This is a genomic window from Streptomyces sp. NPDC092369, from assembly GCF_044755245.1.
Taxonomy (GTDB): domain Bacteria; phylum Actinomycetota; class Actinomycetes; order Streptomycetales; family Streptomycetaceae; genus Streptomyces.
The window spans coordinates 110927-153586 of record NZ_JBIVQP010000012.1 but is presented as its reverse complement, the minus strand read 5'-3'; the positions used below and the strand labels follow the sequence as shown (position 1 = coordinate 153586).

The following is a 42660-nucleotide window of genomic DNA, read 5'->3' as shown; positions in this document are numbered from 1 at the left end:
GCGCCCCCGCCCGCCCGAACTCGGCGAACTCCGCCAACGCGGCCTCAAGCAACTGCTGCTTCTTGGCTTCAGGGTCCCGGGTACGCATCCGCCCAGTGTACTTAATGAACGTTCATTTGACAAAGGCCGACCGGGCTCGCAGTATTGGTAATGAAAGTTCATTTAGTTGAGAGGCGTGGTCACGATGAGTCACTGGACACCGGATGCGATCCCCGAACAGGGCGGGCGTACGGCCTTGATCACGGGCGGCAACAGCGGCATCGGGCTGGTGACCGCTCGCGTGCTTGCGGCGCGGGGCGCGCGGATCATCCTCGCCGGCCGCAGCCAGGCGAACCTGGACGGAGCGGTGCAGAAGGTCCTGGATGTCACACCAACCGCCGACGTCGCCACATTGGTCGTCGATCTGTCCGACCTGGCCTCGGTCGGTGAAGCAGCCACGCGTATCGCTGAGACCGAGACGGTCGACCTGCTGTTCAACAACGCCGGGATCATGAACCTGCCCACCCGGCAGACCACGCGGGACGGCTTCGAGATGACCTTCGGCACCAATCACCTTGGCCACTTCGCCTTCGACGCGCAGGTGTGGCCCGCAGTGCTGCGCTCCACGGCTCCTCGTGTGGTCACCGTCAGCGCGATCGCCGCGCGCTGGCCCATGGGCCGTCTTGAGGACCTTATGAGCGAGAAGAGCTACCGGGGCATGGGTGCCTATGCCAAATCCAAGCGCGCCAATGTTGTCTACACCCTCGAACTCGCCCGCCGTACCGCCGGTACGCCTCTCAAGGCCTTGGTGGTCCACCCCGGAGCGGCGATGACCAACCTCCAGCAGCACGGCGACGGAGCTTTGTCCCGAGCGTTCACCCCGATCGCCGCGCGCCTGCTCATGGGGTCGTCCGAGGGCGCGGCGTGGCCCTCGCTGTACGCCGCCACCGCCTCTGACGTGCAGAGCGGGCAGTTCATCGGCCCCGCGGGACGCGACCAGACCTCAGGCACCCCGAAACCGGCCAAGCTCCCCAAGGGCGCGGACGACCCGCAGCAGGGCGCGCGGTTGTGGGCGGAGAGTGAACAGCTGACCGGCGTTGCTTTCAAGCCCTGACGCTCGACCGAACCGTGCTTTTGCGGCCTGTATCCCGGCCCGATCGACCCCATTGACGTTCCCGCCATTGAACGGAGACATTTCGATGACCAGTTCTGATGGATTCGTCCCGAACCCCGACTTGGCCGAACTTGCCGCGGTCAACAAGCAGCTTGCTGAGACCATGCAGTATCCCGATGTCACCACCAGTGAAGGCCTGGCGTTGATTCGCGGTATGGACTACGCACTCAGCCGTGACCTGAACCAGTCGGTGAGCGAGCGGACCATTCCCGGTCCGGGTGGCGATCTGAAGCTGCGGATCATCCGGCCCGAAGGGCCGATCAAGGCTGTCATGATCGACATCCACGGTGGCGGCTGGTGCCTGGGCACGCCGCAGGAAGACGACTGGATCAACGACTACTACGCCGAGCATTCCCAGATCGCGACGGTCAGCATCGACTACCGGCTCGCCCCCGAAAACCCCTTTCCCGCCCCGGTCGAGGACTGCCTGACGGGGGCCTTGTGGGTTGCCCAAAACGCCGTCGCCGAGTTCGGTACCGACCGGCTCCTGCTGCACGGTGCTTCGGCAGGCGGACATATTGCGGCTGTGACTCTGCTCAGGCTGCGGGACGAGTATCCCGAGGTGGCCGAGCGCATCGCGGCGGTCAGTCTGGTCTACGGCTCCTACGATGTCAGCGGTGTGCCCAGTCGCCGGCAGGCGGACCACAACACTCTCGTGCTGCCCGTCCACTGGATCAACGGCTTCGTCGACAACGCCTTCCCCGGCCTCGATGGCGAACAGCGGCGTGACCCGTCCATCTCCCCGCTCTTCGCGAAGCTGGACAACCTGCCGCCCGCCCTGTTCACCGTGGGCTCGCTCGACCCTCTCCTGGACGACAGCCTGTTCATGTCCGCCCGCTGGCAGGCCGCCGGAAACCACGCGGATCTCGACGTCTGGCCCAACGGCGTCCACGGATTCAACAACATGGCTCCCAAGACCGGCCGTGCCGTCGTCGAGCGCATCTCGTCCTGGTTCAACGCCCGCCTGGCTGCCTGACCCGGAACCTCACCACAAGCGCGCAGAAGTCCGCCGGGCGGCGACACCGTCCACCGTGATGAACAAGGAGAAGACGCTGCCGTGAGAATCACCGTTTTCGGGGCCAGCGGCAGCGTCGGCTCGGTGCTGGTTCCTGAAGCCCTGCACCGAGGCCACGAGATCATCGCCGTCACCCGCGACCCCTCCCGTATCGCGCTCCGTCATACACGGCTTACGGTCGTGATCGCGGAACTGGGCGACGGACCAGGCCTGGAGAAGGCTCTCTTCGGGGCTCAAGCGGTGATCATCAGCCTCGGTGACGCCGTCTGTGACACAGGAACCGGCAGCATTCTCGCGGCCATGCGGAACGCCGGCGTACGGCGGGTGCAGGTGCTCACCGCATTCGGAACCAGCGAGATCAGCCGACGGCAGCTCGGCCGCGGGATGCGAGGAGTGCTGAGCGCGGTCCGTCTTGTCGCTCGCGCAGCGTTTTCGGCCAAGGAGCGGCAGGACGCACTGGTTCGCGCTTCCGGCGTCCAGTACACGATCGTCCAGCCTCCCACTCTCACCTTCGGACCGCCCACCGGGGCCTACCGTCACGGCGATTACCGAGGTAAATCCATTCTCGGAAAGATCTCCCGAGCCGACCTCGCCCATTTCATGCTCGACAATCTGGAACAGGACCGCTACCTGGACGAGTCGGTCTACGTCCAGAACTGAACAGACCTTCCGTCGGGTTCTCGGCGGGCGGGAGACCGAGGTGCTGTCACCGGCGTGAAGCTCGGTAGGTCTGCCGCGAGGCGAAACGCTCCGCTTCCGGCGTCCTGTGCCGAGGGAGCAGAGTGAAGCACTGGTCGGGCAGACAGCGATCGCAAGAAGGAACTGATGCTGGGGGCCATCCGGAGGCGAGGTGCCTGCGTGAGATCCGGGTGAGATCGATGGCGTCGGGGTTCTCGAATGTCCTGGGGTTCCGGTTGGGCCGCGTCGTGCGCTGACCGCCCGGTCCCCTGTAAAGACCTCTGGTCTTTTGACATGAGACCGGTGGTGTCTTACGTTGGAAGCATCGCAACGGACCGCCGGTCTGAAAAGTGTGAAGGCGCGCGCACCCCCACAGAGACCGCGACGTCTCCTTCCGTCCGCCACAGAAAGCGAGCATTCTCATGTCCAAGGTCTGGTTCGTCACCGGAAGCTCCCGAGGTCTGGGCCGCGCTATCGTCACCGCCGCCCTTGAGGCGGGTGACCGAGTGGTCGCCACCGCCCGTAAGCCCGCCCAGCTCGACGACCTTGCCGCCCGCTACGGCGACCGCATCCACCCGCTCGCCCTCGATGTCACCGACCTCGACCAGGTTCAGAGCGCCGTCGAGGAGGGCCTCAAGGCCTTCGGCCACTACGACGTGGTGGTCAATAACGCGGGCTACGGCGATCTGGCCTCCGTCGAGGACGTCACCATCGAGGATTTCCGAGCCCAGATCGACACCAACTTCTACGGCGTCGTCCACGTCAGCAAAGCGGTGGTCGCAGTCCTGCGCGAGCAGGGCCACGGGCACATTTTCCAGGTGTCCTCTCTCGGCGGCCGGATCGGCTCGTTCGGCCTGGCCGCCTACCAGAGTGCCAAGTGGGCCGTCGGCGGTTTCTCGACCGTCCTCGCCCAGGAGGTCGCCCCCTTCGGCGTCAAGGTCACGGTGCTCGAACCGGGCGGCATGCGCACCGACTGGGCCGGCTCCTCCATGACCGTCCCGCCAATCAGCGAGCCCTACCAGCAGACGGTCGGCGCCTTCTCCGAGGCCATCAGGAACCAGGACCCCAAGGCCGCGGCCGCCCACTCCGCCGACCCTGCGAAGGTTGCCCAGACCATCCTGGACCTGGCCGGACGCGAGGACGCCCCGGTACGCCTCCTGCTCGGCGTCGACGCGGTTCAGTACGCCACGGCTGCCGCACAGGCCCTCGCCGAGAGCGACGAGAAGTGGCGCCCGGTCTCCGAGTCCGTCTGGGACTGACCTCCCGCACCAGCTGCCCTCACCGCACCAGACCGGAAAGCAAACATTCATGAACCTCATCGGTACGACCGCGATCGTGACGGGCGCATCGAAGGGCATCGGATACGCCGTTGCCGCCTACCTCATGCAGCACGGTGCCGACGTGGTCGTCACGGCCCGCAGCGAGGACGCGCTCACCTCCGCAGCGGAAGAACTGTCGGCGACCCACGGGCGACGAGCCGTCCCCGTCGTCTGTGACGTCAGCGACGCGACGAGCGTCGCCCACCTATTCGACCGGGCCACGGCCGAACTTGGTGACATAGCGATCCTGGTCAACAACGCCGGCAACAGCACCCTGGACACCATCGACAACCTTGCCGAAGCCGACTGGGACAGCGTCATCGACACCCACCTGAAGGGCACGTTCCTGTGCACCCAGGCCGCGATCACGCACATGAGGACCCGCGGCATCAAGGGCGTCATCGTCAACACCAGCTCGGTCGAGGCCGTGGCCACCACCCGGGGCAACGCCCACTACTCGGCGGCCAAGGCGGGCATCGACAAGTTCACCGAAGTGGCGGCCCTGGAAGGGGGACGCCACGGCATACGCGTCAACGGTGTCGCACCCGGCATCATCGTCACCCCGATGACCCAGGCGGCAGCTACCGAAGAGTTCCACCGCGCGTGGCAGCAGACCTTCAGCGTCGACCGCTTCGGAGAACCTGACGACATCGCCAAGGCGGTCACCTTCCTCGCCTCCGACTATGCGCCCTGGATCACCGGCATCACCCTCCTCGTCGACGGCGGGACACACTTGCGCGGTCTGCCCGACTACGCAGAACATCTGCTGCCGGGTACGAACTGACCGCCATCCGGGCCCGAGGGATCGGGCGAGCGCGACGGACCGGGCGTCGTAGGCGCTCAAGTCGGCGTTGACGCTCAAGCCGGCGGGGCGTGCAGGGCGCACCCGATCCCGCATGGCGGAGGGCGTGGTGTGTGTCCCAGGCCGGCGCCGTGCAGTCGGCCATGGCCTGGCCTCGGCGACGTGGGATTCGATCCCGGCGTCCTGTGCCTCAAAAGCCTTCAGTGCCCACCGCTGGCTGAGGCGCCGGAGGTTGGGATCGGTGATCAGGGCGTCGACACCGCGGACACGCTTGACGAGTTCCCGGCGTTCCAGCGCGGCCAGGACATGCACTGCGCTGACATTCCATGTCACTCGATCGGTGGCCACTCTCAAGAGATTCAATGCGAACGTCCGGCTCGACGGCGTCCTGACCGGCCACAGCCCGGTATTCCGCAGGTTCGACGCGCATAAAAGGCCGACACGGGTGGCGAGCGGTTCCGGTTCCGTCACGTCTCTTCAACGGTCGAGGTGCCGCGAGTAACAGTCGGGCCGAACTGCCTCACCTGCGGAATGGTCGTCACCATGTGCGCGACCACCCTTTCGCTGAGGCAGAAGTGCTTGTGCGGCACATCGCCGGGGAACCGGACGAAGTCGCCGGCTGCCAGGTCGACAGGTTCAGCCATGGGGCCGGTGCGCAGCTTGCCGGTGATCATGTAGAGATGGTGCAGGGTGCCTGGGGCGTGGGCCGGGATTTCTTCTGGGTCCCGCTCGCCGCGTTCCAGTCGCAGCACCATGGTGCGGACGTATCCGGAACCATAGGTTTCGTCGAGAACGCGTTCGTGCCAATTCGCCGCCCCCTGCCACTCGCCGTCTGTCTGTCGCTGCACGTAGACGGGAGTGCCCCACTCGGTCAGGAGCCGCCGGGCAGGGACGTCAAGAGCCGTCCCGAGCAGGGACAGAGTTTCGACGGTCGGGTTGCCCGACCCCTGCTCGATCTTTGAAAGCGTCTGCTTGGACAGTCCGGACCGTCGGGCGAGTTCGCCGAGCGACATGGCTCGTTCCAGGCGGAACCGGTGTAGGTTCCGGGCGACCAGCTCGTTTTCGCGGGGCGGGGTGTCACGTTTAATATGCATGCCGTCATTATTGACGAACCGCTACCACTCAGGACACGACGGCCGGGCTACTGCCGATGAGGCCGTCAGCCTGATAGTCGCTCCGGGTGACGGGCCCAGCTCGGCGACGGGCGTCTGTGAGCCGGCGCGTCGAGCCTCCCTCAGCAAGACCACTCCCCACCAGATCCTCGAAGAGGACGCCGAAGTCGGGCTGGTCCACGCCGAGCTGCGCTTGGACCGCCGGGGAGGTCAGACCGATCTTTCGGCCGGTGACGTGGGCGCCACCGTTCAGGTGCTTGTCCGCGAGCAGCTGCTGCACACGGTGAGCGGCATCCAGGTCCTCCGTACCCAGAAGATTCCGAACCGGGGTGCATGGTGTGCTTCCCTCGCGGCGGCCGTCAGCCTGCTCGTGGCCTCCACGATGGCTACGTCGCGCGCGTTGGAACTCACTGACCTGTTTCCAACTGTGCGGTCACCACGGCGAATCCGGCGATCCATTCCGGGATGGGCCGGTAGAAGCGTGAGGTGAAGCGGTAGTTGCCGGCAGCCGCCAGTGAGGCGAACGTGGCGATCCAGGTGCGGACCTCGTGGGCGGATCCGCCGCCTTCTGCGCCCATCCAGTCGGTGCGCCAGGCGTCGACCTCAGCCAGCTGGGCGGCCGCCAGGGTGTCCAGGACGAGGTTGTCCCACTCAGGGTTGATGGGGATCATCGAGCTGGTTCCGGCGGCGTAGTCACGGCCGGCCTGGATGACGCGCTGTTCGCCCCTGGCCCGCTGCTCGGGGGTGGGCGGATGGCCCTCGATGAGGGCGTCTGCGACCCGGGGCGGCGCGCCGTCCAGGATCGGTACCGGCGGGTCGTGCGAGAGACCGCCGGACGCGAGGAAGAGCACCCGCCGATCCAGGTCCGCCGCGGCCTCACCGATCGCGGTGCCCAGTGTCCGGACTCTGCTGACCGGACCGAGCGGAGTGGCGACTCCGTTGACGAAGACCGGTACCACCGGGACGGTGTCGATCCCGCCGAAGAGCACCTCCAGCGGCTGTACGAAGCCGTGGTCCACGGTCATCCGGGCAGAGATCGTCAAGTCGATGTCCCGGTCGAGGACCCCTCTGGCCAGCGCGCGGGCGGCCTCGGTGTCCACAGAGAGCGGGCCGGCGGCGGATCCGAAGTCGCCGACAGCGTGTGCCTCGGTGGCGAGACAGAACGGGGGCATCTCCTTGTAGAAGAAGCCGTTGTAGTGGTCGGGGGCGTAGAGGACGACCAGTTCCGGGTCGAAGTCGTGGACGAAGGAGCGTGCCTCCTTGACGGCTTCCGCCACTGCGGCGAGGACGTCGGGGGCGGGGTCGTTCGTGCCGATCAACGGTGAGTGGGACAGGCCGACGGCGGCTGCGTTCACCTGGGGTCTCCCTGGGGGTGGATGACGAGCTTGCCGGTTAGCCGTCCGTCGATCATGAGCTGGAAGCCCTTGTGGATCTCGGTGAGTGGCAGGGTGTGGTCGATCACCGGGCGCAGTCCGGTGGCGTCCATCAGCTTGAGCAGGGACACCAGTTCGCTGCGGGTGCATCCGGTGGACCCGAGTACACGCTGCTGTAGGTAGAAGATCCGGCCTAGGTCAGCGGAGGGGTTCATCCCGGAGGTGGCGCCAGCGATCACGATCGTTCCGCCAGGGCGCAGTGCCTTGAGAGAGTGCGACCAGGTGGCTTCGCCGACCGTCTCGATCACCACGTCGACGCGCTCGGGCAGCCGCTCACCGGTCGGTACGGCCTTGCGTACCCCCCAAGACTCCGCCTCGGTCCGCTTGTCTGCGCTGCGGCTGGTGGCGTAGACGACGGCGCCGGCGGCGAGGGCGAGCTTGATGGCGGCAGAGGCGACCCCACCGCCGACCCCCTGGACCAGGACCCGGTCACCGGCGCGGATACCGGCCTGGGTGAAGAGCATGCGGTAGGCGGTACCCCAGGCGACCGGCAGACAGGCAGCCTCGTCGAAAGTGAGCCAGGAAGGCTTGGGGATCAGATTGCGGGTGGGGACGGATAGGTACTCGGCGAAAGCACCGTCGTGCTGCTCGGAGAGCAGGGCCCGACCGGGATCGAGGGTCTCGTCACCCAGTCCCGCGTCCGGGTCGGCGATCACCGGATGGATAAGCACCTCGTTGCGGTCCTCGTCGTACCCTGCGGCGTCGCACCCCAGCACAATGGGCAGTCGCTCGGGCGGGTGGCCCACTCCACGCAGGGTCCAAAGGTCGTGCATGTTCAGGGACGAGGCGACGACCCGGACCAGGGACCAGCCGGGCTTCGGCTTGGGCTTGGGAACGTCCCCGAGGACGAGACCGGACAGCGGGTCGCTGGCACTCTGGGAGACGGCGGTTGCAGCAAGCATGTTCTTACGTTCGTCCTGCCGTGACGGTCATCGACAGCGCGTGTTCCGTTCTGCGGAACGACGGATGGATACCCCTGACCTGCCGTTGTTGCCTTAGAGCATGACCTCGACGATCGAACCCCAGGGCGCGGCCACCCCGGCCCCGCGAGGGGCCCTGCGGCGCCCGGCCGGACTGGCCCCCTCCCTTGACGTCTCCGGGCTCGTCGACACCGAGGACGGGCTGCTGGACCGCGTGATCTTCACTGACCAGGATCTGTACCAGCAGGAACTGCGTCGCGTCTTCGCGCCGAGCTGGCTGTTCTTGGCCCACACCGACCAGTTCCACAAGCCTGGCGACTTCTTCACCACGTACATGGGCGAGGACCCGGTCATCGTCACCCTTGACCGCGAGCGCCGCATCCGGGCCTATCTGAACTCCTGCCGACACCGAGGTGCCCGTGTGTGCCGCGCCGACTTCGGGCAGACCCGCAACTTCACCTGCACCTACCATGGCTGGTCGTTCAATCTGGACGGATCCCTGGTGAGCGTGCCGAACAAGGACGGCTACCCCGACGACTTCGACGAGTCGAAGTGGGGTCTGGTGGAGGTTCCGCACGTGGAGGTGTACCACGGGCTGGTCTTCGGCACCTGGAACCCCGACCCCGTCTCGCTGCGTGAGTCGTTGGGCCACATGGCCTGGTACATGGACGCCATGCTCGACCATGACGACGAGGGCACGGTCGTCGTCGGCGGAGTCCACAAGTGGGTCCTCGAAGGCAACTGGAAGCTGGCGGCCGAGCAGTTCGCCAGCGACTGGTACCACGTCAACATGAGCCACGCCTCGGCGCTCCAGGTGCTCGCGCCCGCGGGCAAGAAGCCCAAGGACGAGGTCGTGCACCGCACCGGCCGCCAGTACTCCGACGCGCACGGCAACGGCGCGGGCTTCCCGGTCCACCCCAGGAACCGCTTCGACGCCCAGACCGTGCACAAGTGGACCGACTACGACGCGTTGCGCGAACGACTCGGTGAGGCGCGCGTGGAAGGTCCGTTGACCAATGGGCACGCCACGGTTTTCCCCAACTTCTCCTACCTTCCCGTCAACGGCTCTATCCGGATCTGGCACCCCAAGGGCCCGGACAAGATGGAGGTGTGGGCATGGACGATCGTCGACAAGTCAATGCCCGAGGAGGTCCGCGAGGCCCAACGCCTCTACAACCTGCGCACCTTCGGGCCCAGCGGGATCTTCGAGCAGGACGACGGCGAGAACTGGTCCGAGGTGCAGGCCATCGCGCACGGCTTCATCACCAACGGCGTCCCCCTCAACTACCAGATGGGGATCGGTTCCGAGCGCGAGGACGGGCGTTACCCCGGCACCACCAGTGAGCTGTACAGCGACGCAGCCGGGCGTGCCTTCTACGGGCGCTGGCGCGAGCTGATGAGCACCCCCGCATGGCACGAGGAGAGCAAGGCATGAGCAACGGCATGCGCGTCGCGGCCCTGGACGACATCCCGCAGGGCGAGGGCATCGCCGTGGACAAGGCGATCACCGGCACCGCCGACAACATCGCCCTGCTACGCGACACCGACGACAGCGTCTACGCCCTCGACGACACCTGCACTCACGAGACAGCCTCCCTGGCCGAGGGCTGGGTGGAGGACGGCTTCGTCGAATGCCCCCTGCATTCCAGCAAGTTCTGCCTCAAGAGCGGTGAGGTCCAGGGGCTGCCGGCGACGAAGAACGCCTGCCCCCACCGCGTTGAGGTCCGCGACGGTGAGGTCTGGCTCTTTCCGGGAGAGCAACCGTGACCGAGCGAGTGGTGATTGTCGGCGGTGGCATCGCTGGCATCAGTACGGCGAGCGCGCTGCGCTCGGGTGGCTTCGAGGGTGACCTCACCCTCGTGGACGCGGGAGAGTTCCCCTACGACCGGCCGCCGCTGTCGAAGGACTACCTGGCGGGGAACATGCCCCTGGAGCAGATCGCGCTCCAGCCCCCCTCCTGGTACGACGACCAGCGCGTGCGCCTCGTCAACCGCACCACCGTCACGGCGCTCAGGCCGGGCGAGGGCAAGCTGGAGCTGTCCGACGGCGGTGTGCTGAGTGCCGATCGGGTGGTGCTGGCCACCGGAGCGAGTGCAGCGCGTCCGCCGATCCCGGGCGCCGACAGCGACCGCGTGCACGTGCTGCGCACCGCCGAGGACGCCGATCGGCTGCGTACCGCGCTGGTGCCGGGGGCCCGTATTCTGGTCGTCGGCGCCGGGCTCATCGGCGCGGAGACCGCTTCCACCGCTGTGGGACTGGGCTGCGAGGTCACACTCGTCGACCCCGCCGCCGCACCGCTGACCACGGTGCTGGGCGGCCAGCTCGCGGAGTGGGTTCACGCCCTGCACACCCAGCGCGGTATCACGGTCCTACAGACGGTCGTGCAGTCTTTCACCGGCCTCGGTGTCACGGGTATCCGGGCCCAGCTCGCCGATGGTGAGGCCGCCCGTACCTACGATGCCGTCCTACTGGGCGTCGGCATGGTGCCGCACACCACCCTCGCCGAGCAGGCCGGACTCGCCGTGGACCAGGGCATCGTCGTCGACGCCGGACAGGTCACCTCCAACCCCGCAGTCCTCGCCGTGGGGGATCCGGCGAGGCTCCGGGGAACCGACGGGACGCTGCTGGGCAGAGCAGAGCACTGGGAGGCCGCGCAGACCGACGGCGTCCGCGCTGCCGCCACGCTGCTGGGCAAGCAGCTTCCGGCTGATGCCGCCCCCTGGTTCTGGACCGACCGCCACGGGCGCCACATCGAAGGCGTGGGACACATGAGCGACGCCTCGCTGACCGTGGTGAGGGGCTTGTTCGACGACCCGTCGTTCGCCGTTTTCGGGCTGCGGGAGGGGCGGGTTGTCGCGGCCGCGGCCGTGGACGATCCCACCGCTGTCCGCGCGGCCCGCAGGATGATCGACCGACGAATCCCGATCGAACCGAACAGGTTGGCAGACCCCGCGATCAACCTACGCACGCTGCTGCGGAGTTGACATGTCTCACCACCGCCACAGCCCCAGCCGACCACACGCGCAGAAGGGATCGATGACACCGTGATCACCAGCACGGAACCGGACTCCTCGTGGGTCGCGGCGCGGGCAGACCGCGACACCCACTTCGAAATCGAGCAGTTTTACTACGAGGAGGCCGACCTCCTCGACGCAGGCCGCTACACCGACTGGCTCGACCTGCTCGCCGACGACCTCGACTACTGGATGCCGACGCGCACCAACCGGCTCCGCCGCCAACAGGCGCTTTCCGTCGCGGCACGCGGCGAGGCCGCCTTCTACGACGAGACCAAAGAGAGCCTTGCCTGGCGCATCCGCCGCTTCGACACCGGCATGGCCTGGGCCGAGGACCCGCCATCGCGCACCCGGCACCTGGTGACCAACGTGGTGGTGCGGCACCTCGACCCGGAGGAGAACACGGACTTCACCGCCGACGACCTCCTGGTCCGCTCCGCGTTCCTCGTCTACCGCAACCGTCTGGAGCGCGAGGAAAACGTCTTCGCCGGCGGCCGCACCGACGTCCTGCGCCGCACACCGGACGGTCTGCGCGTCGCCCGCCGGACCATCCTCCTGGACCAGAACATCCTCCAGGCGAAGAACATCTCCACCTTCTTCTAGCCGCCGCACACCTTCCTTGCCGATGGGACGACCTCACGTGACCGACCCCAAACTCAAGCACCACCGTGTACCCACCTCGCTCGGCGAGATCACCGTCGCGGAGACCGGCAAGGGCCCGGTGCTCGTCATGCTGCACGGCGGCGGCCCCGGTGCCTCCGGCGTCAGCAACTACCACCAGAACCTGCCGGAGCTGGCCCGGCACTTCCGGGTCCTGCTGCCCGACCAGCCAGGCTTCGGCCACAGCTACCGCCCCACCGAGCAGGAACTCGACGAGCGGTCCATCACACAGATCACCGTCGACGCCCTGTTCCAGGCCCTGGACTCGCTGGGCGTCGACACCTTCCACCTTCTCGGCAACAGCCTCGGCGGTGCCGCCGCCCTCGCCATGGCCCAGCAGCGTCCCGAGCGGGTGATCCGCCTGGTGCTGATGGCTCCCGGCGGCGGCTGGCTGCCCTTCGGCCCTACCCCCACAGAGGGTCAGAAGGAAATGTTCCGCTACTACAACGGCACCGGCCCCAGCGAAAAGAAGATGGCTGCCTTCATCCGCACAATGGTCTTCGACCACAAACTGTTCGGCGAAGACGTGATCAAGGCCCGGTACGAGGCGTCTCTCGACGAGAGCCACATCGCCTTCTACCACCTCTACAACGCCGCCTTCGGCAAGCGCGGCGGCATGGACCCGCTCTGGCGCGACCTGCACAAGATCAAGGCTCCGACCCTGTTGCTGTGGGGCCGCGACGACCGCACCATCACCCTCGACGGCGCCCAGCTGATGCTGAAGCAGATCCGCGACGTCCAGCTCCATGTCTTCAGTCGCTGCGGCCACTGGGTGCAGCTGGAGCGCAGGTCCGAGTTCGAGGCGCTGGTGTCCGGCTTCTTGACGCAGGAGAAGGCATGAGCGGCGGCTGGCTGGAGGGCTACAGCGCCCTGATCACCGGCGGCGGATCCGGGATCGGACGCGCGGTTGCCGAACGCTTCGTGGCCGAGGGGGCCTCGGTCACCATCATCGGACGGGACAAGAAGCGGCTGGACGAGGTGGCCCGGGAGTCCGGGACACCCGAGCGCTTCCACACCGTCGCCGCCGATGTTCGCGACACGGAGTCCCTGCACGCCGCGGTCACCGCCACCGTGGAGCGCTTCGGCAAGCTCGACACCCTGGTCGCCAACGCCGGCGTGTGGGACTACCAGCGCCAGCTCACCCGCCTGACCGGCAAGGAACTCGACGCCGCCTTCGACGAGATCTTCTCGATCAACGTCAAGGGCTACGTCCTCGCAGCGGAAGCCGCCTGGCCGGAACTGGTCAAGACCCGCGGCAGCATCGTCATGACGCTGTCCAACGCCTCCTTCTATGTCAACGGCGGCGGCCCCCTCTACACCGCCAGCAAGCACGCCTGTCTGGGGTTGATGAAGGAGTTGGCCTACGAACTGGCTCCCAAGGTTCGGGTCAACGGCGTCGCCTGCGGTGGCATGAAGACGGACCTGCGCGGACCCCAGGCCCTCGCCCTGAACGAACGCTCGTTGTCGGCGTCGTTCGCGAAGAAGCCCGCGGACGCGGCGCCGCCGCCCATCCCGCTGCACGACTCCAGCACCGACCCACGCGACTTCACCGGTTCCTACGTCCTCCTTGCCGCTTACGAACAGAGCGGCCCTATCACGGGCCAGGCGATCTCCGTCGACGGTGGGATCGGCGTCCGTGGCTTCACCTCCGCCGCTGGCGGCGACCACCTCTGAGCTCAGCGAGGAGCCCACCGTGCCCACGCCCCACCCGCACAACTCAGGCCTCACGGTCGACCTGAACCTTGCCACGGCCGTCGCCCGCAACGCCCGCTTCCACGGGGACACCGTGATCCTCGACTACCCGGGCGGCGATCTGACGTTCCGCGAACTCGACAACCGGGCCGCCCGGTTGGCGGCCGTCCTCGCCGCCGGCGGCACCCGGGACGGCGACCGCGTCGCCTACCTGGGCCTCAACAGCACCGCCTTCTTCGTCACCATGCTCGCCGCCTTCCGTCTCGGCGCGCTGTTCGTCCCGGTCAACTTCCGGCTCGCCGAGCCCGAACTCGCCCAGGTCCTCGACAGCAGCGGTTCGACTGTCATCGTCTGCGAGGAAGGCCACAGGGCAGCGGCCGACCGGGTCCGGGACAAGACCTCCCTCGCTCGCTTCCTGCTCGTTGACGACGACCCCGAAATCCCGGCCGGCGCACCGGAACGCGACTGGGAGCCCTGGGCGGCGCTCATCGCGGACGCGGAACCGACGCAGTACATCGTCGCCAAGCACGCCGACGAACCGGCCATCCTCATGTTCACCTCGGGCACCACCGGGACGCCCAAGGGCGTCGTCCTCAGCCACGGCAACGCCTGGTGGAACGCCGTCAACGTCGAACTCCAAGTCGACACCCGGCGAGAGGACACCACCTACGCCGCCGCACCGCTGTTCCACATCGGAGCCCTCAACAGCTTCGCGCTGCGCACCCTGACCCGCGGTGGGACGGTCGCCGTCCGCCGGACCTTCGACCCGGGGCAGGCCGCCGACGAGCTGACCCGACTCAAGGTGAACTCGATGTTCGGCGTTCCGCAGATGTTCGCAGCCCTCGCCCGGGTGCCCGGCTTCTTCGATCACGACCTGAGCGAGCTACGGTCCGTCATCGTCGCGGGCGCCCCCGTGGCACCCTCCCTGGTCAGCCAGTACGCCGAACGGGGCCTGCTGCTCCAGCAGGCGTGGGGCCTGACCGAGACCGCGCCGTTCGCCACCCACCTGCCCGCGGAGCGTACGCACGACAAGGCGGGCTCGGCCGGTATCCCCATGCCCTACACCGAGGTCCGCGTGGTCGACGTCCTCACCAACAAGCCCGTCGAGCCCGGGACCCAGGGCGAGATCGTCGTTCGCGGCCCCAACGTGGCCGCCGGCTACTGGAACAACGCCGAGGCGACAGAGGCGGCGTACGACGCCGAGGGATGGTTCCACTCGGGGGACATCGGCTACTTCGACGACGACGGCTGCCTCTACGTCGTCGACCGGCTCAAGGACATGATCATCAGCGGCGGTGAGAACGTGTACCCGGCCGAGGTCGAGCACGCGCTCGCCACCATGCCCGGCGTCCTGGACGTCGCGGTGGTCGGCGTCCCTGACCCGCAGTGGGGCGAGACCGTCGCCGCAGTGATCACGGTGGCCGCCGACAGCAGGATCACCCTGGACGACGTGCGCGACCACGCGGCCCGTCACCTGGCTCGGTACAAGCTGCCACGCCGTCTGAAGATCGTGGAGACCATGCCGCGCAACGGCTCAGGCAAGCTCAACAAGCCGGTCATCCGACAGGTCGCGGCCGAGGAGCAGTGACATGATCCCCGTACCTCCCCTCCCGGACCTCCAGCTTCCAGTGCCATGGACCGCCGACGCCCTGCACCGGCGGCATCACGCGCAGGACCTGCTCATCGCAAGCGAGACCGAGGAATACCTGGTGCGCCTGGAACGCTGCGCCGCCGGCCGGTTGCGCGAAACCTACCCAGTAGCACTCCACGACCTTGAACTCCAAGCCGACACATGCGCCACCGAATTCCTCCCCGAGCTGCTGTCCGTGGTGACCGGAGCCCTGAACAGCACAGACCCCCTGTGTAGACGCCTTGTTCTCGCGATATCGACTGACGCTCCATCACGCGCAGTGGCGGCGGCGACCGCAGGGTTCCGGCACGTCGTGGACGTCGACCTCGGCGGCGCTGAACACGGCCTGTTCACCTGGGAACCGTCCTGGGTAACGCGAATCGATCCGGATCTCGACCGGGTGCCAGACGTGTGAGGCGGTGTCCGGGCCTGCACCGACGTGCGGGCTCGGACACCGCCTGGTTCTTTCCGAGGGACGACCGATGACACAGCAGAGCGTTCCCCGGATCGACTATCACGCGCAGCGCGTGCCCGAGAAACCGGCCCCTGTGGACCTGGAGACCGACGCGTATCCGTTCCCTCGCCGCCGTTCTGACGCCTATTGAACGAACGGAAATCCATGAGCGCGTAGAAGAATCCCGTGACGACCGCAGCGGAGAAGGTGGTCGAAGCGGTGCAACAAGCGACCCATCCCGGCGACGAGATCCCCGGCGCCTCCGCGCCGCACCCGGTAGATGAGCCCGGCGACCCGACGGGGCCGTTGCCCCCAAGCCCACTCGGCAACCCTGCGGCCGATCGCGACGGACGCCGGTACAACTCTTCGGCGTCGGCGTGTGTCTGATGGGTGGACGAAACGTGCCTTCGGCCGGCTCACCGCCCATCCTCGTCACTTCACCCCAGAGGTAATGACATGCTCCGCTGCGATCACAGCTTCCGTGCACTGCGCAGGGCCGTCGGAACCATCGGCGTCGGCGCACTGATCACGTTGGGCAGCGCTCCCTGCGCTGTGGCCGAAGGTTCCGGGGCCGGGCTGCTGCTGGGGACCATCGCGCCGATCGACGGAGTGCAGCCGGGGAGCACCTTCGAGGCGCCGGTCGCCTTCGAGAACCAGGGCACCCAGACGCTGGAGAAGGTCTGGCTGCGTTACACCGTCACCCAGGGGTTGGATTACGCCGACGTGCCCTCGAACTGCGTGCGGTGGGACATCGGCTCGTACGACGAGTTGCCGGCCAGGTCCCAGATGACCTGCGAGTTCGACCAGGCCGTAGAGCCGGGTGTCGTCTACGCGCCTGAGAAGCTGACCCTCAAGGCTCTCGACCGGGCGCTGTACGACGATCTCGACGTCGCCGTCGGGGACTATGACTTCGGCCCCGACGAAGGCGCCAGCAGACCCGTGCGCGGAACCGCTCCCGCGGCGAAGCTGGTGGAGCAGCCCGGCTCCGTCCTCACCGGGAGCAGCTCGGTGGGCCACGACTATGTCGAGGCCCGGGTGCGCGTGAACGCCGTGAACACGGCCGACTTCCAGGTGTCGGGGGCGCGGCTGGAGGGCCGGGTGGGAGACACGCTCGACCTGCAGGTGAAATTCATCAACGCCGGCCCCGCCTGGGTGCTGGTGGAACCGGGCCCTCCGGTGCCGACCCGCGTCCTGATCAAGATTCCCTCGGGTACGTCCGCGGTCAAGACACCGGGGTGCAAGAAGCCGGCAGCCGGAACCTACGACTGCTTCGTCGCGCAGGGCTGGGTGGAGGAGGACCAGGTGAACACCTACTCCTTCAAGCTGAGGATCGACAAGGCGGTGGCGGGGGCCAAGGGCTCGGTGGCCCTCAATGCCGAATCCCGCCCGTACGACGTGAACAAGGCGAACGACGAGGCCGACATCCTGCTCGACGTCGAGGGCAGTGGTTCGACGGGCGGCAGTGGGTCAGCGGGCAGTTCGGGTTCCACCGGCGGAGGCGGGACGACGGAGGGATCCGGCGGCGGAGGCGGGACGACAGGGGGATCCGGGACCACCGGCGGTGACCTCGCTGCCACCGGTTCCGGTTCTGCGCTGCCCCTCGCGGGCGGCGCGGCCGCGGTCATAACCGCCGGTGCGGGTACGGTCCTGCTCGTACGTCGCCGTACAGCCCGGCGGTAATCCGTTCGGCGCGCATGCCTGAGGTCCTCGGCATCTTCGGCATCCGCGCCCCGCACCTGCTGTCCCCTAACGCCCCCTAGAAGATCTTTAACGGCTGAGGTTGCGGAAGTTGGAAGTCAAGCCCGGTCTTGGCGATGAGGCCCTCGATGAGGTGGTGGCGTGCCGATTGCGCCCAGGATGCTCGGCTCACGTCTGGACCGGACAGCTCACTTCTTTCCCGTACGCAGCCGCTGGGCCGCCGTGTCGCCGCGCCGGCCGACCGGGATGACACCTGTCGCGGCGGCGAGGCCGTACGCGGGCATGTCGACGTACACCGACTCGTAGGAGCCCGCCGGGACGATGAACGTCTCGTGCCAGATACCCACATGTCCCTTGGCGGCGCGTGCTCGTCGGTTGAACGCCGTCCATGCGGGCCGGTGCACCTTGTCCTGCTGGTGGGCGTAGGCCAGGAGACGTTCCTTGTCGGACCAGTACTGGACGACGTAGAAGTCTCGGAGGCTGCCGTAGAGCACCTTGTAACCGAGAAGCCCGCTGGCCTTCTCCTGCGACAGCTCACGCAGCATGCGCGGCATCGACATGAATGCCGGAACCCAACTGGAGAGGGCTCGTAGCCGGTTGATGCGCAGCCCGATGTGGAAGACGACGACGTCGCCTTCGGCGGCGGCGGTGTTGCGACCTGGAACCACTTTCTCGGACATGAATATCCTCCGGTCGTCCTTACGATGCTTGAGGTCACGAACGGGCGAGCGACCGGGACTTCGCGCGAATCGCCCAAAAGTGGATCACCATGCCGATACCCCAGCCCGCAATCGACCACAAGGGCCAGAAGAAATGGTCCGGGGTGAGAATCGCCCACAGCACCACCTGAGCGGCGTTGGCGAGGACGTACCAGTAGAAGTGGATCCGCAGGCCCCACCGCATGGCCTTTTCGCTCTTGTGCACTTTCCCTCCCGTAGGTCGTCGGATCGCTGCACTTGCGCTGCCCTACGGTGCTACTGCGCGGGAGTCTGCTCCTGCACGGCTGTCTCGATGAGGGCCACCGTCGCGCCCGGCCGGGAGACGAACACCATGTGAGAAGCGCCCTCGACCACCTGCGTCTTCGCCCCCGAGCGCAGGGCCATGAACTCCTGTGTCGCCGGGGGGATGATCCGGTCCGCGCCGCTGATCAGGTTGTAGCTGGGAATCGTGTGCCACGCCTGCGGACCGGTGGCCGGCTCGCCCAGCGCGGCGCCGGTGGCCGGACGCTGCGTGATCGAGTAGAGCGTGGCCTCCTCCAGCGACACGTCGGCCGCGAAATGAGGATGAAAGACCTTCGGGTCGATGTACAGATCAACCTGTCCGTCAGGCAGCGGGACCGGTTTGAGGGATTCGCCCACCGTGCTGCCCGGGAACCGCTCGACCAGCGCTTGCGCGCTCTCACCCGTCTCCGGCACGAACGCCGCCAGGTAGACCAGGGCCTTCACGTTCGCGTTTCCCTCGGCGGCAGCGGAGATGACCGCACCGCCGTACGAGTGCCCGACCAGCACGATCGGTCCCTCGACGCTGTCCAGCAGCGCCTTGACGTGGAGCGCGTCAAAGGCGAGCCCCCTCAGCGGATTCGGCGCGGCGACCACTGGATAACCGTCGGCGACAAGCCGCTTCGCGACGGCGTTGAAGCCGCTGCTGTCGGCGAATGCGCCGTGTACGAGCACGATCGTCGGATTCCCGTTCACCAAGAACCACCCTCTCCTTCGGACGACGGCCGACACGGACCGCAGCGGCTGTCGGGTTCTCCCGCACCGCCTGGCCGACGACCACTTCTTCGAACCGCGATTGCGCGCAAACGCCCGCCGACGTGACCTCGGCCGCCCGAAGTGTCCGGAGCCGTGGGCCGATGAAACGGAGGCGCAATCGCGGTGACCGTGGAGGGTTGCGGATGAACTCAGCGCAGAACGACACGGCTCCACACCCTCACGCTCGACGCCAAGTTATGACTCCGCACTGGACGGAATTGGAATGGACCAAGCAGAGGGTCCCCGGCAGACTTCACAGATCATTCAGTCGACGTCAAGCGCATTCGGCCAGTCTGAGCTCCCTGAGGGCGGATGACTGGGGGTGCGAATGATGTCGGACGAGGAAGCCGATGTCGTTGTGATCGGGTCGGGAATGGGCGGTCTCGCAGCGGCGCGAGCGATCGCGCAGTTCGGCGGGAAGCGTGTTCTCGTCCTCGAACAGCACTACACGCTCGGGGGGATGACGCACGAGTTCTCCCGCGCCGGGCGCTACCGGTTCGGCACCGGACTGCATTACATGAGCGCGAGCGCCGGCCCGTTCCTCGGCTTCATGACGGACGGAAGGGCGCAACTGTCGCTCCTGCCGCACGAGTACGACGCACTGCACTTCCCGGAGTTCGATTTCACCGTACCCGCAACAAAGGAAGCGTTCCGCACACGGCTGAAGGAACGGTTCCCCGTCGAGGCCGCCGCCATCGACGACTTCTTCCGCACCATTCGCCGGGCCATGGCCGGACTGACGGCGCGCAATGTTCTCGCCTCGTTCCCCGCCGGCGTGCGAAAGGCGGCCGCGCCCTTCGTCGAGCGGCTCTTTCCTTCGACCTTCCGATCGTTGCGGGACCAGGTCTCACGGAGCTTCCGCGATCCGCGTCTGCGAGCCGTTCTGGCCGCGCGGTGGGGGCTGTACGGCACCCCTCCGGCATCGAGTGCGTTCGGGTATCACGCGGCGGTCCCGCTGACCTTCTTCATGGACGGCACCGCTCACCCCGTGGGCGGCCCGCAGGAGCTCAACCGGGTCGTCCTGCAGATCCTGCGGCGGTACGGCGTGGTACTGCGCCCCCGGCAGCGGGTGCATGAGGTGGTGGTCGAGGGCGGCAAAGTGGCCGGAGTCGACGTCGAGGACACCGCCACCGGCCGCCGCTACCGGGTGCGGACGGACACCGTGGTCTCGGCGGCCGGGGTGCGTAACACCTATGCCCTGATCGGGAAGAGCCATGAGCTGGTGGATCTGCCCGAGGAGCGGTCGGCGCTCATGCTGTTCCTCGGTCTTGACCGGTCGCCGGCGGCGTTCGGGTTGCGCGGCGAGAACCACTGGTTCATGCCCGATCTGGAGGAGCACGGCAGCATGCCGCGCCCGCCGGGGCACGGCACGTTGTACGTCTCCTTCGCCTCGCTCAACAATCCGGCTGCCCGCTTCCATACGGTGGAGCTGCTGGAAATCGTCGATCCGAAGGTGGTCGACCAATGGCGCGGGACGCCCGAGAGCGAGCGGCCGGAAAGCTACCGGAGGTTCAAGGACGAGCTGACTGAACGGTTGCTCGCTCGCCTCGAGAAACGCTGGCCCGGTTTCCGGGAGACGATCGCCTTCGCCGAACTGGCGACGCCGTTGTCGTTCGAGACCTATCAGCACAGCGTTCTGGGATCCTTCTACGGCCTCGCGGCGACTCCCCAGCGACTGCGCTCGGCCCGCGCGGGATGCCGTACTCCGGTCAAGGGCCTTTTCGTGGCTGGGCAGGACGCCTGGGGTTCCGGTGTGGTGGGGGCCCTGGCGGGCGGGCTGATGGCGGCGAACGCCGTGCTGAAACCTCGACAACTCGGCACGATGTGGCGGGCCATCCGCTCCGGCGGACCGGCCCGGGATCCGGCCGTGCCCTGGGAGGGCTATCTGCGCGTGGCCGGCATCGAGGAACTGACCCCGACGGTCCGCAGGATCCGCCTCGCACCCCTGAACGGAGACACGATGCCGTTCTCGTTCGCCGCCGGGCAGTACCTGAAGACCGAGCTGCCCGTCGCCATCGAACCGATCGAACGCTCGTATTCGATCTGCAGCAGTCCCGGGGAGAGCGGCTTCGTCGAGATCGCGGTCAAGCACGAGCCGGACGGCCTGGGGTCGGGCTTCCTCCATGAGGAGTTGGAGGTCGGACTGGCGTTGCGGGTGAGCGGTCCGCATGGCGAGTTCACCTGGCAGCCGGACTCCGCACACGGCACGCCGGACACACTTCTGCTCATCGCCGGGGGTATCGGGATCACCCCGCTGATGAGCGTGCTGCTGGCGGCCGCCGACGCCCGTCACACGGGCCGGATCGTCCTGCTGGCGAGCCACCGGACCGCCAACGAGGTGGTCTTCGGGCCGGAGCTCGCCGCGCTGCGGACCCGTCTGCCGGGGCTGGAGGCGTCGGTCTTCGAAACCGACCGGCACGGGCGGATCGGCCCCGACGAGTTGCAGCCCCACGCCCGCCCGACGACCCGGGTGCACTTGTGCGGGCCGGCGCCCATGATGCAGGACTTGATCGGGCGCCTGACAGAACTGGGGGTGCCGCGAGAGGCCATCCACACCGAGGCGTTCGTGTCGGGCCGGAGCAAGGAGACACGGCGGGAGAAGGCGCACGCCATCGCAGTCGCCGCCGCGGCGGCCGGTGTTACCGAGTTCATGATCGGCACGGATGACCGCGCCCGGACGTTCCCCTGCAGCCCCGGGCAGTCGATCCTCGACGCGGCCAACGCCGTCGGTGTGCCGTTGCCCCAGTCGTGCGGCGAAGGCGCGTGCGGCACCTGCCGGGTGCGGGTGCTCTGCGGCGCTCACGAGAGCGACGACCGGGGGATGTTCTCCGCGGACGAGTCGGCGACGGGCTGGCGGCTGGCCTGCCAGACGCTGCCCACCGAAGACCTGGTGATCGCTCAGTAGGGACGGGACTTCTGCCTGTCCAGCGGCGTGGTACTCGGTGTACCGCCCGCCAAGAACTGCCGCGACCACTCGTGGCGCCCCCGCAGCGAGGGCGAAACGGGACTGGGAATGGAAACGGGAAATGACTTCCTCCGGCGCATCCCTGCGTCTGCAGGTTCTCGGGCCGTTGCGCGTCTGGCGCGACGGCGTGGAACTGGATGCCGGGCCTCCGCAGCAGGCGTATCTGCTCGCCGTTCTGCTCGCCCGTGCGGGCGAACCGGTCACCATCAGCGAGTTGATCGACCTGATCTGGGCCGAGGATGTCCCGGCCTCGGCGGTCAACATTCTCCAGAAGTACGTCGGCGCGCTCCGACGACTGCTGGAGCCGGCGTTGCCCGCGCGGGAACCCGGCTCGTTCCTGAAGCGTCGCGGCAGCGCGTACCTGTTCGTGCCCGCCCCCGGGACACTGGATGTCGTCAGGTTCCGTGAACTGGTCGTCGTTGCCGAACGCAGCGTCGCCGAGCGGCGGCTCGACACAGCACTCGACGGGTACGTGGAGGCAGCAGGGCTCTGGCAGGGGGCGGCCGGCGACGGGGTCGCCTACAGCTCGACCGGGATGGCGATCTTCGCCGGGCTGGACGACGAGTTCCGCCAGGTTTGCATCGCGGCGGCCGAATTGGCGATCACGCTCGGCCGGCCCGAACGCGTTCTCCAGGCGTTGCACATGGCTGCCCGAATGGCGCCGTTGCACGAGACGCTGCAGGCAAGTCTCATCGCCGCCCTGGCCGCCGCCGGCCAGCCGGCCGAGGCTCTGTCGGTGTTCCGCACCGTCCGCGCCCGGCTGGCCGAGGAACTCGGCATCGACCCCGGTCCCGCCCTGGTAGCCGCTCACCTGCATGTCCTGGAGCGCGCACCGGCCCAGGAAAAGCCGGTCCAACGGCGGGCACCAGCACCCGCGGCCGGGATGCCGGCCGCCGACCGCCTGGTGGGCAGGACCGAGGAACTGGCGGTAGTGCGGCAGGCCGTGGAGTCGGCTCTCGCCGGAAACACGGGGCTGGTCGTTGTCGAGGGGGAGCCAGGGGTGGGCAAGACCCGCCTGCTGGAGGAGGCCGGCGCCGAAGCAAACGGGCGTGGCGCCCTCGTCGTCTGGGGCCGCTGTCTGGAAGGGGACGGCACGCCGTCGATGTGGCCCTGGACGCAGATCGTCAGCGGGCTCTTGGACGACGTGCCCGCCGCTGCGCGCGAGAACTGGCAGGTGGGCGAGCTCGGCCGTCTCTTGACACCGCACGACACCGGCACCACCCCATCCTCCTTGCCCGACAGCGGCGTTCAGTTCCGCTTCTTCGAGCAGGCCGTCGCTCTCGTCCGTCAAGTGGCGGCCCGGCGACCTGTGGTGCTCGTCCTCGACGACCTCCAATGGGCCGACGCCACCTCGCTGGATCTCCTCGCTCACCTCATGGCGCGGCTGCCGGGCGGCACCGCCGTGATCGCGGCGCTCCGCGACCGAGCGCCCGCGCCGAGCCCGGAACTGGGACGGGTACTGGCCGCGGCGAGCCGACTGGCCGGCCACCGCAGGATTCGGCTCGCCGCGCTCGCATGTGCCGAGGTGGCCGAACTCGTGCGCCGTGAGACAGGTCAGGACCCGGGGCCGGGCGTCACACGCCTCATCCACACCCGCACCGCCGGAAACCCCTTCTTCGTCCGCGAGTTGTCCCGGTTCCTCGCCGACGGCGGTGTCCTCACGGCGGCCACCGCGGCGCGGATCGGAGTGCCGGCCACCGTCCGAGATGTCGTGCGCGACCGGATGGCCGGACTGGAAAGCGCCGCCAGGAGCATGGTGCAGATCGCCGCGTTGATCGGCCGGGCCGTCGACCTCGCGCTCCTTGCCCGAACCGCCGGTCTTGACGACCAGACGTGTCTGGACCGCCTTGAGGCGTGCGAAGGACTGGGCCTGCTCGAACCTTCGCCCGGGGACCCCTACACCTTCGCCTTTCCGCACGACCTGGTCCGCGAATCGGTGGCCGAGACCATATCGCCGCCGCGCGCAGCCCGACTGCACCTGCTGGTCGCCGACGCCCTGGAACACAGGGCCGCGGACACCGAGTTGGTGGCCGAGCGCCTCGCCCATCATCTGTGGTCCGCCGGGCCGCTCGCGGACCCGGCCCGCACCGCGACCGCGCTCGTGCGTGCCGGCCGCTGCGCCGCCGCGAAACTGGCGCTCGAGGCAGCGGCGCGCCAGCTTCACTCGGCCGCACGCGTGGCACGCACAGCGGGCCTGGTGGAGTTGGAACTGGCTGCCCTGTCGCTGTTCACCGCGGTGGACGGGATGCGGGCGGGATACGTGGGCTCGGCGGTCGACCAGCTGGAGCGGGCCGAACTCCTCTCCCGTGAACTCAACCGGGGACGGGAGGGCGCCGACTTCCTGTTCTCCCGCTGGGCCGCCTACGCCCAGGGCCTCCAGCTGACACGCGCAGGCCGGTTGGCCGAGCAGCTGCTGGAGCAGGGCGAGGCCTCCGACGACCCGGTCGTGTGCGCCTACGGCTGGTACGCCTGGGGCATTCACCAGTGGGGCGCCGGCAACATCGGGGAGGCGTTCCGGTACCTGAGCCGGACCGACTGGACCGTTCTGGACGACCTGGCCCAGCAGGAGGAAGACCCGCTCCGGCGCGACCTGCGACGGTTGGCGGCCGGGATGCTCGCCATGATGACCGCATTGCACGGTGACATCGACGCGGCACTGGCCCGGCTCGACATGATGGAGGCCGCCGCAGGAGACGACCCGTACGCGATCACGGTCTGGGCGGCCTACTCGGCACGGGTCGCCGCGTTGATCGGCGACCCGGAACGGGCGCTGCGCGCGGCCACACGCGGGATCGCCATGGACCCTTCGTTCTCGTTCGGATTCCTCGGCGGCTACCAACGGCTGGCCCGCTGCTGGGCGAGCGCCGTGACCGGCGAGGCCTCCGCCGACGCCGCCGCACAGGCACAGCAACTGATCATCGCGTCGCTCTCCCACCCGCCGCGTTCAGGCCTGGCCACCTGGTACGGATTCCTCGGCGAGATGTGGCTGGCGGCCGGCAAGCTGGACGAGGCCGGGGCGGCGCTCGACCACGCGGACCGCGCCATCGCCACCTACGGCCAGCGCTACGCCGAAAGCCTGCTGCTTCTGATCCGGGCACGGGTGCTGCAGGCACGCGGTGAACCGATCGCCGCCGTCCGGGCCCTTGCCGAGCAGGCGCACGCGCTGTCCATCGAGCGCGAGGCCCACCTGTTCGCCCGCCGTGCCGAGGAACTGATGGCCGAGCTCGCGGACAGCACATCCCACTGACACCTGGGCGCGACGGCGGGAGTTGAGCGGCAGGCCCGGGCGGATAGCCCAAGGTCGCGGACCGACAGTAGAGTTGCTGCGCCGCAGCCGATCGTGGTCGGCCTGTGAGTGGGGGTAGGGGTGGGCATGACTTCCTCCGGCGGGCACGTGCGTCTGCAGATTCTCGGTCCGCTACGGATCTGGAGGGACGGCGTCGAGTTGGACGCCGGGCCTCGACAGCAGGCGTATCTGCTCGCGGTGCTGCTCGCCCGTGCGGGCGAGCCGGTCAGTACGAGCGAGTTGGTCGACCTGATCTGGGACCAGGACGTCCCGGCGTCGGCCATGAACATTCTCCAGAAGTACGTCGGCGCGCTGCGGCGGCTGCTGGAGCCCACGCTGCCCGTGCGAGGAACCGGCTCCTACGTGCAGCGCCGAGGCAACGGTTACCTCTTCACCGCCGACCCGGGCACGCTGGACGTCCTCGCCTTCCGGGAGTTGGTCGAGGCGGCCAGGGCCGGCACCTCCCAGCAACGTCCCGACGCGGCGCTCGACTGCTACGTCCGGGCGCTGGATCTCTGGCACGCTTCCGCCGGCGACGGGCTGCTCCACGGACCCACATCGGTGCCGGTCTTTTCCGCGCTGGACGCTGAGTTGTACGTCGCCTGCGTGGCGGCCACCACGCTGGCGATATCGCTGGGGCAGCCTGAACGTGTGCTCCGGCCGCTGCGGCTGGCGGCCCGGATGGCGCCGTTGCACGAGACGGTGCAGGCCAGTCTCGTCTCCGCTCTGGCCGCCGCAGGTCGCCAGGCGGAAGCCCTGGCGGTTTTCCAGGCCGTTCGGGCCCGGCTCGTCGAGGAGTTGGGCCTCGATCCCGGCCCGGAGCTGGTGGCGGCGTACCGGCGCGTACTGGATCCGGCACCGGCCCAGAAGACGCCCTCTGAGGGGTCGTCGGCCCTTGGCGGCGGGCCGCCGCCGGACGGCCGTCTGGTCGGCCGGGTCGAGGAACTGGCGGTGTTGCGGCAGGCGGTGGAGTCGGCGCTTGCCGGGGGCACGGGGCTGGTCGTTGTCGAGGGGGAACCAGGGGTGGGCAAGACCCGCCTGCTGGAGGAGGCCGGCGCCGAGGCGAACGGGCGCGGCGCCCTGGTCGTCTGGGGCCGCTGTCTGGAAGGGGACGGCACGCCGTCGATGTGGCCCTGGACCCAGGCGGTCGGCGCGCTTCTCACCGGCCTGCCCGTCGCAGCACGTGAGGAATGGCAGGCCGGCGAAATCGGCCGCCTCCTGGGACCGCAAGGCAACGTTCCCGCCACGCCGGTACTGCCGGACAGCGGTGCCCGCTTCCGCCTGTTCGAGCAGACCGTCGCGCTCGTACGACAGGTGTCGGCACGGCGACCGGTCGTGCTCGTCATCGACGACCTCCAATGGGCCGACGCCGCCTCACTCGAACTGTTCAGCCACCTGGCGGCCCACTTGCCGCACCGCACCACCCTGACCGGCGTCCTTCGCGACCGCGCGCCGATACCCGGTTCGGAACTGGAGCGGATGCTCGCCGCGACCAGCCGACTGCCCCGCCACCGCCGCATCCGGCTCGGCCCACTCGGCGCGGCCGAAGTGGCCGAACTGGTCCGCCAGGAGACGGGCCAGGACCCCGGCCCCGGTGCGACCCGCAACATCCACGCCCGCACCGCCGGCAACCCCTTCTTCGTCCGGGAACTGTCCCGCTTTCTCGCCGACGGCAGCGTCCTCACCGAGGCCGCCACGACACCGTCCGGAGTACCCGCCACCGTCCGGGACGTCGTGCGCGACCGGATGGGGAAGCTCGACGACGACGTCGTACGACTGCTGCAGACCGCTGCGCTGATCGGCCGGGACATCGACCTCGCGCTGCTCGCGCGCTCCGCCGACCTGCCCGTGCAGACCTGCCTCGACCGCCTGGAACCCTTGCAGGAACTCGGCCTCCTGGAGCCCTCCTTTCGCGACCCGTACGCGTTCCGCTTCGCGCACGACCTGGTCCGTGAGTCCGTCGTCGGAGCCACACCGTCACCGCGGGCGACCCGGCTGCACGTGCTTGTCGCGGACGCCCTGGAGCATCACACGACGACGGACGACGAGCGCCTCGCCCATCATCTGTGGGCCGCCGGCCCGCTCGCGGACCCGGCCCGCACCGCCGCCGCCCTGATCCGCGCGGGTCGCTGCGCGGCAGGAAAGTCAGCGTTCGAGGCCGCCGCGCGCCAATTGGAATCGGCCGCGCAGGTAGCCCGAAGAGCGGGGCTGGCAGAGCTGGAACTGTCCGCTCTGTCGCTGTTCACCGCCGTGGACGGGATGCGGGCGGGGTACGTCGGCGCGGCTCTCGAACTGCTGGAGCGGGCCGAGCACCTGGCGCGTGGCCTCGGCCGGGAACGGGAGACCGCGGACTTCCTCTTCTCCCGCTGGGCCGCCCATTCCCAAGGTATCCAACTCGACCGCGCCGGACGACTGGCTCACCGACTGCTGGAACAGGGTGAGGCATCCGCCGACCCGGTCGTGCGCACCTACGGCTGGCACGCATGGGGCATCCACCAATGGGACGTCGGCAACATCGGCGAGGCGTTCCGGTATCTGAGCCGAAGTCGCTCCACCATGCTCGACGACCTGGCCCACGGCGGGGAGGACACGCTCCGGCGCGATCTGCGGCTGCTCGGGCCCGCCATGCTCGCGTTGATGACAGCGCTGCACGGCGCCACCGACACAGCACGGACGCTGTTCGACACGATCGAGGCCACCGCTGACGGCGACGCCTATGTGGTCACCGTCTGGGCTGCCTTCGCCTGTACGGCCGCGGCACTGGCCGGTGACCCGGTGCAGGCGCTGCGCACGGCCGAGCGGGGCAGTGCCTTGGACCCGGAGTTCTCCTTCGTCTTCTTGGGCAGTTATCAGCGGCTGGCGCAGTGCTGGGCGCATGCCGTGACCGGCAACGACCCGGTCGGGGCAGCAGTGAAAGCACAACGCCTGATCGCCGCGGCCCTGGCCGACCCGCCACGCTCCGGGCTGGCGACCTGGTACGGCCTCCTCGGTGAGATGTGGCTTGCCGCGGGCAGACTCGACGAAGCCACAGCAGCCCTCGACCAGGCCGACGCAGCCCTCGACACCCATGGCCAGCGCTACGCCGAGGGCTTCCTGCTCCTGCTGCGTGCGCGGCTGATGGCGGCCCGCGGCGAGCCGGTCGCCGCCGTCCGGGCCGCCGTCGAGCGGGCCCGGACGCTTTCCGCCGAGCGCGAGGCCCACCTGTTCGCCCGCCGCGCCGAGGAGTTGCTGGCCGGGCTGGCCGACATGTGAGGGCACCGCATCGGCACCGTGGACAGCACGTCATGGTGGCGGCTGGCGGGTGAGCGCCCATGGTGGCTAGGGCGGCGTTCAGCGGCCCCACCGAGGTGACTCCAACTGGCCCCAGTTTGAGGGGCGTTCGTGAAGATCAGGCGGCGTGAAGTGGCCCCGCAGGGCGATTTGAGCTGGGACCCCTTGGACGGAGGAACCGCCGCCGGTCTCCACGAATCGTTCGAATCCCGCCGACGGCTGTCACCTCGGGTCGGCCGGGCCGTCCGGCGATCGGCCGTCCTCAGGTGACCTCGCCGAGATCCTCATGGAGCCGTGCCGCGGCTTCAACGCTCGAGGGCCGACTCGCGACAAGCCGGGCCAGGTGCGCTTCAAGGGACTCGAGTTGCTCGGGCCCCATATGCGCCGCCCAGCGCTCGCGCACATCGTCGAAGAGCGAGGCGCCCAGCGTCATCATGTCGTGGCCGCGGTCGGTGACCCGCAGCCGTTTGAGGCGGCCGTCGCTCGGGTCGGGCTCCCGCTCGACGTATCCGAGCTTCTCCAGTGCGGCAATCGTCCTGGCAGCGCCCTGTTTGGAGACCGAGAGCCGGCGGCCGAGCTCCGAGGCCGTGTCCGCTCCCTCGTCGATGGCGCGCAGGGCGAACTCATGCGATGCGCGCACGCCCGGGTGCCCGCGGTGCGCCAGTTCACCGTGCACGTCGTCCACCATCGACTGGAAGCCGCCGAGAAGAAGCAGCGCGAGTTCAGCGCCCGGTGAACGTGCCATGCGACGAAGCATACGAGAACGAAGGTCGACAACCATGTTGTCGATCTGTAGGTTGACAACCATGTTGTCGATCGAATCTAGGGGAACGATGGATCCCATTACCGGCGGCGCCACCATCCCGGGCGTCGAACACCACCACGTTGGCCTGAACGGCACCGAACTGCACTACATATCGGCCGGAACCGTCGGCTCTCCCGTCATGCTGGTTCACGGCTTCCCCGAGACCTGGTGGGTCTTCCGCAAGCTGATCCCCCTGCTCAGCGAGCACCACCGCGTATTCGCCCCCGACCTTCGCGGCTTCGGCGACTCCGCCGCCGCGACCGCAGCGCACGACAGTGTGACCGCGGCCCAGGACCTGAGTGAACTGATCGCGCAGCTCGACGCGGGCCCTGTCCACCTCACGGGCCAGGACATCAGCGGCCCCACCACGTTCCGCGTCACCGCCACACGCCCCGACCTCGTGCGAAGCTACGCGGCGATCGAGACCGGGCTGCCCGGGTTCGGTGTCGAAAGGCTCGCGGACGTTGCCCACGGCGGTGCCTGGCACATCGGCGTGCTCGCCGCCCCGGGCATCCCCGAAATGCTGCTCGCCGGACGAGAACGGGCATTCCTCGCGCAGTACGCGATCCCGTCGCTCTGCGTGGTCCCTGACGCGTTCACCGACGACGACATCGACGAACTCGTCCGCTCCTACGCGCGACCCGACGCCTTCAACGGCGCGGCCGGACTGTATCGATCGATGCTCCGCGAAGGCGACGAAATCCGCCAACTGGCATCTCGGAAACTCACCACGCCCGTGCTCGCCGTCGGCGGCAGATCGGGAGAGTTCACCCCGGAGACCCTGCGCCAGGTCGCCGAGGACGTCAGCGCCCTCTCCCTCGACGGGATCGGCCACTATGCGGCGATGGAGGCCCCCGAGAGGCTCGCAGACGGCCTCCTGTCCTTCTACGAGAAACTCGACAACCTGGGGTAACGCGGGCCGGTCCACGATCACTGACACCGCAAGACCCTAGGTGGGGCCACTTCGCCTCGCCACCACCCCTCGGCGCCCCCGAACGCCCCTCAAACTGAGGCCAGTTGGAGTCGCCTCGGTGGGGCCGCTGAACGGCGCCCCAGCCACCCATGGAGTGTGCTCGCCTCGCAGGCTCCGATTACGCCTGGAACTCGGTATCGACGGCGGGTGTCGCGCACGTATCCGCAGGCTGGTTCCGCAGGCTTGACGACAACGGAACCGACGGTGAACCGCACCCCGGCAGACGCGCGGATGACAGTTCAGTTCTCGTCAAGTGCCCAGCCCTACGCTGACCGGCGATCACCACCGAGAACACCGGAGACCGAAGGGCATCCACCGATGACGACAACTCGCCGGGGACTGTTGGCCGGATCGGCCGCGATCGTAGCGGGCGCCGCACTCGACACGCCCGCCGCACAGGCACACACCGGGAGCGGCAGCGCAGGGGGCAGCGGGCGCAAGCCCACCGTGGTACTCGTGCACGGCGCCTTCGCCGACGCCTCCGGCTGGAACGGGGTCGCCTCCCGGCTCATACGCGACGGATATCCGGTCATCGCGCCGCCCAACCCCCTGCGCAGCGTGGCCTCCGACTCCGCCTATCTGGCCGCCATCCTCGCCACGCTCAGCGGTCCGCTCGTACTGGTCGCGCACTCCTACGGCGGGATCGTCGTCACGAACGCCGCGACCGGCAACCCGAACGTGAAGGCGCTGGTCTACGTGGCCGCGTTCGTGCCCGATCAGGACGAGACGCTGGTGGGCTTGCAGACGAAGTACCCGGGAAGCAGGCTCAGCGAGGCGGCGCTGGACTTCCGTCCCTACGGAGAAGGCCTCGTCGACGGCTACATCAAGAAGGAGTTCTTCCACGACGTGTTCGCCGGAGACCTGCCCAGGTCGACCACCGAACTGATGTGGGCCGGCCAGCGACCGGCCGACACACGCACTCTCGGGGAGCCGTCCGGCGCCCCGGCCTGGAAGACCATTCCGTCCTGGTACCTCGTGGGCCGCAACGACCAGGTGCTGCCCCCGGCGGCCCAGCGGTTCATGGCGCGCCGGGCCGGCGCCCACACCGTCGAGGCCGACGCCTCGCATGTCGCCATGATCGCGCAGCCCGCCGCGACGGCCGCACTCATCAAGCGCGCCGCTTGCTGACAACACCAGGCTGACGAGGCAGGGGAGGTGTCGTTCGCGAGGCAGGGGCGAACGACGGTCCGCCGCCAGGGCGGAGAAGCGCCGGGCGACGGCGCCCCTGCGGTGCTTCCACGCCCGCCGCGGCCTGCGGGAAGGTGACGACTCGCCTCACCCCTGATCTCCGTCCCGCACCTGCTCGCAGGCCGTCCACCCGACCCACCCGACTCACCTGACTCACCTGTCGAGGACGAGACGATGCATCAGCGCGCATACGCCGGCCAGTGCACAGCCGAGGAGAAGCGGCACACTTTCGCCAAGTCACCCATCAGGCATCCGAAGCTGACGTTGTTCGCGTTGGCGTTGGGCACCTTCGCGATCGGCGCCGGCGAGTTCGGCAGCAACGGCATCATTCAACTGTTCGCGGCCGATCTGGAGGTCTCCGTCCCGGTCGCCACATACGCCATCACCGCGTACGCGCTCGGGGTGATGGTCGGCTCCCCGGCGATCACCCTGCTCGCCGCCCGGGTCAACCGGCGCAGTCTGCTGCTCGGCCTGATCGGGTTGTTCCTGGTCGGCAACGGGCTCTCCGCCGTGGCTCCGAACATCGTGCTGTTCGTCGCCTTCCGCTTTGTCGCGGGCAGTGTGCAGGGTGCGTTTTTCGGGGCCGGGGCTGTGGTCGCCGCGTACGTGTACGGGCCGGGCCAGGGCGGAAAGGCGTTCGCCACCGTGATGGGAGGTCTCACGGTCGCCACCATCGCCGGGTCGCCGCTCGGCACCTTCGTTGGCCAACACGCCGGCTGGCGCGTCATGTACGCGACCGTGGTCGTGGTCGGCCTGCTCGCCGGAGCGGCGCTGGTGGCCTGGCTGCCGCGGTCCGATGACCTGCGCGGCAGTTCCCTCACGGGTGAACTGGGCGCCCTGCGGCGCCGTGGAGTCTGGCTGATGGTCACCGTCGCCGCGTTGGGCATCTCCAGCATCTTCGCCGTCTACACCTTCATCGGCCCGTTCATCACCGACGCGGCGCAGCGCGACGCCTCCCTCATTCCGATCGCGCTCGCCGTCTTCGGCCTCGGCATGGCGGTCGGTAATCACGTGGGCGGACGGGTCGCCGACCGGTACGAGAACCGTGGTCTTCTCTGGGGCTACGGCGGGGCCCTCGGCTTCCTGGTGCTGATCGGCGTGGCAGGCGGCAACCTGGTCATTCTGCTGCCCTGCCTGTTCGGCGTCGGCGCGACCATGATGTTCGCGATCCCCACGATCCAGGTCCGCTTGACCAGCTTCGCACCGGACGCCCCGACCTTGATGGGAACCCTCAACCTGGCCGCCCTCAACCTGGCCAACTGCCTCGGCGCGATCGGCGGCGCGATCGTCCTCGACGCCGGCTGGGAAACCTTGTCCACCGTCTGGGCGGGCTTCGCCCTGACCACCGTAGGTCTGCTCCTGTACGTCACGACCGTGGCCCGGCTGAAGCCGGCACTCGTGCCCGCCCGCGCCTGAACAAATCGGCGCACTCGGCGAGATCGTCGAACCTCGGCGGCGGTGCCGACGAGGCAGCTACGCGTCGTCGACCGCGGCCGGTGCCCTCCTCGCCGGGCAGGTACCGAGCCGGACTTTACGGGCCGTGGAGAGCGCCATCCAGAGGCGTCCACTGGGCGTCAAGTAAAGGCCGCCAGCCTTCCTTTGCGCCTCGGCGTCGATGGAGGCCGAGGCGCGTACCTACCTGACGCGATGACCTCGAATGCTCAATTCGGCTGAAAGGGCAAGGACTCACGACATGAGCTCGCTGCAACCGTTCCGGAGAATCGTGACCGGCCATGACACGACCGACCGTGCGGTGATCACGCAGGATGCACCGCCGACGCGCGTGATGGAGATCGGCGGACCGGGCGGTCCGACCTTTTACGAGATCTGGAATACACGCCAGACGCCCGCGGTCATCGACCGGCAGTCCGGTGAGCCGGCGGAGGACGGTCTGGTGCTCGGACCCCCCGAGCACGGCACACGCCTCCGGGTGATCGACTTCCCGCCGGAGGACGACCGCATCCGTAACCTGACGGGGGCCGAGGCAGCCGAAAAGTTCGGCGAGATGGGCGGCGCGGACGCCGCACGGACCGCTGCCGGCGCCCCGCATCCCTTGATGCACCGCACCCAGACGATCGACTACGGGATCGTCATCGAGGGCGAGCTCACGCTGGTTGTCGACGACGGCGAGACCACCCTCCACGCCGGAGACATCGTGATCCAGCGCGGCACCAATCACGCATGGGCAAACCGGTCTGCTGCGAACTGCCGCATTGCCTTCGTGCTCATCGACGGGCAGTACACCGACGGACTCTGAGGAGGAGCAACGCATGCGTATTCGACCCATCCCACCCGATGAACTCACCCCTCAACTCCGTGAGGTGCATGACGGCATCGCCGGCCTCGTCACCGAAGAGCAGGGCCGCGTCGTCATCCTCGACGACGACGGCGCGCTCGTCGGGCCGTTCGCGGCGATGCTGCACTTTCCCACGTTCGGGGTCCCGGCCCTGTTCCTACAAAGGGCGGTCGCGGCCGAGGCCCACCTCGATCCCATCGTCCGCGAGGTGGCGATCCTCACCGTTGGCGGCGCCTACGGCGCCCGGTATCTGCTGTACGCACACGAGCAGACAGCAGATGAGGTCGGCCTTCCGGCCCCACAGATCGCGACCCTGGCTGCGGGCGGCCGCCCCTCCGGACTGAGCGACGAACAGGCCGTCGCCCATGACGTCGCCATGGCCTTGACCGCCGGGCGCGTACTGCCCGACTCGACATACGACCGGGCCACGCAACTGCTGGGTCATGACGGGGTTGGCGAGCTCGTGTTCCTCATCGGCAGCTACTGCCTCATCGCGATGGTGCTGAACTGCTTCGATGTGCCGGTCCCCGGACGGAACACTTCAGCTGCGCAGCCGTGACGACGGCAAGGCGCGGATAGCGGGGGTACGCCTTACGCCCCCCCAGATGGCGACCTCACGTTCGGCGAGGACGGCGTCGAAGAGTTCGAAGAGCGCCTCAAGGGCATGTCCTTCCTCCTCCTGCGTGAGGTCCCAGATGCAGCGGCCAGCAGGCCGGCCACCACCAGGAGATCGGCCCGTAGACCTTTGAGCTTGTCCTACCGTTTCGAGGCGGCTCTACGCCGGAAGCTCCTACAGGCCACTTGCCGATCTGTAGGAGCTTCCGGCGTGGACCCACGCTGGAGCCGCAGGACCCGCTCAGTGAGTGAGTCGTGCACGTGGAGCTCGGTGCCGAGGGGGCGCGGGGGAGGAGGGCCAGGATGTCCGGTCCTGTGCCGTTCCCAGGCCCGTGCCGATGTGCGGCAGGAGGGCGGGAGGGGGCACGGGGCCGTCGGACCAGGGCGCTCGCGACAGCCGTAACCAGCAGCGTGGCGGGAGCAGTGAGGGAAGGCCCTCTCGTCGGCGATCCACTTTTCAGCCCTCCCTGAATTGATTGCTGGTGCTCAAGCCGCGGATTTAGCATGCCGAACCGGCTACGGCCACCGCGGCCGGGTCCGAACTGGCCGTTGCTATAACCGAGTTCGGGGTCGATCGGACCAGCCCGCTCTGGGCTGAGAGGAAAGGGACTCGATGACCAAGCACCACATCTCGGCAGCCGGCAGGCGATGGCGGCTTCTCGTCGCACTGACGGGCACCCTGCTTGCGGTGATGGCCACCACGACTGCCGGCGCCTCCACATCCACCAACCTCAGCCAGGATTTCGCCGCGCAAGCGAGGGCGATCCATCTGACTGGCGCGCAGAGCGCTGCGCTCAATGCCGAAGTCGAACGTATCCAGGCCAAGATGGGCGGAACGCGGGTCAACCTCAACACGATCGCCCTTGGCGGCAAGAACAGCGTGCACGTAGCCGTGCCGGGAGAAGCCAGGCCGCGGGACCTGAGCTCTGTCCTGGGCGCTGGTGCCGCCTCTTACGACCCGTGCTCAGGCGGAGCCGATTACGGCTGGTTCTGCACCTACGATGAGACGAACTTCAGGGGCGGCTACATCGAGATGTACAACTGCGCCGATTACTACATGCCGTGGGGCGTCACCGGGTCGTGGGACAACAACCAGACGACTGGCACGAAAGCCCGGATGTACGACGGCAACGGAAATCTCGGCTACACGACACCGGGGGCCCACAGCTCCGACGACGTCGCCCCATGGGCCTGGGTCTCTTGGATCAGGAACTGTTAGTGCTGTGACCACATAGGTTCGCCGGGTCGGTATTTGTGGCGGTTGGATGTGGGGTGATGTCTGATCCGACCGCTGGAGGTGCGGTGGCCGAGCCTGTCCAGGTGCGCAGACTGGCCGACCAGGAGGAGCCGAGGCTGCAGCAGATCGTGCGCCGGGGCAGCACCAGCGCGGTGCGCTGTCGACGCGCGATGCTGCTGCTGGCGTCGGCTGGGTGGAAGCGGGTTTTGGCGGTCGCCCGGCTGGTGCAGGCTGATGAGGACACCGTCCGGGACGTGATCCACCGGTTCAACGAGAGCGGCCTGGCCTGCCTGGACCCTCGATGGGCGGGAGGCCGTCCGCCCCGCCGCTCGACTCGGCTTCACGCTCACGCACCGTTCCCACCTGCCGTGGAGTAGTGGTGAGGAGCCCCTACTCCCTGGCTGTGACGTCGTTCAGCGGGTCCTGGCGCGCATTTCGTGAAACAGATACCGCGATGGTTACACGGACGTCATGTTCGGCCAGAGCTACACGGTGGCCACGCCTGGGCCCTCTGCGGCGCGGCGCTGGTCACGTGGCAGATGCAGTTCAGAGGGCCTGCCCTACGGGTCCCTCAAACGTTTCCGTCGGTCGTCGGCGGCTCGCCGACGACCCACCATTCGTCAGTATCCGCTTCGTCCATGTCCATTACCAGACGGTCCGCGACGCGTCCGATGCGGGCCTCCGCCGAGTTCTGGCTGAGGCTGGCCCGATGGTTGCGCGTCGCCTCCCAGTACTGCCGGAAAATCGGGTTCTGGAACAAGATCCGCAGGTTCCCGTAGAACTCCTCCAGGGTCATGGCGCCGACACGCCACTCCAGCAGATATGTCCTGTACACGGCCTCGACGAAGAGGAACTGCCGACGCATTGCGGCAGAGATCTCGGATCCGTACACATCCAGAGCTGCTGCGAGATCCGGGTTGTCGATCGCCTCGCGGAGTAGCCCGAGGCGCATGTCGTGCACGGATACCAGGCTTGTGACGTAGTCCTCCTGATGCTGCCGCCACTCTGTGCCTAGATGCCTGGCCTCGCCGCGAGAGGCACTTTCTCGGCGTGCTTCGGCAAATCCGTCTGAGAGACCAGCCAGGAACCGGCTTGCACTCATGCCGAACCGTCGGCCGCGAGTCCTCCAAACCATGCTTGTCTCGCCGCGCGCGCTCAAGAGCCGCCGCAATTCGTCGATGTCCGCGCTGGTGGGGGTGCGCCGCATGCCGATGTCCGCGATCATGGAGGCAACCTGTTGAACTTCGATGGCTCGCTCTCCGGGAGAGACGACGTGCATCATCTGCTCGATGACCGCATCAACCGGCTTCCGCGGCGACATCGAACCCTCCTCATCTGAGGGATGATGTGTGGTCATAGCGCACACGCCCAGCACTTGTGCATCCGCGCCAAAGTCCAGGCCAACGTTCGAGCAAGGGTCTCGGCCCGGTGCTCTGCCTCGTCCGAGTGCATGCTCTCCAGTTCCTTGGCGTTGTGCGCGATGTGCTCCACGGTGCGTGACCAGTGATCCTGCGCGCGGCTCCATCGGCCACTGTGCGGGCCGTTGACGAACTGCTCTACGAATTCACGTGATTCGCCACCCTCCGCATAGAGCTGTTGCAGCGACTTCATTCGCGGACCTGAGGTGGATCCGCCAGGTGTCCTGCCTCCCTGCGCATCTGGGCCAGAAGTTCCTCCGCGTCCACAGTTCTGCGCCGATCGATCTGGCGTGTGACGAGGTAGCCGGCAGCGCCCCCGATGATGGCTGGGACCAGCAACCAACCCAGCAGCCCGAGCGCATATGCGTAGGCTGGAACGTTCGTGTCGCCCGGCGATTGGAGGCCGACCAGCACTTCGTATGCGGCGCGCCACCCGAGGACCACACCCCCCACGACGTATAGCAGGCCGAATACCGTGAGCCATGCGGGGCCTCGGGTAACCAACCAATACCGTGGACGGTTCAGACGCGACAGGGAGCGAAACACGTCGCGTGTCTGCTCCACCCACGTCGCCTTCGGTGGAACCGTCACAGGCTCGGGCATATGGTCACCGTAGCGACTAGACGCGGCCCATGGCAGGTCCATCACAGAATCACCCATGCACCACGGTTGCCGTCCAGGGCATCCGTTATTGGGCTATTGAGGCTTGGACGCCAGGACCGTTCAGCAGTCCCGGCACGTTGGCTTTGAGCGGCCCCAGTACGTGAAGCTTGTGTAGCTTCCCGACGTCCTGAAGTGGCCCCGGGAATTGACTTGAGCCGGGACCAGCCGCGGCACGGTCAGCTCCGCGTGGTGGAGAACGGCAGGGCGTCGGCCCACTCCCAGAAGGCGCCGGCCTCGTCGACTTCCCGTTGCAGCAGGGCGAACAACGGGCTCGTGTCGGTGCCGGGAGGAACGTCGATGGCGATGAAGTGCTCCCCGTGCCATTCGCTGAGCAGCTCGGATTCCTTGACCGAGATCTTGATGAGGCTGATGCTGCGGCCAAGTCGTGCAGTGTCGTCGCTCGGTCTGAGCAGTGCGCGCAGGACGCGGTGCCCGCTTGCCTGGGCAACTTCGACCACGCGAGCTTCCGGTGAGAGACGGACCCGGTCTCCAAGAGCGAGGCCGTAGGTCCTGAAGGGAATGCAGGCGACCGCGTATGTGCCGTGCTCTTCGGGCTGGAGCCACAGTTGCTCGATCTGCCCTTCGAGGTCGAAGGGGGTGAGATCGGCCTGGGCGATGTAGTTGCTCTCGGCCCGACCAACCGGTTCCTCATGCACGATGTACTGCATCTCCGCCCCTCTGCCCGCTGATCTCGGCGAAGATCGTCCCATGGCGTCGGCTCGCGAAGCGGATCGGGTGTGCTACTGCGGAAGACGACCTTCTTCACGGCCGGGGTGAGCTGGTCGTGGTGGACCTGACCAGCCGGCAGTCCTCTGATATGCGGGTCTCGATGTCAGGCCCGGGAAACCCGTTAGGGCCTCACTTATGCATCCGGCAGGATGTCGGACGTGATCCTTAGGTATCCCTGCGTGTGCTGCGGCCACCTGACGATGAACGACGGGCCCGGTTCATATCATCTCTGCGGTCTGTTTCTGGGAGGACGACGACATCCAGCTGCGCTGGCCGGACTACTCAGGTGGCGCCAACAGGCCTTCCCTGATCGAGGCCCAGCAGAACTTCCAGGACTACGGGGCATGTGACGAACGGTCAATGGAACACGTCAGGCGGCCCGAGGACGACGAGCCCTTGGACCCGAGCTGGCGCCCCATCGACACCGACCGCGACCGCTTCGAGCCCAAGGCCGTGCAGCTGGCTGCCTGGCCTGACGACCGCACCGTCCTTTACTGGTGGCGATATCGGAGCACCGGATTCTGGCATCCCGCCCAGTGACGTCGTCACCCGGCCTGTTCGTCGAGTCGGTGAAGGAGCCCGTCGAAGATCTGCGCGCGTGCGACCTACCCCTTGGCTGCCGCGTCGTCCCGTCGGCGTGAGCGCTGCACGGAACTCGATCGTGCTGACGAAGAGCATGCAGGACTCGCAGATCGATCCGAAGTGGCAGTCCATCTCGACCGGGCGAGCGCGGTATCCGTTCCCGAGCATGCGACGGTGCATTCCCTGGCAGAGCTTGGCCATCCCCGAGCCCTCGGCATCGGCCGGCAAGCGGCGCGGGGCGTCGTAGAGTGCCTCGACCTTCTCCGAGACGGCGAAGTACTCGTCCGCCACGGTCCGGTCGGCGATCCGTACTGGTGGACTCGTCTATTCAGCTGTCGCCAGTGCTCCGGAGAACACTCCGCACCGGTGACCGCGTGTGGTCCACACCCTGGCTGCGCTGAGGTCGATCCGCGCGGCCCGTCGAGACCTCGCCCGATCTTCGTCATCTTGGACAACCTGTCTGCCCACAAAGGCGAGACGATCCGACGCTGGGCGAAGAAGAACCGCGTCGAGCTGTGCTTCACCCCGACCTACGCGTCCTGGGCCAACCCGATCGAGCCCCGCTTCGGGCCGCTCCGGCAGTTCACCATCGTGAACTCGAACCGCCGCAACCGCACCGTCCAGATCCGGGTTCTGCACGCCTACCTGCGCTGGCGCCACAGGAATGCCCGACACCCCGACGTCCTCGTCGCTCAACGCAAGGAGCGCGCTCTCGCATCCGCAGCGAGAAGGGCATCCGCTCGGGCGGCAGGCCTGCGCTCGCGGCGTGAGTTGCTCCGATCAGCAGATACGCGCAGACGACCGGGCGGGTCGACAGCGACACCGGTGCCCAAGCATCGGCAGGCTTGCCTTGAAGTAACAAAAATAGTTACAGTCGCTGCATGAGTGCGAACAGCAGACTGACCATCGCGACGCACGCGCTGGCCTGGATGGCGCTCAACGAGCGCGGCGGCGCGCAGCTGACCACCTCGGAACAGATCGCAGGCAGCGTCAAGACGAATCCGGTCGTCATACGCCGGCTCATGTCCGAGATGGGAAAGGCCGGGCTGATCAGCTCCCGGCGCGGTGCGAACGCCGGTTGGAAGCTGGCAAAGGCGCCGGAGGCAATCAGCCTGCGGGACATCGACGACGCGCTCGGAGCGGAGGCAGCGTTCGCGATGCACCGCAACGAGCCGAGCGCCATCTGCCCGGTCGCCCGCGGCATCCGCCCCGCGCTAGCGCCCGTATACGCCCGAGTCGATGACGCCGTAAGGCGCGAGCTCGCCGCCACCAGCCTCGCGGACGTCCTGCGAGACACCCTCGGCGTCGACGGCGCCTGAGCGTGCCGTGCGCCGAGGAACAGCACGAAAGGGAACATCAATGTCCGATAGCAAACTCGCGTACGCCGTGCATACAGCGACCAGGCAGGGAGTCACCCGCGACCTGCCACACGGTCCCGAGGACCTGCAGTGGGTCTCGAACAGCTCCACCTTGATCTACGGCGACCAGGACGCCGTACTCGTCGACACCTACACCACGATCGAGCAGAACGCCGAGCTGGTCCAGTGGGTGCGGTCCTTCGGTAAGCGCCTGACCCACGTCTACATCACCCACGGCCACGGCGATCATTTCTTCGGCATCGGTCAGCTCCAGGAGGCGTTTCCGGAAGCCAAGGCCGTCACCTCCCATGGCAGCGTCGCCGTTGCGCACTTCCAGGGCGGGCCGCGGCACCGTGCGGAGTTCTGGGACAAGCTGTTCCCGGCACAGATCCCTGAAATCGCCTACCCCGAGCCCCTCGGCTCCGAGTTCTTCGAGCTGGAGGGACACCGGCTGGAGGTCATCGAGACCGGCTTCACCGACACCTCCGACAGCACCAGCCTGTGGGTGCCCGACCTCCGCCTGATCGTCGCCGGCGATGTGGCCTACAACGACACCCACCAGTACACCGCAGAGACAACCACCGAGACCCGGGAGCACTGGGCGCAGGCCGCCGAGCAGCTCGCCGCGCTCCGCCCGGCAGCGGTGATCGCCGGACACAAGAAACCGGACGCCGTCGACGACCCGGCAATCCTCGAGCAGACGGCGAACTACCTGCGCGACTTCAACAAGGCCGTCGCCGAGACCGCCACGGCCGAGGAACTCTACGACCGGATGCTCGCGCTCTACCCACGGCGGGCCAACCCCGGCGCGCTATGGGGCGGGGCGAAGACCGCGAAGCCCGCGCACAGCTGAGCAACATCGGGCGAGACGGTCCGGTCTGCCCGCGAAAGAGGCGCGGGCAGACCGGACCGTCGAACTTATCAGCCCGACGTCACCGCACATCCAACCGCCGGAAGCGCCAACCCGGCGAACCTACGTGGTCACAGCACTAGAGATCTTTAATGAGCGCTTTGGGCATCAGAGGCGCTCGAACACCTTCACCAGCCGGGACGGGTGGGGGAGCGGACGACGACAGCGCGGTCCTGAGCCCGGCACACAAAGTGCAGCCACCACCGTCCCGGGCGCCCATGCCGTGCGGGCCGCTGCGTCCTCGATCACGAGCAGGCGTTTGCCGCCGGCCCGACCAGCTTCCGTCGGCGCTGTGCCGTGCGGGTACGGTCCGAGGGCATTCCGGTTTCGACCTCTCCATGCGGGTACTACCCGAACCCATGATGAGAACTCTGCTCGATGGCCCGTCGGCGCTCCTGACGTCCGCGGTCCGCCGGGTGTCCGAAGGGGACCTGGCGGCGGCCCGGGCACAGATGGGCTTCTCGCTGGCCTGGCACATCATCGTGGCCTGCCTGGGGGTCGGCCTGCCCGCCCTGACGCTGCTCGCCGAGTGGTACGGCATCCGCACCGGGAATCCGGCCCACCGCCTGCTGGCGAGGCGGTGGGCGCGCGCCATGGGCGTGCTCTTCGCGGTGGGCGCCGTCTCCGGCACCATCCTCAGCTTCGAGATGGGGCTGCTCTGGCCCGGTCTGATGGGCACGTTCGGCCAGGTGATAGGGCTGCCCTTCGCGCTGGAGGGCATCGCCTTCTTCGTGGAGGCGATCTTCCTCGGCATCTACCTGTACGCCTGGGACCGCATGTCACCGCGCCGTCATCTGCTGACCGGCATCCCGATCGTGGTGGCGGGCACCGCCTCGGCGTTCTTCGTGGTGTGCGCCAACGCCTGGATGAACCAGCCCTGCGGCTTCACCCTGCGCCACGGCAAGGTGGTCGCCGTGGACCCCTGGGCGGCGATGCTCAACCCCGCCAGCCCGCCGGAGACGGTGCACATGATCCTGGCGGCCTTCATGGTCGCGTCGTTCTTGACCGCTTCCGTCTATGCCGTGGCCATG

The 42660-nt window shown here is 68.1% G+C and carries 39 protein-coding genes and 3 pseudogenes (1 of these 42 running past the window's edge); 30 read left to right on the top strand and 12 right to left on the bottom strand.

Annotation, left to right across the window (positions count from 1 at the left end):
• The first annotated feature begins 184 nt into the window (after window positions 1-184).
• From ACIQI8_RS44685 to ACIQI8_RS44665, 5 genes are all read left to right on the top strand, one after another.
• Window positions 185-1093 (top strand): oxidoreductase, encoded by a 909-nt coding sequence (locus ACIQI8_RS44685; RefSeq protein WP_402364903.1) that lies wholly within the window; start codon window positions 185-187, stop codon window positions 1091-1093.
• Window positions 1094-1178: 85 nt separating this feature from the next.
• Window positions 1179-2129, top strand: coding sequence for an alpha/beta hydrolase (locus tag ACIQI8_RS44680; protein WP_402364900.1), 951 nt, complete (start codon window positions 1179-1181; stop codon window positions 2127-2129).
• Between the two features lie 81 nt (window positions 2130-2210).
• Entirely contained in the window at window positions 2211-2828 is a 618-nt protein-coding gene (locus ACIQI8_RS44675; RefSeq protein ID WP_402364897.1) for an NAD(P)-dependent oxidoreductase, read from the top strand.
• 440 nt (window positions 2829-3268) lie between these two features.
• Window positions 3269-4105, top strand: coding sequence for an SDR family NAD(P)-dependent oxidoreductase (locus ACIQI8_RS44670; protein ID WP_402364894.1), 837 nt, complete (start codon window positions 3269-3271; stop codon window positions 4103-4105).
• Between the two features lie 49 nt (window positions 4106-4154).
• Window positions 4155-4949, top strand: coding sequence for an SDR family NAD(P)-dependent oxidoreductase (locus ACIQI8_RS44665; protein WP_402364890.1), 795 nt, complete (start codon window positions 4155-4157; stop codon window positions 4947-4949).
• A gap of 485 nt (window positions 4950-5434) precedes the next feature.
• Here the strand turns inward: ACIQI8_RS44665 and ACIQI8_RS44660 are convergent, their stop codons facing one another.
• The 4 genes from ACIQI8_RS44660 to ACIQI8_RS44645 form a co-directional block, all read right to left on the bottom strand.
• The gene (locus ACIQI8_RS44660) at window positions 5435-6061 is read right to left on the bottom strand and encodes a helix-turn-helix domain-containing protein (RefSeq protein ID WP_402364886.1); all 627 of its coding nucleotides are present in this window, start codon (window positions 6059-6061) and stop codon (window positions 5435-5437) included.
• Window positions 6062-6089: 28 nt separating this feature from the next.
• Window positions 6090-6359, bottom strand: a complete 270-nt coding sequence (locus tag ACIQI8_RS44655) for a hypothetical protein (protein ID WP_402364883.1) — start codon at window positions 6357-6359, stop codon at window positions 6090-6092.
• Between the two features lie 127 nt (window positions 6360-6486).
• On the bottom strand, window positions 6487-7434 hold the full coding sequence (locus tag ACIQI8_RS44650) for a 3-carboxyethylcatechol 2,3-dioxygenase (protein WP_402364880.1): 948 nt from the start codon (window positions 7432-7434) through the stop codon (window positions 6487-6489).
• Entirely contained in the window at window positions 7431-8414 is a 984-nt protein-coding gene (locus ACIQI8_RS44645) for a zinc-binding dehydrogenase (RefSeq protein WP_402364877.1), read from the bottom strand. Before ACIQI8_RS44645 ends, ACIQI8_RS44650 begins: the two co-directional genes overlap by 4 nt.
• 100 nt (window positions 8415-8514) lie before the next feature.
• Here ACIQI8_RS44645 and ACIQI8_RS44640 point away from each other — a divergent pair, with 100 nt between their 5' ends.
• From ACIQI8_RS44640 to ACIQI8_RS44600, 9 genes are all read left to right on the top strand, one after another.
• Entirely contained in the window at window positions 8515-9867 is a 1353-nt protein-coding gene (locus tag ACIQI8_RS44640; RefSeq protein WP_402364874.1) for an SRPBCC family protein, read from the top strand.
• The gene (locus ACIQI8_RS44635; protein WP_402364871.1) at window positions 9864-10199 is read left to right on the top strand and encodes a non-heme iron oxygenase ferredoxin subunit; all 336 of its coding nucleotides are present in this window, start codon (window positions 9864-9866) and stop codon (window positions 10197-10199) included. Before ACIQI8_RS44640 ends, ACIQI8_RS44635 begins: the two co-directional genes overlap by 4 nt.
• Window positions 10196-11416 carry an NAD(P)/FAD-dependent oxidoreductase gene (locus ACIQI8_RS44630; RefSeq protein WP_402364868.1) on the top strand — a complete coding sequence of 407 codons (1221 nt, stop codon included), beginning with the start codon at window positions 10196-10198 and terminating at the stop codon, window positions 11414-11416. Before ACIQI8_RS44635 ends, ACIQI8_RS44630 begins: the two co-directional genes overlap by 4 nt.
• A gap of 60 nt (window positions 11417-11476) precedes the next feature.
• Window positions 11477-12049 carry a 3-phenylpropionate/cinnamic acid dioxygenase subunit beta gene (locus tag ACIQI8_RS44625; protein WP_402364865.1) on the top strand — a complete coding sequence of 191 codons (573 nt, stop codon included), beginning with the start codon at window positions 11477-11479 and terminating at the stop codon, window positions 12047-12049.
• A gap of 37 nt (window positions 12050-12086) precedes the next feature.
• Complete coding sequence (locus ACIQI8_RS44620; protein WP_402364863.1) at window positions 12087-12947, top strand: alpha/beta fold hydrolase; 861 nt, start codon at window positions 12087-12089, stop codon at window positions 12945-12947.
• Window positions 12944-13780, top strand: coding sequence for an SDR family NAD(P)-dependent oxidoreductase (locus tag ACIQI8_RS44615; protein ID WP_402364860.1), 837 nt, complete (start codon window positions 12944-12946; stop codon window positions 13778-13780). The genes ACIQI8_RS44620 and ACIQI8_RS44615 overlap by 4 nt, the downstream gene beginning before the upstream one ends.
• 19 nt (window positions 13781-13799) lie before the next feature.
• Entirely contained in the window at window positions 13800-15386 is a 1587-nt protein-coding gene (locus tag ACIQI8_RS44610) for an AMP-binding protein (protein ID WP_402364857.1), read from the top strand.
• A 1-nt stretch (window position 15387) separates the two neighbouring features.
• A complete protein-coding gene (locus ACIQI8_RS44605) occupies window positions 15388-15843 on the top strand; it encodes a hypothetical protein (protein WP_402364854.1) in 456 nt (151 codons plus the stop codon).
• 495 nt (window positions 15844-16338) lie between these two features.
• Window positions 16339-17562: a hypothetical protein gene (locus ACIQI8_RS44600; protein ID WP_402364851.1), complete on the top strand. Its 1224-nt coding sequence runs from the start codon at window positions 16339-16341 to the stop codon at window positions 17560-17562.
• Window positions 17563-17768: 206 nt separating this feature from the next.
• On the opposite strand, the gene ACIQI8_RS44595 is transcribed toward ACIQI8_RS44600, so the two are convergent.
• Genes ACIQI8_RS44595 through ACIQI8_RS44585 form a run of 3 tightly spaced genes read right to left on the bottom strand, consistent with a single transcriptional unit; the run spans window position 17769 to window position 19274 of the window.
• Entirely contained in the window at window positions 17769-18260 is a 492-nt protein-coding gene (locus ACIQI8_RS44595) for a DUF4188 domain-containing protein (protein WP_402364848.1), read from the bottom strand.
• Window positions 18261-18294: 34 nt separating this feature from the next.
• Window positions 18295-18504 (bottom strand): 2TM domain-containing protein, encoded by a 210-nt coding sequence (locus ACIQI8_RS44590; RefSeq protein WP_402364845.1) that lies wholly within the window; start codon window positions 18502-18504, stop codon window positions 18295-18297.
• A gap of 50 nt (window positions 18505-18554) precedes the next feature.
• Entirely contained in the window at window positions 18555-19274 is a 720-nt protein-coding gene (locus ACIQI8_RS44585) for an alpha/beta fold hydrolase (RefSeq protein ID WP_402364909.1), read from the bottom strand.
• A gap of 391 nt (window positions 19275-19665) precedes the next feature.
• Here ACIQI8_RS44585 and ACIQI8_RS44580 point away from each other — a divergent pair, with 391 nt between their 5' ends.
• The 3 genes from ACIQI8_RS44580 (at window position 19666) to ACIQI8_RS44570 (ending at window position 28837) form a co-directional block, all read left to right on the top strand.
• Window positions 19666-22239, top strand: a complete 2574-nt coding sequence (locus ACIQI8_RS44580) for a 2Fe-2S iron-sulfur cluster-binding protein (protein ID WP_402364842.1) — start codon at window positions 19666-19668, stop codon at window positions 22237-22239.
• Between the two features lie 121 nt (window positions 22240-22360).
• A complete protein-coding gene (locus ACIQI8_RS44575; RefSeq protein ID WP_402364839.1) occupies window positions 22361-25546 on the top strand; it encodes an ATP-binding protein in 3186 nt (1061 codons plus the stop codon).
• Window positions 25547-25672: 126 nt separating this feature from the next.
• Complete coding sequence (locus ACIQI8_RS44570; RefSeq protein WP_402364836.1) at window positions 25673-28837, top strand: BTAD domain-containing putative transcriptional regulator; 3165 nt, start codon at window positions 25673-25675, stop codon at window positions 28835-28837.
• Window positions 28838-29117: 280 nt separating this feature from the next.
• Here ACIQI8_RS44570 and ACIQI8_RS44565 read toward each other — a convergent pair whose 3' ends face one another.
• Window positions 29118-29600, bottom strand: coding sequence for a MarR family winged helix-turn-helix transcriptional regulator (locus ACIQI8_RS44565; protein WP_402364833.1), 483 nt, complete (start codon window positions 29598-29600; stop codon window positions 29118-29120).
• A gap of 88 nt (window positions 29601-29688) precedes the next feature.
• Between ACIQI8_RS44565 and ACIQI8_RS44560 the strand changes: the two genes are divergently transcribed.
• From ACIQI8_RS44560 to ACIQI8_RS44530, 7 genes and pseudogenes are all read left to right on the top strand, one after another.
• Window positions 29689-30573 carry an alpha/beta fold hydrolase gene (locus ACIQI8_RS44560; RefSeq protein WP_402364830.1) on the top strand — a complete coding sequence of 295 codons (885 nt, stop codon included), beginning with the start codon at window positions 29689-29691 and terminating at the stop codon, window positions 30571-30573.
• Window positions 30574-30951: 378 nt separating this feature from the next.
• Window positions 30952-31761: an alpha/beta fold hydrolase gene (locus ACIQI8_RS44555; protein ID WP_402364827.1), complete on the top strand. Its 810-nt coding sequence runs from the start codon at window positions 30952-30954 to the stop codon at window positions 31759-31761.
• Between the two features lie 234 nt (window positions 31762-31995).
• Window positions 31996-33237, top strand: coding sequence for an MFS transporter (locus ACIQI8_RS44550; RefSeq protein WP_402364824.1), 1242 nt, complete (start codon window positions 31996-31998; stop codon window positions 33235-33237).
• Between the two features lie 277 nt (window positions 33238-33514).
• On the top strand, window positions 33515-34078 hold the full coding sequence (locus ACIQI8_RS44545) for a cupin domain-containing protein (RefSeq protein WP_402364821.1): 564 nt from the start codon (window positions 33515-33517) through the stop codon (window positions 34076-34078).
• Between the two features lie 64 nt (window positions 34079-34142).
• Window positions 34143-34676 carry a carboxymuconolactone decarboxylase family protein gene (locus ACIQI8_RS44540; RefSeq protein WP_402364817.1) on the top strand — a complete coding sequence of 178 codons (534 nt, stop codon included), beginning with the start codon at window positions 34143-34145 and terminating at the stop codon, window positions 34674-34676.
• A 669-nt stretch (window positions 34677-35345) separates the two neighbouring features.
• Window positions 35346-35951 carry a hypothetical protein gene (locus ACIQI8_RS44535; RefSeq protein ID WP_402364814.1) on the top strand — a complete coding sequence of 202 codons (606 nt, stop codon included), beginning with the start codon at window positions 35346-35348 and terminating at the stop codon, window positions 35949-35951.
• Between the two features lie 83 nt (window positions 35952-36034).
• Window positions 36035-36289, top strand: a pseudogene (locus ACIQI8_RS44530) (helix-turn-helix domain-containing protein); the annotation flags it as partial.
• Between the two features lie 251 nt (window positions 36290-36540).
• Here ACIQI8_RS44530 and ACIQI8_RS44525 read toward each other — a convergent pair.
• The 4 genes from ACIQI8_RS44525 to ACIQI8_RS44510 form a co-directional block, all read right to left on the bottom strand.
• Complete coding sequence (locus ACIQI8_RS44525; protein WP_402364811.1) at window positions 36541-37290, bottom strand: DUF6082 family protein; 750 nt, start codon at window positions 37288-37290, stop codon at window positions 36541-36543.
• 32 nt (window positions 37291-37322) lie between these two features.
• On the bottom strand, window positions 37323-37580 hold the full coding sequence (locus ACIQI8_RS44520; RefSeq protein WP_402364808.1) for a DUF6313 family protein: 258 nt from the start codon (window positions 37578-37580) through the stop codon (window positions 37323-37325).
• A complete protein-coding gene (locus ACIQI8_RS44515; RefSeq protein WP_402364805.1) occupies window positions 37577-37990 on the bottom strand; it encodes a DUF6313 family protein in 414 nt (137 codons plus the stop codon). Before ACIQI8_RS44515 ends, ACIQI8_RS44520 begins: the two co-directional genes overlap by 4 nt.
• A 236-nt stretch (window positions 37991-38226) precedes the next feature.
• Window positions 38227-38718, bottom strand: a complete 492-nt coding sequence (locus ACIQI8_RS44510) for a DUF4265 domain-containing protein (RefSeq protein WP_402364802.1) — start codon at window positions 38716-38718, stop codon at window positions 38227-38229.
• 283 nt (window positions 38719-39001) lie between these two features.
• Here ACIQI8_RS44510 and ACIQI8_RS44505 point away from each other — a divergent pair.
• The 6 genes and pseudogenes from ACIQI8_RS44505 to ACIQI8_RS44480 form a co-directional block, all read left to right on the top strand.
• Window positions 39002-39112 (top strand): annotated as a pseudogene (locus tag ACIQI8_RS44505) (CPCC family cysteine-rich protein); the annotation flags it as partial.
• 27 nt (window positions 39113-39139) lie between these two features.
• Entirely contained in the window at window positions 39140-39319 is a 180-nt protein-coding gene (locus ACIQI8_RS44500; RefSeq protein WP_402364799.1) for a hypothetical protein, read from the top strand.
• Window positions 39320-39743: 424 nt separating this feature from the next.
• Window positions 39744-40131: pseudogene (locus tag ACIQI8_RS44495) on the top strand (transposase); the annotation flags it as partial.
• Between the two features lie 111 nt (window positions 40132-40242).
• Window positions 40243-40680: an Rrf2 family transcriptional regulator gene (locus ACIQI8_RS44490; protein ID WP_402364796.1), complete on the top strand. Its 438-nt coding sequence runs from the start codon at window positions 40243-40245 to the stop codon at window positions 40678-40680.
• A gap of 40 nt (window positions 40681-40720) precedes the next feature.
• Window positions 40721-41572: an MBL fold metallo-hydrolase gene (locus ACIQI8_RS44485; protein ID WP_402364793.1), complete on the top strand. Its 852-nt coding sequence runs from the start codon at window positions 40721-40723 to the stop codon at window positions 41570-41572.
• Window positions 41573-41988: 416 nt separating this feature from the next.
• Window positions 41989-42660, top strand: partial view of a cytochrome ubiquinol oxidase subunit I gene (locus tag ACIQI8_RS44480; RefSeq protein WP_402364790.1) — the 5' portion only. It continues 738 nt past the right edge of the window; 672 of the gene's 1410 nt are visible here — the first part of the coding sequence; its start codon is at window positions 41989-41991; the stop codon falls past the right edge of the window.

What these genes read in the sequence shown, in the direction of transcription:
- ACIQI8_RS44685 (WP_402364903.1), top strand. Translation starts at nt 185, where the DNA reads ATGAGTCACTGGACACCGGATGCGATCCCCGAACAGGGCGGGCGTACG.
- ACIQI8_RS44680 (WP_402364900.1), top strand. Translation starts at nt 1,179, where the DNA reads ATGACCAGTTCTGATGGATTCGTCCCGAACCCCGACTTGGCCGAACTT.
- ACIQI8_RS44670 (WP_402364894.1), top strand. Translation starts at nt 3,269, where the DNA reads ATGTCCAAGGTCTGGTTCGTCACCGGAAGCTCCCGAGGTCTGGGCCGC.
- ACIQI8_RS44665 (WP_402364890.1), top strand. Translation starts at nt 4,155, where the DNA reads ATGAACCTCATCGGTACGACCGCGATCGTGACGGGCGCATCGAAGGGC.
- ACIQI8_RS44660 (WP_402364886.1), bottom strand. Translation starts at nt 6,061, where the DNA reads ATGCATATTAAACGTGACACCCCGCCCCGCGAAAACGAGCTGGTCGCC.
- ACIQI8_RS44645 (WP_402364877.1), bottom strand. Translation starts at nt 8,414, where the DNA reads ATGCTTGCTGCAACCGCCGTCTCCCAGAGTGCCAGCGACCCGCTGTCC.
- ACIQI8_RS44640 (WP_402364874.1), top strand. Translation starts at nt 8,515, where the DNA reads ATGACCTCGACGATCGAACCCCAGGGCGCGGCCACCCCGGCCCCGCGA.
- ACIQI8_RS44635 (WP_402364871.1), top strand. Translation starts at nt 9,864, where the DNA reads ATGAGCAACGGCATGCGCGTCGCGGCCCTGGACGACATCCCGCAGGGC.
- ACIQI8_RS44615 (WP_402364860.1), top strand. Translation starts at nt 12,944, where the DNA reads ATGAGCGGCGGCTGGCTGGAGGGCTACAGCGCCCTGATCACCGGCGGC.
- ACIQI8_RS44605 (WP_402364854.1), top strand. Translation starts at nt 15,388, where the DNA reads ATGATCCCCGTACCTCCCCTCCCGGACCTCCAGCTTCCAGTGCCATGG.
- ACIQI8_RS44600 (WP_402364851.1), top strand. Translation starts at nt 16,339, where the DNA reads ATGCTCCGCTGCGATCACAGCTTCCGTGCACTGCGCAGGGCCGTCGGA.
- ACIQI8_RS44595 (WP_402364848.1), bottom strand. Translation starts at nt 18,260, where the DNA reads ATGTCCGAGAAAGTGGTTCCAGGTCGCAACACCGCCGCCGCCGAAGGC.
- ACIQI8_RS44580 (WP_402364842.1), top strand. Translation starts at nt 19,666, where the DNA reads ATGTCGGACGAGGAAGCCGATGTCGTTGTGATCGGGTCGGGAATGGGC.
- ACIQI8_RS44575 (WP_402364839.1), top strand. Translation starts at nt 22,361, where the DNA reads ATGACTTCCTCCGGCGCATCCCTGCGTCTGCAGGTTCTCGGGCCGTTG.
- ACIQI8_RS44570 (WP_402364836.1), top strand. Translation starts at nt 25,673, where the DNA reads ATGACTTCCTCCGGCGGGCACGTGCGTCTGCAGATTCTCGGTCCGCTA.
- ACIQI8_RS44565 (WP_402364833.1), bottom strand. Translation starts at nt 29,600, where the DNA reads ATGGCACGTTCACCGGGCGCTGAACTCGCGCTGCTTCTTCTCGGCGGC.
- ACIQI8_RS44560 (WP_402364830.1), top strand. Translation starts at nt 29,689, where the DNA reads ATGGATCCCATTACCGGCGGCGCCACCATCCCGGGCGTCGAACACCAC.
- ACIQI8_RS44555 (WP_402364827.1), top strand. Translation starts at nt 30,952, where the DNA reads ATGACGACAACTCGCCGGGGACTGTTGGCCGGATCGGCCGCGATCGTA.
- ACIQI8_RS44550 (WP_402364824.1), top strand. Translation starts at nt 31,996, where the DNA reads ATGCATCAGCGCGCATACGCCGGCCAGTGCACAGCCGAGGAGAAGCGG.
- ACIQI8_RS44545 (WP_402364821.1), top strand. Translation starts at nt 33,515, where the DNA reads ATGAGCTCGCTGCAACCGTTCCGGAGAATCGTGACCGGCCATGACACG.
- ACIQI8_RS44535 (WP_402364814.1), top strand. Translation starts at nt 35,346, where the DNA reads ATGACCAAGCACCACATCTCGGCAGCCGGCAGGCGATGGCGGCTTCTC.
- ACIQI8_RS44525 (WP_402364811.1), bottom strand. Translation starts at nt 37,290, where the DNA reads ATGTCGCCGCGGAAGCCGGTTGATGCGGTCATCGAGCAGATGATGCAC.
- ACIQI8_RS44520 (WP_402364808.1), bottom strand. Translation starts at nt 37,580, where the DNA reads ATGAAGTCGCTGCAACAGCTCTATGCGGAGGGTGGCGAATCACGTGAA.
- ACIQI8_RS44515 (WP_402364805.1), bottom strand. Translation starts at nt 37,990, where the DNA reads ATGCCCGAGCCTGTGACGGTTCCACCGAAGGCGACGTGGGTGGAGCAG.
- ACIQI8_RS44510 (WP_402364802.1), bottom strand. Translation starts at nt 38,718, where the DNA reads ATGCAGTACATCGTGCATGAGGAACCGGTTGGTCGGGCCGAGAGCAAC.
- ACIQI8_RS44500 (WP_402364799.1), top strand. Translation starts at nt 39,140, where the DNA reads ATGGAACACGTCAGGCGGCCCGAGGACGACGAGCCCTTGGACCCGAGC.
- ACIQI8_RS44490 (WP_402364796.1), top strand. Translation starts at nt 40,243, where the DNA reads ATGAGTGCGAACAGCAGACTGACCATCGCGACGCACGCGCTGGCCTGG.
- ACIQI8_RS44485 (WP_402364793.1), top strand. Translation starts at nt 40,721, where the DNA reads ATGTCCGATAGCAAACTCGCGTACGCCGTGCATACAGCGACCAGGCAG.